The organism is Bradyrhizobium sp. 33ap4 (assembly GCF_032654765.1).
Taxonomy (GTDB): Bacteria; Pseudomonadota; Alphaproteobacteria; order Rhizobiales; family Xanthobacteraceae; genus Bradyrhizobium; species Bradyrhizobium australafricanum.
The window spans coordinates 1-56751 of the sequence record NZ_JAUMTJ010000060.1; the positions used below are offsets into that span (position 1 = coordinate 1).

50 protein-coding genes (1 of these 50 only partly in view) are annotated in these 56751 nt (G+C 64.9%); 25 read left to right on the plus strand and 25 right to left on the minus strand.

What is annotated here, in order from left to right; genetic code table 11:
* Positions 1–85: 85 nt before the first annotated feature.
* Positions 86–1582, plus strand: coding sequence for an aldehyde dehydrogenase family protein (locus Q2M23_RS34345; protein ID WP_316398412.1), 1497 nt, complete (start codon positions 86–88; stop codon positions 1580–1582).
* Between the two features lie 289 nt (positions 1583–1871).
* Here Q2M23_RS34345 and Q2M23_RS34350 read toward each other — a convergent pair whose 3' ends face one another.
* Positions 1872–2255, minus strand: coding sequence for a winged helix-turn-helix domain-containing protein (locus tag Q2M23_RS34350; RefSeq protein WP_016846469.1), 384 nt, complete (start codon positions 2253–2255; stop codon positions 1872–1874).
* A 161-nt stretch (positions 2256–2416) separates the two neighbouring features.
* Between Q2M23_RS34350 and Q2M23_RS34355 the strand changes: the two genes are divergently transcribed.
* The 3 genes from Q2M23_RS34355 (at position 2417) to Q2M23_RS34365 (ending at position 5917) form a co-directional block, all read left to right on the plus strand.
* Entirely contained in the window at positions 2417–3544 is a 1128-nt protein-coding gene (locus Q2M23_RS34355) for an alkene reductase (RefSeq protein ID WP_316398413.1), read from the plus strand.
* A gap of 62 nt (positions 3545–3606) precedes the next feature.
* Positions 3607–4122, plus strand: a complete 516-nt coding sequence (locus Q2M23_RS34360; protein WP_229190744.1) for a GFA family protein — start codon at positions 3607–3609, stop codon at positions 4120–4122.
* A gap of 130 nt (positions 4123–4252) precedes the next feature.
* Positions 4253–5917: a thiamine pyrophosphate-binding protein gene (locus Q2M23_RS34365; RefSeq protein WP_316398414.1), complete on the plus strand. Its 1665-nt coding sequence runs from the start codon at positions 4253–4255 to the stop codon at positions 5915–5917.
* 282 nt (positions 5918–6199) lie between these two features.
* Here Q2M23_RS34365 and Q2M23_RS34370 read toward each other — a convergent pair whose 3' ends face one another.
* Positions 6200–7579: an LLM class flavin-dependent oxidoreductase gene (locus Q2M23_RS34370; RefSeq protein WP_316398415.1), complete on the minus strand. Its 1380-nt coding sequence runs from the start codon at positions 7577–7579 to the stop codon at positions 6200–6202.
* A 238-nt stretch (positions 7580–7817) separates the two neighbouring features.
* Here Q2M23_RS34370 and Q2M23_RS34375 point away from each other — a divergent pair, with 238 nt between their 5' ends.
* The 3 genes from Q2M23_RS34375 to Q2M23_RS34385 all read left to right on the plus strand — a co-directional run bounded on the left by Q2M23_RS34375 (position 7818) and on the right by Q2M23_RS34385 (position 11818).
* Positions 7818–9203, plus strand: coding sequence for a M20 family metallopeptidase (locus Q2M23_RS34375; RefSeq protein WP_316398416.1), 1386 nt, complete (start codon positions 7818–7820; stop codon positions 9201–9203).
* A 233-nt stretch (positions 9204–9436) separates the two neighbouring features.
* On the plus strand, positions 9437–10723 hold the full coding sequence (locus Q2M23_RS34380; protein ID WP_316398417.1) for an MFS transporter: 1287 nt from the start codon (positions 9437–9439) through the stop codon (positions 10721–10723).
* Between the two features lie 249 nt (positions 10724–10972).
* Positions 10973–11818, plus strand: coding sequence for an IclR family transcriptional regulator (locus Q2M23_RS34385; RefSeq protein ID WP_057015479.1), 846 nt, complete (start codon positions 10973–10975; stop codon positions 11816–11818).
* A gap of 157 nt (positions 11819–11975) precedes the next feature.
* On the opposite strand, the gene Q2M23_RS34390 is transcribed toward Q2M23_RS34385, so the two are convergent.
* The 3 genes from Q2M23_RS34390 to Q2M23_RS34400 all read right to left on the minus strand — a co-directional run bounded on the left by Q2M23_RS34390 (position 11976) and on the right by Q2M23_RS34400 (position 15097).
* On the minus strand, positions 11976–13484 hold the full coding sequence (locus Q2M23_RS34390; RefSeq protein ID WP_316398418.1) for a tripartite tricarboxylate transporter permease: 1509 nt from the start codon (positions 13482–13484) through the stop codon (positions 11976–11978).
* A gap of 6 nt (positions 13485–13490) precedes the next feature.
* Positions 13491–13976 carry a tripartite tricarboxylate transporter TctB family protein gene (locus tag Q2M23_RS34395; protein ID WP_028332964.1) on the minus strand — a complete coding sequence of 162 codons (486 nt, stop codon included), beginning with the start codon at positions 13974–13976 and terminating at the stop codon, positions 13491–13493.
* A 155-nt stretch (positions 13977–14131) separates the two neighbouring features.
* Positions 14132–15097: a tripartite tricarboxylate transporter substrate binding protein gene (locus Q2M23_RS34400; protein ID WP_316398419.1), complete on the minus strand. Its 966-nt coding sequence runs from the start codon at positions 15095–15097 to the stop codon at positions 14132–14134.
* Between the two features lie 387 nt (positions 15098–15484).
* On the opposite strand from Q2M23_RS34400, the gene Q2M23_RS34405 reads away from it, so the two are divergent.
* The 7 genes from Q2M23_RS34405 to Q2M23_RS34435 all read left to right on the plus strand — a co-directional run bounded on the left by Q2M23_RS34405 (position 15485) and on the right by Q2M23_RS34435 (position 21237).
* Positions 15485–15901, plus strand: coding sequence for a hypothetical protein (locus Q2M23_RS34405; RefSeq protein ID WP_310883303.1), 417 nt, complete (start codon positions 15485–15487; stop codon positions 15899–15901).
* Positions 15898–16761: an alpha/beta hydrolase gene (locus Q2M23_RS34410; RefSeq protein ID WP_316398420.1), complete on the plus strand. Its 864-nt coding sequence runs from the start codon at positions 15898–15900 to the stop codon at positions 16759–16761. Before Q2M23_RS34405 ends, Q2M23_RS34410 begins: the two co-directional genes overlap by 4 nt.
* Before the next feature lie 30 nt (positions 16762–16791).
* On the plus strand, positions 16792–17709 hold the full coding sequence (locus tag Q2M23_RS34415) for an amino acid ABC transporter substrate-binding protein (protein ID WP_057015477.1): 918 nt from the start codon (positions 16792–16794) through the stop codon (positions 17707–17709).
* Between the two features lie 151 nt (positions 17710–17860).
* Positions 17861–18592 (plus strand): amino acid ABC transporter permease, encoded by a 732-nt coding sequence (locus tag Q2M23_RS34420; RefSeq protein WP_168856500.1) that lies wholly within the window; start codon positions 17861–17863, stop codon positions 18590–18592.
* A gap of 2 nt (positions 18593–18594) precedes the next feature.
* The gene (locus Q2M23_RS34425) at positions 18595–19287 is read left to right on the plus strand and encodes an amino acid ABC transporter permease (protein WP_057015486.1); all 693 of its coding nucleotides are present in this window, start codon (positions 18595–18597) and stop codon (positions 19285–19287) included.
* Positions 19288–19478: 191 nt separating this feature from the next.
* Positions 19479–20210, plus strand: a complete 732-nt coding sequence (locus Q2M23_RS34430; RefSeq protein ID WP_057015476.1) for an amino acid ABC transporter ATP-binding protein — start codon at positions 19479–19481, stop codon at positions 20208–20210.
* Between the two features lie 166 nt (positions 20211–20376).
* The gene (locus Q2M23_RS34435; protein ID WP_057015475.1) at positions 20377–21237 is read left to right on the plus strand and encodes a D-amino-acid transaminase; all 861 of its coding nucleotides are present in this window, start codon (positions 20377–20379) and stop codon (positions 21235–21237) included.
* A 157-nt stretch (positions 21238–21394) separates the two neighbouring features.
* Here Q2M23_RS34435 and Q2M23_RS34440 read toward each other — a convergent pair whose 3' ends face one another.
* The 3 genes from Q2M23_RS34440 to Q2M23_RS34450 all read right to left on the minus strand — a co-directional run bounded on the left by Q2M23_RS34440 (position 21395) and on the right by Q2M23_RS34450 (position 25006).
* The gene (locus tag Q2M23_RS34440; RefSeq protein ID WP_057015474.1) at positions 21395–21853 is read right to left on the minus strand and encodes a carboxymuconolactone decarboxylase family protein; all 459 of its coding nucleotides are present in this window, start codon (positions 21851–21853) and stop codon (positions 21395–21397) included.
* A gap of 27 nt (positions 21854–21880) precedes the next feature.
* Positions 21881–23497, minus strand: a complete 1617-nt coding sequence (locus tag Q2M23_RS34445) for an MDR family MFS transporter (protein WP_316398421.1) — start codon at positions 23495–23497, stop codon at positions 21881–21883.
* A gap of 360 nt (positions 23498–23857) precedes the next feature.
* On the minus strand, positions 23858–25006 hold the full coding sequence (locus Q2M23_RS34450; protein WP_316398422.1) for an HlyD family secretion protein: 1149 nt from the start codon (positions 25004–25006) through the stop codon (positions 23858–23860).
* A gap of 143 nt (positions 25007–25149) precedes the next feature.
* On the opposite strand from Q2M23_RS34450, the gene Q2M23_RS34455 reads away from it, so the two are divergent.
* The 4 genes from Q2M23_RS34455 (at position 25150) to mctP (ending at position 28957) form a co-directional block, all read left to right on the plus strand.
* The gene (locus tag Q2M23_RS34455) at positions 25150–26061 is read left to right on the plus strand and encodes a LysR family transcriptional regulator (RefSeq protein ID WP_057015472.1); all 912 of its coding nucleotides are present in this window, start codon (positions 25150–25152) and stop codon (positions 26059–26061) included.
* Between the two features lie 92 nt (positions 26062–26153).
* Entirely contained in the window at positions 26154–27125 is a 972-nt protein-coding gene (locus tag Q2M23_RS34460; protein WP_316398423.1) for a tripartite tricarboxylate transporter substrate binding protein, read from the plus strand.
* Positions 27126–27270: 145 nt separating this feature from the next.
* On the plus strand, positions 27271–27456 hold the full coding sequence (locus Q2M23_RS34465) for a DUF3311 domain-containing protein (RefSeq protein WP_057015470.1): 186 nt from the start codon (positions 27271–27273) through the stop codon (positions 27454–27456).
* 10 nt (positions 27457–27466) lie between these two features.
* Complete coding sequence (gene mctP / locus Q2M23_RS34470) at positions 27467–28957, plus strand: monocarboxylate uptake permease MctP (RefSeq protein WP_316398424.1); 1491 nt, start codon at positions 27467–27469, stop codon at positions 28955–28957.
* Here the strand turns inward: mctP and Q2M23_RS34475 are convergent.
* On the minus strand, positions 28928–32404 hold the full coding sequence (locus tag Q2M23_RS34475) for an indolepyruvate ferredoxin oxidoreductase family protein (protein ID WP_316398425.1): 3477 nt from the start codon (positions 32402–32404) through the stop codon (positions 28928–28930). The two genes, mctP and Q2M23_RS34475, sit on opposite strands and share 30 nt — an antisense overlap.
* A 157-nt stretch (positions 32405–32561) precedes the next feature.
* Here Q2M23_RS34475 and Q2M23_RS34480 point away from each other — a divergent pair, with 157 nt between their 5' ends.
* Positions 32562–33017, plus strand: a complete 456-nt coding sequence (locus Q2M23_RS34480; RefSeq protein WP_057015467.1) for an Lrp/AsnC family transcriptional regulator — start codon at positions 32562–32564, stop codon at positions 33015–33017.
* 298 nt (positions 33018–33315) lie between these two features.
* Here the strand turns inward: Q2M23_RS34480 and Q2M23_RS34485 are convergent, their stop codons facing one another.
* Both Q2M23_RS34485 and Q2M23_RS34490 read right to left on the minus strand, forming a co-directional pair.
* Positions 33316–33816, minus strand: coding sequence for a hypothetical protein (locus Q2M23_RS34485; RefSeq protein WP_229190885.1), 501 nt, complete (start codon positions 33814–33816; stop codon positions 33316–33318).
* Positions 33817–33873: 57 nt separating this feature from the next.
* Entirely contained in the window at positions 33874–34227 is a 354-nt protein-coding gene (locus tag Q2M23_RS34490) for a hypothetical protein (protein WP_233285997.1), read from the minus strand.
* Positions 34228–34419: 192 nt separating this feature from the next.
* Here Q2M23_RS34490 and Q2M23_RS34495 point away from each other — a divergent pair, with 192 nt between their 5' ends.
* Positions 34420–35340, plus strand: coding sequence for a LysR family transcriptional regulator (locus tag Q2M23_RS34495; RefSeq protein ID WP_316398426.1), 921 nt, complete (start codon positions 34420–34422; stop codon positions 35338–35340).
* Positions 35341–35394: 54 nt separating this feature from the next.
* On the opposite strand, the gene Q2M23_RS34500 is transcribed toward Q2M23_RS34495, so the two are convergent.
* The 4 genes from Q2M23_RS34500 to Q2M23_RS34515 form a co-directional block, all read right to left on the minus strand.
* Positions 35395–36450 carry a serine hydrolase domain-containing protein gene (locus tag Q2M23_RS34500; protein WP_316398427.1) on the minus strand — a complete coding sequence of 352 codons (1056 nt, stop codon included), beginning with the start codon at positions 36448–36450 and terminating at the stop codon, positions 35395–35397.
* Positions 36451–36933: 483 nt separating this feature from the next.
* Complete coding sequence (locus tag Q2M23_RS34505) at positions 36934–37719, minus strand: fumarylacetoacetate hydrolase family protein (RefSeq protein WP_316398428.1); 786 nt, start codon at positions 37717–37719, stop codon at positions 36934–36936.
* A 12-nt stretch (positions 37720–37731) separates the two neighbouring features.
* Positions 37732–39096, minus strand: a complete 1365-nt coding sequence (locus Q2M23_RS34510; RefSeq protein ID WP_316398429.1) for an LLM class flavin-dependent oxidoreductase — start codon at positions 39094–39096, stop codon at positions 37732–37734.
* Between the two features lie 24 nt (positions 39097–39120).
* On the minus strand, positions 39121–40173 hold the full coding sequence (locus Q2M23_RS34515; RefSeq protein WP_316398430.1) for an Ldh family oxidoreductase: 1053 nt from the start codon (positions 40171–40173) through the stop codon (positions 39121–39123).
* Positions 40174–40576: 403 nt separating this feature from the next.
* On the opposite strand from Q2M23_RS34515, the gene Q2M23_RS34520 reads away from it, so the two are divergent.
* Complete coding sequence (locus tag Q2M23_RS34520) at positions 40577–44692, plus strand: GAF domain-containing protein (RefSeq protein ID WP_316398431.1); 4116 nt, start codon at positions 40577–40579, stop codon at positions 44690–44692.
* Here Q2M23_RS34520 and Q2M23_RS34525 read toward each other — a convergent pair.
* The 3 genes from Q2M23_RS34525 to Q2M23_RS34535 all read right to left on the minus strand — a co-directional run bounded on the left by Q2M23_RS34525 (position 44666) and on the right by Q2M23_RS34535 (position 45846).
* Entirely contained in the window at positions 44666–45007 is a 342-nt protein-coding gene (locus Q2M23_RS34525; protein ID WP_057015459.1) for a hypothetical protein, read from the minus strand. The two genes, Q2M23_RS34520 and Q2M23_RS34525, sit on opposite strands and share 27 nt — an antisense overlap.
* Before the next feature lie 56 nt (positions 45008–45063).
* Positions 45064–45303 carry a DUF2171 domain-containing protein gene (locus Q2M23_RS34530; protein ID WP_057015458.1) on the minus strand — a complete coding sequence of 80 codons (240 nt, stop codon included), beginning with the start codon at positions 45301–45303 and terminating at the stop codon, positions 45064–45066.
* Between the two features lie 72 nt (positions 45304–45375).
* Positions 45376–45846 (minus strand): cupin domain-containing protein, encoded by a 471-nt coding sequence (locus Q2M23_RS34535; protein ID WP_316398432.1) that lies wholly within the window; start codon positions 45844–45846, stop codon positions 45376–45378.
* Positions 45847–46065: 219 nt separating this feature from the next.
* On the opposite strand from Q2M23_RS34535, the gene Q2M23_RS34540 reads away from it, so the two are divergent.
* Entirely contained in the window at positions 46066–46665 is a 600-nt protein-coding gene (locus Q2M23_RS34540; protein ID WP_057015457.1) for a DUF1080 domain-containing protein, read from the plus strand.
* A gap of 48 nt (positions 46666–46713) precedes the next feature.
* Here Q2M23_RS34540 and Q2M23_RS34545 read toward each other — a convergent pair whose 3' ends face one another.
* Both Q2M23_RS34545 and Q2M23_RS34550 read right to left on the minus strand, forming a co-directional pair.
* Positions 46714–48201 carry a hypothetical protein gene (locus Q2M23_RS34545; protein ID WP_316398433.1) on the minus strand — a complete coding sequence of 496 codons (1488 nt, stop codon included), beginning with the start codon at positions 48199–48201 and terminating at the stop codon, positions 46714–46716.
* Between the two features lie 284 nt (positions 48202–48485).
* On the minus strand, positions 48486–49592 hold the full coding sequence (locus Q2M23_RS34550) for a glycoside hydrolase family 5 protein (RefSeq protein ID WP_316398434.1): 1107 nt from the start codon (positions 49590–49592) through the stop codon (positions 48486–48488).
* A gap of 164 nt (positions 49593–49756) precedes the next feature.
* On the opposite strand from Q2M23_RS34550, the gene Q2M23_RS34555 reads away from it, so the two are divergent.
* Positions 49757–49903, plus strand: coding sequence for a hypothetical protein (locus Q2M23_RS34555; protein ID WP_316398435.1), 147 nt, complete (start codon positions 49757–49759; stop codon positions 49901–49903).
* Between the two features lie 20 nt (positions 49904–49923).
* On the opposite strand, the gene Q2M23_RS34560 is transcribed toward Q2M23_RS34555, so the two are convergent.
* From Q2M23_RS34560 to Q2M23_RS34580, 5 genes are all read right to left on the minus strand, one after another.
* Complete coding sequence (locus Q2M23_RS34560; protein ID WP_316398436.1) at positions 49924–50871, minus strand: DUF5996 family protein; 948 nt, start codon at positions 50869–50871, stop codon at positions 49924–49926.
* A 132-nt stretch (positions 50872–51003) separates the two neighbouring features.
* Positions 51004–52620: a B12-binding domain-containing radical SAM protein gene (locus Q2M23_RS34565; RefSeq protein WP_316398437.1), complete on the minus strand. Its 1617-nt coding sequence runs from the start codon at positions 52618–52620 to the stop codon at positions 51004–51006.
* A gap of 238 nt (positions 52621–52858) precedes the next feature.
* Complete coding sequence (gene wrbA, locus Q2M23_RS34570) at positions 52859–53458, minus strand: NAD(P)H:quinone oxidoreductase (protein ID WP_057015483.1); 600 nt, start codon at positions 53456–53458, stop codon at positions 52859–52861.
* A 149-nt stretch (positions 53459–53607) separates the two neighbouring features.
* Positions 53608–54306 carry a pirin family protein gene (locus tag Q2M23_RS34575; protein ID WP_316398438.1) on the minus strand — a complete coding sequence of 233 codons (699 nt, stop codon included), beginning with the start codon at positions 54304–54306 and terminating at the stop codon, positions 53608–53610.
* Between the two features lie 75 nt (positions 54307–54381).
* The gene (locus tag Q2M23_RS34580) at positions 54382–55134 is read right to left on the minus strand and encodes an SDR family NAD(P)-dependent oxidoreductase (protein WP_069278265.1); all 753 of its coding nucleotides are present in this window, start codon (positions 55132–55134) and stop codon (positions 54382–54384) included.
* A 116-nt stretch (positions 55135–55250) separates the two neighbouring features.
* On the opposite strand from Q2M23_RS34580, the gene Q2M23_RS34585 reads away from it, so the two are divergent.
* A complete protein-coding gene (locus Q2M23_RS34585) occupies positions 55251–56165 on the plus strand; it encodes a LysR family transcriptional regulator (RefSeq protein ID WP_016846155.1) in 915 nt (304 codons plus the stop codon).
* 172 nt (positions 56166–56337) lie between these two features.
* Positions 56338–56751: the 5' end (the start) of a hypothetical protein gene (locus Q2M23_RS34590; RefSeq protein ID WP_316398439.1), read on the plus strand. It continues 1335 nt past the right edge of the window; 414 of the gene's 1749 nt are visible here — the first part of the coding sequence; its start codon is at positions 56338–56340; its stop codon lies beyond the right edge, outside the window.

Consider the following 56751-nt stretch of genomic DNA (forward strand, 5'->3'; position numbering starts at 1 on the left):
CAAGCGGTCTTAGGAAGACAACTATAACACTCAACTCCTTGGCTCACAGAACGACATGGCTACGATCCGACTTGGGAGTGCAAACATGGCTGTTTCGCAGGCTGTTCCGATCACGCGCCATCCTTATGCCGATGGCTCCTACAAGAAGATGCTGATCGACGGCAAATGGGTCGACGCCGCCTCCGGCAAGAAGTTCGAGACGCACAATCCCGCGACCGGTGAATTGCTCGCGTCGGTCGCCGAGGGCGATGCCGAGGACATCAACCGTGCGGTCGCGGCGGCGCGCCGCGCGTTCGAAGGGCCCTGGAGCAAGGTGAAGCCGTTCGAGCGGCAGAACATGCTGCTCAAGCTGGCCGAGGTCGTCGAAGCCAATTTCGAGGAACTGTCCCAGCTCGACACGCTCGACATGGGCGCACCGATCAGCCGGACCCGCGGCAACCGCCTGCGCGCGCTCGGCATGCTGCGCTACTATGCGGGACAGGCGACCGCGATCCACGGCGAGACCATCGAGAACTCGCTGCCCGGCGAGATATTCTCCTACACGCTGAAGGAGCCGATCGGCGTGGTCGGCGCGATCATCCCCTGGAACGGGCCGTTGACCGCTTCGATCTGGAAGATCGGCCCCGCGATCGCGACCGGCTGCACCGTGGTGCTGAAGCCGGCCGAGGAATCGCCGCTGACCTCGCTGCGCATCGGCGAGCTCTGCATGGAGGCCGGCATTCCGCCCGGCGTCGTCAACGTCGTGCCGGGCTATGGCGAGACCGCGGGCGCCGCGCTCGCCTCGCATCCGGATGTCGACAAGGTCGCCTTCACCGGCTCGCACATCACCGGCCAGTCGATCATCCGTGCCTCGGCCGGCAACCTCAAGCGCGTCTCGCTCGAGCTCGGCGGCAAGTCGCCGGACATCGTGTTCGCCGATGCCGATCTCGACGCCGCGGTGCCGGGCGCGGCGATGGCGGTGTTCGCCAATTCCGGCCAGATCTGCAGCGCCGGCACGCGGCTGTTCGTCGAGCAGAAGGTCTATGACGAATTCGTCGGCCGCGTCGCCGAGTTCGGCAAGAAGCTGCAGGTCGGCAACGGCCTCGACCCCAACACCCAGATTGGTCCCTTGGTGTCGCAGCAGCAGATGGACCGGGTGTCGGGCTATCTCGACATCGGCCAGAAGGAAGGCGCCAAGGCGCTTGCCGGCGGCGGCCGCCTCACCGAGGGCGCGCTGTCGAAGGGTTACTTCGTTCAGCCGACCGTGTTCGCCAATGTGCAGGACAACATGCGCATCGCGCAGGAGGAGATCTTCGGCCCGGTGATCTCGGCGATTTCGTTTAGGGATCCGGACGAACTGATCAAGCGCGCCAACGCCACCACCTTCGGCCTCGGCTCGGGCGTCTGGACCACCAATGTCAGCAAGGCGCACCAGGTCGCCAAGGCGCTGCGTGCCGGCTCGGTCTGGGTCAATTGCTACCAGGCGATGGATCCGGCGGTGCCGTTCGGCGGCTACAAGATGAGCGGCTACGGCCGCGAGTCCGGCAAGCAGCACGTCGAGGAATATCTCAACGTCAAGGCGGTCTGGATCAAGACAGCTTAGGGCTGGTCCCGCTGTTTCTCTTCACCTCTCCCCGCCTGCGGGGAGAGGTCGGATTGCATCGCCAGATGCAATCCGGGTGAGGGGTACAGGTCTCAACGCTCGGCGTGTTCGCCGAGGGGAGTTCTCCGCTCCAACGCCCGCATGATTTCGGAATATTAGAAGAATATCCCTGATTTGCCCGACGCGTCAAGTTGGGTTGTCGAACGCCGGCCGCCGTCGGCGCCTTTGCATGGGGTTGTTTTCGATATTTTTCGTAAGCGCCCCTTGCTGCGGCTGCCGGTTTCTGCGTTTAGCGCCCGGCGGCCTTCTTCGGCTTGCCGATGTCGCTGCGCAGCGCCTCGAGATCCTTGCGTACGGCGCTTGCCGCGTCGCGCTCGATCTTGCGGTAGCGCGCCACCAAGGAGAGGCCGAACGGGGTCAGCACCGCGCCGCCGCCATTCTTGCCGCCGGTCTGCCGTTCCACCGCCGCCTGCCGGCAGATGCGGTTGATCTCGTCGACCAGGTCCCAGGCGCGCTTGTAGCTCATGTCCATGGCGCGGCCGGCGGCGGAGATCGAGCCGCATTCCTTGATCCGCTCAAGCAGCAGGATCTTGCCCGGCCCGATCCGGTCCTCGGCATCGAGGTCGATGCGGACGCTGAGGGAGGGGAGCGATGAGGCGCTCGATTTCGACATGGGAGACCTGTTCTCGTGGCAACAGATTGCCACTACCCGCTTTCATGAACAAGATGAACCCGTTAGATAACGGGCATGATCCGGAAAAGTGGGTACCGGTTCTCCGGGCGGATCATGCCCGGACTACAACGGGAAATGACACAAGATTAATTGGGGCAGGCATGAATCCTCCGTCGCTGTTCTCTCCGCTCAAGATCGGTCCCTACCAGCTCGAACATCGCGTCGTGATGGCGCCGCTGACGCGGATGCGGGCGGCGCGGCCGAGCCTCGCGCCGCGGCCGATCAACGCGGAATATTACGCGCAGCGCGCCACGCCCGGCGGCTTGCTGATCGCGGAGGCCTCGCCGGTGGTCGCGACCGGCTTCGGCAATCCCGGTGTTCCCGGCATCTACAGCGAGGCCCAGATCGCGGGCTGGCGCGAGGTGGTGGATGCCGTGCACACCAAGGGCGGCTTGATCTTCCTGCAGCTCTGGCACGTCGGCCGCGTCTCGCACTCCTCGTTCCAGCCGGGCGGCGCGCTGCCGGTGGCGCCGTCGGCGGTCGCGATCCCCTCCGAGTTCAAGTGCATGACGGCGGACGGCAAGGTGGTCGATTACGAGACGCCGCGCGCGCTCGAGACCGACGAGGTCGCCCTGATGGTCGAGGCCTACCGGCAGGGCGCGAAGAACGCGCTCGCCGCCGGCTTCGACGGCGTCGAGGTTCACGGTGCCAATGGCTATCTGATCGAGCAGTTCCTGCAGTCGCGCAGCAACCTGCGCACCGACCGGTATGGCGGCTCGATCGAGAACCGCGTCCGCTTCCTGATGGAGGTGACGCAGGCGGTGACCGAGGTCTGGGGCGCGAGCCGCGTCGGTGTGCGGCTCTCGCCCTACGGCATCGCCAATGGCAGTGGCGAGGCCGACCCGATGCCGCTCTACAGCCACGCCATCACGGCGCTGGACAAGCTCGGGCTCGCCTATCTGCATTTCATCGAGCCGCGCGCCTCGGGCACCGGGCGTGCCGAGGTCGACTGGCAGAACGTGCCGGCGGCGATGGTGCTGTACCGCCCGATGTGGAGCGGCGTGCTGATCACCGCCGGCAATTTCGTCGGCGAAACCGCGCAGAGCGCGGTCGCCGAAGGTCATGCCGATGCGATCGCGTTCGGCCGCTACTTCATCTCCAACCCGGATCTGCCGCGCCGTCTGCAGCGCGGCTATCCCTTGACCAAGTACAACCGCGCCACCTTCTATGCCGGCGAGGAGAAGGGCTACACGGATTATCCGGTGCACGACGAATTGGCGCAGGCGTAACTCTTCGTAGCCCGGATATCGCTTCGCTCGTCCGGGCTACGATGCCTTGATGGGAGACCGTGATGTTTCCGGACGACGAGTTCGAGCCGACCAAAAAGCCAAAGCCGGTGGCGCTGGCGAAGCCCGCGGCCGGCCAATGCCTGTGCGGCAAGGTGCGGTTCGAGATCGACGTGCCGGCGCGCTGGGCCTGGCATGATCACACCGCCGCCAGCCGTCGTGCGCACGGCGCGGTTTACGCGACCTATGTCGGCAGCTGGAAGAAGCGCTTCCGCATCACGCAAGGCGAAAGCGAGCTGTCGCGTTACGAGGACGCGAAAAGCAAGACCGCGCGCAGCTTCTGCGCCAATTGCGGCACGCCGATCATCTACGAGCGCGCGCGGTCGCCGCACATGGTCAACATCCCGCGCGCGCTGTTCTCGGGGCGCACCGGCCGGCAGCCGCTCTATCACATCGCGATCGAGGAACTGCAGGAATGGGCCTACACCGGCGAGCCGCTGGTGCCGCTGAAGGGCTATCCCGGCGTGGTCTGGCAGCGCTCGAAAAAGAGGAAGCGCAGCGCGCGTGAGGGGATGTTCTAGCGAGTGCTTCACCTCAGGCGCGCGCCTGCGGAATGCGGCCATGACCGCTCGCTCGATTGCCCCTCGCGCGCAAGTTTGGTCATCTCCCTCGATCCCCGTCGGCCAACGCGCCGACAGGCCTGGAGGGAACATGAAAAATCGCATTACCGGCCGCTCGGCATTTCTGGCGCTGCTGAAGGATGAGGGCGTCACCCATCTGTTCGGCAATCCCGGCACCACCGAACTGCCGATCATGCACGCGCTGAAGGACCATCCCGATCTCACCTATGTGATGGCGATGCAGGAGAGCCTGGTGGTCGCGATGGCCGACGGCTTCAGCCGCGCCTCCGGCAAGCTGGTCGCCTGCAATGTTCATGTTGCGCCGGGCCTCGGCAACGCGATGGGCTCGCTCTACAATGCCAGCTTCACCGGCACGCCGCTGATCCTGACCGCCGGGCAGCAGGAACAGGGCCACGGCCTGACCGAACCGGTGCTCTACGGTCCGCTGGTGCAGATGGCGACGCCGCTGGTGAAATGGGCGGTCGAGGTGACGCGGCTCGAAGACCTGCCGCGCATCGTGCGCCGCGCCGCCAAGATCGCGACCACGCCGCCGACCGGGCCGGTGTTCATCTCGCTGCCCGGCGACATCCTCAATTCCGAAGCCGGCATCGAGCTCGGCCGCTCCACCCGGATCGACACGCGGGTGAGGCCGTCGGAGGATTCGCTCAAGGCGCTGGCCGCGCGCATCCTGAAAGCGGAGCGACCGGTGATCGTCGTCGGCGACGAGATCGTGAAAAGCGATGCGCTGCGCGAGGCGGCCGATCTCGCCGAGACGCTGGGCTGCCCGGCCTGGCAATCGCCGACTCCTTATGGTTCGCACTTCCTCTCCGAAAGCCCGAGCTTCATGGGCGCGATCGCGCGGCTGCAGAAGGTCGCGCGCGACGTGCTGGCACCGCATGATCTGTTGATCGCGCTCGGCGGCGATCCGCTGCGGATGTCCGTTTACAGCGAGGTCGATCCGTTGCCGGACGGGCTCTCGATCGTACAGGTCGGCCTGGTCGACAGCGACCTCGCCAGGAACTATGGCGCCGAGATCGCGGTGAAGGCGGACGTCAAGGAAACGCTGCGCGCGCTGGTGCCGGCGTTGAAGGAGGCCGGCGGCGGCGCGCTGGAGACGCGTGCCAGGCAGGGACTCGCGGCCTTGTCGACGAAGAACTGGGCGGCGAAGCGCAAGGCGCTGGTCGAACAGATCTCGAAGGCGAGTCAGACCTCGCCGATCGATCCGGACTGGCTGGCGTTGCAGGTCGTGGAGGCGATGCCCGACAACGCGATCCTGGTCGACGAGGGCCTGACCTCGTCGCGTCAGATCATTGGCTTGCGGCCGCATCGCGACCGCTACGGCTATCACGCGCTGGCATCCGGCGGCATCGGCTGGGGCCTGCCGGCCGCGGTCGGCGTCAGCCTCGCCAATCCAGAGCGGCCGGTGGTGTGCTATTCCGGCGACGGCTCGTCGATGTATTCGATCCAGTCGCTGTGGACCGCCGCCAATCACAAGCTGCCGCTGACCTTCGTCATCGTCAACAATGGCGGCTACCGCATCATCAAGCAGCGCCTGCTCGCCTTCCACGGCGACGACAACTATGTCGGCATGGATTTCATCGACCCGCCGGTCGATTTCACCGGCGTCGCACGCTCGCTTGGGCTCGAGGCGATCAGGATCACCGACCCGCAAGAGCTGAAGAGCGTGATGAAGTCGGCGTTCAGCCGCCCGGGTGCGAAGCTGATCGAGGTGGTGGTGAGCAATGCGGTGAATTGACTTTTCACGATGCGCTCTCCTCTCACCGTCATCCTGAGGTGCGAGCGGAGCGAGCCTCGAAGGATGCACGGCCCGGCCGGTGGCCGTCGATCCTTCGAGACGCGCGCAAGAGCGCGCTCCTCAGGATGACGGGATGGGCAGATGTGTGTGCCGCGTCATTGCGAGGCACGAAGCGACGAAGCAATCCATGATCCCGCATATGCGGAGCTATGGATTGCTTCGCTGAGCCTGTCATCCGGCGGCGCTTCGCGCCGACCGGGTGGCTCGCAATGACGGGGCTGGCTACGTCGTCATCTTCTTCGCCCGATACCGACTCGCCGGATGCGTCGCGTCCAGCCTCGCACGCCCTGCGCCGAACAGCTTCTCCCGCAAGGTGCCCTTGGCATACTCGCGCTTGTAGCGGCCGCGCTTGACGAGCTCCGGCACCAGCATGTCGGCGATGTCCTCGAAATCGCCGGGCGAGATCGCGAACGCGATGTTGAGGCCGTCGACGTCGGTGTCCTCGAACCATTGCTCGATCTTGTCGGCGACCTGCTCCGGCGAGCCGACCACCACGGGGCCGGCGCCGCCGATGCCGACATGCTCGGCGACCTCGCGCACGGTCCAGACCCGGTCGGGATCGGCGCGGGTGACGTTGTCCATCGCGGAGCGGCCGGCGTCGTTCTGCACGTGGCGGACCTCCTGGTCGAGCGAATAGGTCGAGAAGTCGACTCCGGTCCAGCCCGACATCAGCGCCAGTGCGCCTTCATGGCTGATATGGCTGCGATACTCGGCGTACTTCGCTTTCGCCTCCGCCTCGGTCGGCGCCACCACGATGCACATCATCGAGAACATCAGGATCTCGGCCGCGTTGCGGCCCTTCGCGGCCGCGAGCTCGCGGATCGCCGACACCCGCGGGCCGATCACCTTCGCCGACGGTCCTGACATGAACACGCATTCGGCGTGCTCGGCGGCGAACTGCCGGCCGCGCGGCGAAGTGCCGGCCTGGTAGAGCACCGGCGTGCGCTGCGGCGACGGCTCCGACAGGTGGATCGCGTTGAGCCGGTAGTTGTTGCCGTCATGGCGTACCGGATGCACCTTGCTCGGATCGGTGAAGATGCCGCGCGCGACGTCGCGGATCGCGGCGTCGTCCTCCCAGCTGCCTTCCCAGAGCTTGTAGACCAGCTCCATATATTCGTCGGCGAGCTCGTAGCGGTCGTCATGCGCGGTCTGCTTGTCCTTGCCGGCGCCGCGCGCGGCGGAATCGAGATAGCCGGTCACCACGTTCCAGCCGACCCGGCCGCCGGTGAGGTGATCGAGCGTCGACATCCGCCGCGCGAACGGGTAGGGCGGCTCGAAGGAGAGATTGCTGGTGACGCCGAAGCCGAGATTTTCGGTCACCGCGGCCATCGCCGGGATCAGTATCAACGGTTCATTGGCCGGGGTCTGCGCCGCGTTGCGCAGCGCCGCATCCGGATTGCCGGCATAGACGTCGTAGACGCCGAGCACGTCGGCGAGGAACAGCCCGTCGAACCGGCCGCGCTCCAGCGTCTTCGCCAGATCGATCCAGTAGGACAGCTTGTTGTAGTCCTTGGTGCGGTCGCGCGGATGGGTCCACAGCCCCGGCGACTGATGCGCCACGCAGTTCATGGCAAAGGCGTTGAGCCGGATTTGTTTTGTCATTGTCGAAAACCTTGGTCGAAACCTTGCGCGCCGCTTCGATTGCTGCCCGGTCGGTGCCGGGCGTCCCGCTTCAACTTGTTGCGACTTCCCACGTTTTGGCAAGGCCCATTCGCATTTCGCGCCCTTCCGGTCGCGAGCCGATCCCGATAGGTTGCGCCCCTCCAGAAGCATGATCGGGACGCAAAGCATGGCGTTCCGGTGCGATCATGCCAAGACGCGACCGGACGAAGGAACAATCATGGCGACACGGGCCGACGCAATCGCAAAGGTGCGAGAGCATTTTCAATCGGGAGAGTTCTTGAAGGAACTGGACCGCAGGGTCGGCTACCAGACCGAGAGCCTGAATGCCGACAAGGCCGATGCGCTGCGCGCCTATCTGGTGGAGAATCTGCAACCGGCCTTCGCCGAGCTCGATTTCAAGACCCACCTGATCGAGTCGCCGACCGGCCGCGGGCCCTATCTGATTGCCGACTATCAGGAAGACGCTTCGCGGCCGACCGTGCTGACCTACGGCCATGGCGACGTCGTCGACGGCATGGTCGGCGAATGGCGCGACGGGCTCAATCCTTGGCAGACCACGGTCAAGGGCGAGCGCGTCTATGGCCGCGGCACCGCCGACAACAAGGGCCAGCATTCGATCAACATGGCGGCGCTGCGCGCGGTGAAGCAGGCGCGCGGCGGCAAGCTCGGCTTCAATGCCAAATTCATCATCGAGACCGGCGAGGAGATCGGCTCGCCCGATCTGCGCGAGGTCTGCGAGGCGCATCGCGAGGAGCTGAAGGCCGACCTGTTCATCGCGTCCGACGGGCCGCGGTTGTCGGCGGAGCGGCCGACCATCTTCCTCGGCTGCCGCGGCGGCAACCGCATCCATCTCGACGTCAATCTGCGCGAGGGCGGCAACCATTCCGGCAATTGGGGCGGCGTGCTCGCCAACCCCGCCACGATCCTGGCGAGCGCGATCGCGAGCCTGGTCGACGGCAAGGGTCGCATGAAGCTCGATATCCTCAAACCGCCGCCGATCTCCAACCGCGTCCGCGCCGCGCTCGCCGACGTCGAGGTCAAGCCGACGGCGGACGAACCGGCGCTGGCGGAAGACTGGGGCGAGGAGGGCCTGACCGCGGCGGAGCGGCTCTATGCCTGGAACACTCTGGAGGTGCTGGCGATGTCGTCGGGCAATATCGAAAAGCCCGCCAACGCGATCCCCGGCAAGGCCAACGCCGTGCTGCAGCTCCGCTTCGTCGTCGGCACCCGGCATCTCGAGGTGATCGACGCGGTGCGGGACTATCTGCACAACAACGGTTTTCCGATGGTCGAGGTCTCGGGCACGCAGCGCTTTGCCGCCTCGCGCACCGACATGGACAGCCCGTGGATCGACTGGGCGGCGAACTCGATCCGCGCCACCACCGGCAAGGCGCCGGCGGTGCTGCCGAACTTCGGCGGCTCGCTGCCGAACGACGTGTTCTCCGAAGGCCTCGGCCTGCCGACGATCTGGGTGCCGCATTCCTATCCGGGCTGCTCGCAGCACGCCCCCGACGAGCACATCCTGCTGCCGGTGACCGAGGAGGCGCTGACCATCATGGCCGGCCTGTTCTGGGACCTCGGCGAGGCAAAGCACAAGGGATAAGGAGCTGGGCTCGCTTGTTCCCCGTCATTCTGAGGTGGCCGCTTCTTCAGCGGCCCTCGAAGGATCGACGGCCACCAGTGGCGCCGTGCATCCTTCGAGGCTCGCAAGAGCTCGCACCTCCAGCGACAAAGGCGAAGCCTTTGCGCGCGGATGACGGGGAAGACGTGGATGGCCGGGTCAAGCCGGCCATTTCGAGTTGAAAAGCTGGTGCCTTCACCGGCAAGGAAAATGTAATGACACTATCAACTTCGGCGGACGCTCAGCGCGCAACAGCGGTCGACAAGAAAAACATCACCCGCCTGATCGTCGCGACCTCGGTCGGCAATGCGCTCGAATGGTACGACATCTCGGTCTATGCCTATTTCGCGGTGTATCTCTCCAAGGCGTTCTTCCCGGCCAATGATCCGACCACCTCGCTGCTGTTGACCTTCGGCAGCTTCGGCCTGTCGTTTCTGATCCGCCCGATCGGCGGCGTCGTGCTCGGCGCCTATGCCGACCGGCACGGCCGCAAGGCCTCGCTGATGCTGTCGATCGTGCTGATGACGCTGGGCACGCTGGTGCTGGCGCTGATGCCGACCTATCAGACCATCGGCATCCTGGCGCCGATCGCGGTGCTGCTGGCACGGCTGGTGCAGGGCTTTTCCGCCGGCGGCGAGTTCGGCTCCTCGACTGCGTTCCTGGTCGAGCACATGCCGGAGCGGCGCGGCTTCGTGGCGAGCTGGCAGTTCGCGAGCCAGGGCGTCAGCGGGCTGCTGGGCGCCGGCTTTGGTGCACTGCTGACCTCGCTGATGAGCCCGGAGGATTTGCAGTCCTGGGGCTGGCGGCTGCCGTTCCTGTTCGGCGTCCTGATCGGCCCGGTCGGCATCTACATCCGCAACCACGTCGACGATGCGACCCCGCCGCCGGCGGCGAAGAAGGAATCGCCGGTCAGGGAAGTGTTCGCGCGGCAGAAGCTCGCCACGATGCTCGCGATCGGCGCACTCGCGGTGTCGACCGCGGTCAACTATTTGATCGTCTACATGCCGACCTATGTGGTGAAGACGCTCAACCTCGCGCCATCGGTTGGCTTCATCGCCTCGTTCGCCGCGCAGACCGCGGTTGCGCTGCTGGCGCCGATCGCAGGCATGGTCTCCGACAAGATCGGACGCACCACCCACATGATCCTGTTCGCGCTGCTGTTGCTGGTGTCGATCTTCCCGGCCTTCCTCCTGCTCACCGGCAAGCCGACGCCGATGATCATCCTGATCGGCGTGCTCTGGCTCGGCGTCCTCAAGTCGCTGTATTACGGGCCGCTCGCCGCGCTGATGTCGGAACTGTTTCCGGCGGCGACGCGTGCGACCGGGCTCGGTCTCAGCTACAATATCGGCGTCACCTTGTTCGGCGGCATGGGGCCGGCGATCATGACCTGGATGGGTGGCTTCGCGGCGATCGGCGAGCTCGCGCCGGGTTACTATCTCACCGCCGTCTGCATCCTCAGCCTCTGCGCGCTGTTCACGATCCGCAGGCTGCGGCTGGCGTAGCGCATGATCCGAAAAAGTGCGAAGCGGTTTTTCGAAGAGATCACGCGCAAACCGCATCAGATTTCGTGATGCGAAATTCAAATATCCTTATTGTTGCACAGCAGCGTAGATGGTCGAAATCAAAGTTTCATCTGACGAAAGTATACGGTGTCCGGCGTGCGTCATCCGTCCTAGGATGATGTCGGCCGGGCGCGCATCTTCGTCCTGCCCGGTTCAGGATTTGGAATTGACGGCAAGGAAGGCCAGGGCATGAACGCCTCCACGACTGCGACCGCACGGACCAGCCGCAAGAGGCCACTGCCGGAGCCGGGCCAACCCGACAAGTTCAACGCGATCCAGAAGGTCTGCGCGATCCTGCGCGTGCTGGCGCAGCGCTCGCCGTTGCGGCTCACCGACATCGCCGACTCCACCTCGCTGAACAAGGCGACGGCGCTGCGCATTCTCAACTCGCTGATTGAGGAAGGCTTCGTCAGCCGCGTCGCCGGCGCCAAGACCTATGAGCTCGGCCAGGAGGCGCGGGTGATGGCGGTCGGCGCGCGCCGTTCGGTCGACATCGCCGAGCTGGCGCAGCCGAGCCTGCTCCGGCTGTCGGAGCGCTCGGCCGATACCGCGCTGCTGTCGGTGCGATCCGGCGTCGAGGCGCTTTATCTGGCGCGCTCGGTCGGCAACCATCCGCTGCAACCGAACTATTTGCAGATCGGCAGCCGCCGTCCGCTCGGCGTCGGCGCCGGCGCGCTGGCGCTGCTGGTCTGGCTGCCGGATGCCGAGATCGAGGCTGTGATCGAGGTGATCGTGCCGCGGCTGGCGAAATCGCCGCGCATCACGCCAAAGTTCCTGCGCGAGCGGATCGCCATGGCGCGCAAGGCCGGCCACACCGTGTTGATCGACGCCGCGTTCCCCGGCATGGGCGGCGTCGGCGTGCCGGTGCGCGACGATGCCGGCGAGGTGGTCGCCGCGCTCTCGATCGGCGCCGCGTCCGACCGCATCCGTCGCCGCGAAGGCGAGCTCGCCGACATGCTGAAGAAGGAAGCCCAGGTGCTGGCCCGCGCGCTGGCCCAGGCGCCGAAGAACGGGCGTGCGGCGAAGGTCGGTTGAGCTGCCGCTTCGCCTCTCCCCGCGTGCGGGTGAGGGGGGCCTCCGCGGATACTGCTATCACCGTGCTTGCGGAGGCAGCCCCTCACCCCAACCCTCTCCCCGTAAGAACGGGGCGAGGGGGCGCGCTGCCGGCGCGGCTGAAGTCGGGCTCGCTCTCCTACGCCCCCTCATCCAGCGCCACCAGCTCGCGCTTCTTGCGCAGCGAGGGCAGCAGCGGGCCGACCAGCAGCACCAGCGCGAAGGCGAGGCAGATCGCCGAGATCGGCCGCTCCACGAAGGTCATGAGGTCGCCCTGCGAGAGGATCAGCGACTTGCGCAGATTGTTCTCCAGCATCGGCCCGAGCACGAAGGCGAGCACCAGCGGCGCCGGCTCGTAGCCGAGCTTGCGCATGAAATAGCCGATCACGCCGAACGCGATCATGGCGTGGACGTCGAACACGTTGTTGCTGGAGCAGTAGACGCCGATGATCGTGAACAGGATGATCAGCGGGAACAGCACGTTGTAGGGCAGCCGCAGCAGCTGCACCCACATGCCGATCATCGGCAGGTTGAGCACCAAGAGCATCAAATTGCCGATATACATGCTGGCGACGATGCCCCAGAACAGCGTCGGGTTTTGCGAGATCATCAGCGGCCCCGGCTGCAGGCCGTGGATCACGAAGGCGCCGAGCAGCAGCGCCATCACCACGTTCGGTGGGATGCCGAGCGTCATCAGCGGAATGAAGGCGCCGCCGGCCGCGGAATTGTTGGCCGATTCCGGCCCCGCGACGCCCTCGATCGCGCCGTGGCCGAAGCGCTCCGGATGCTTCGAGAGCCGCTTCTCCAGCGCGTAGGAGGCGAACGATGCCACCACGGCGCCGCCGCCGGGCAGGATGCCGAGGAAGAAGCCGAGCACCGTGCCGCGCGCCACCGGTCCGGCGCTGGCCTTCCAGTCCTCCTTGCTCGGCAGCAACTGGTTGATCCTGGTCTTGATGATGTCGCGCTTGATCGCCTGCTCAGTGTTGAGCAGCACCTCGGCGACGCCGAACAGGCCCATCACGACCGGCACCAGGCCGATGCCGTCGATCAGCTCGAGGCGGCCGAAGGTCAGCCGCGGCTGCGCCGTGATGCTGTCGAGCCCGACCAGGCCGAGCACGACGCCGATGCAGGCCATCAGCAGCGCCTTGGCCATCGAGCCCTGGGTGAGGAAGGTCAGCACCACCAGGCCGAGCACCATCAGGCTGAAATATTCGGCCGGCCCGAACGCGATCGCGACGCTGGCGAGCGACGGCGCCACCAGCATCAGGGCGATCAGCGCGAAGGTGCCGGCGATGAACGAGCCGAAGGCGGAGATGCCGAGCGCGGGGCCGGCGCGGCCCTGCTTGGCCATCTGGTGGCCGTCGATGCAGGTGACGACGGAAGCCGCTTCGCCGGGGATATTGACCAGGATCGAGGTGGTCGATCCGCCATACATCGAGCCGTAATAGATGCCGGCCATCATGATGATGCCGGATTCCGGCGTGCCGGACAGCGTCACCGGCAGCAGCAGCGACATCGCCGAGATCGGGCCGATGCCGGGCAGCACGCCGACCAGCGTGCCGATGAACACGCCGATGAAGCAGTAGAGCAGGTTGATCGGCAGCAGCGCGACGCCGAGGCCGTGGGCGACGTTGACGAGAGTATCCATGGGCACTCAACCGATCTCGAACATGCCGCTCGGCAGCTGGATCGCGAGCAGGTGCTTCAGCACCCACCACATCCCGAGCGGGGCAAGGATGGACAGCGGGATCGCCAGCGACCAGCGCACCGGATCGATCACGCGCAGCAGCAACAGCATCAGCGGAATCGCCGACAGCAGGAAGCCGAGCGGCTCCAGCGCAAAGGCGAACGCCGTGAGGCAGACGATGACCAGCACCGGCTTGCCCCAGCGCGCATTCTCCCAGCGCGAGGCGAAGGTCGGGCCGCCCTCGGTGACCGCCGCGATCATGATCGAGGCCGCGAACACGCACATCAGGATGCCGGTGTAGAACAGCACGTAGCCGGAGCCGGGATCGTTGATGGTGCCGAGCTTCAGCTTGAGGCCCGACCAGATCACGAAGGCGCCGAGCCCGAGCCCGATCAGCCCGCCCCAGAGCTCGGAGTTGTTGAGGCGGAATTTGACGTTGGTTTGGTCTGTCATGGGATGTGCTCTCGTCAAGTCGCAAGGTGGGGCATCGACCTATCCCCGTCATTGCGAGAGAAGCGAAGCAATCCATTTCACCGCATGTGCGGAGGGATGGATTGCCTCGTCGCTTCGCTCCTCGCAATGACGGACGGAGACTTCGCGGCCAGTCCTTACTTCTTCGCCAGCCCCAGCGTGTCGATCACCTTGCGCTCGGACTCGGTGACCTCCCCCACGAACTTCTTGTAGTCCTCGGTGTTCTTGTAGTTCGGCACCATGTCGTATTTGGCCAGCGTTGCGATCACCGCCGGGTCCTCGATCGCCTTCTTGAAGGCATCGTGCAGCTTGGCGACGATCTTGGGGTCCATGCCCTTGGGGCCGGCGATGCCGAACGGCGAGTCATAGACCATGGGGTAGCCGAGCTCCTTCAGCGTCGGTACGTCCGGATAGTTCGGCGAGCGCGCGCCGGTCCACACCATCAACAGGCGGAGCTTGCCGGCATCGACCAGCGGCCGCCAGCCGGTGGAATCCGCCTGCAGCATGGTGTGCTGGCCGAGCACGGCCGCATTGGTCTCGGCGCCGCCCTTGAACGGCACCTGGGTCAGCTTGATCCCGGCCATCAGGGCGATCTGCTCCATGCCGACATGCAGCGAGGTGCCGGTGCCGGGCGTCGCATAGGTCACCTTGCTCGGGTTCTTCTTGGCGAAATCGACTACGTCCTGCCAGGTCTTGAACTGCGACTCCGCGTTGGTGGTGACGCCGAAGGTGTAGCCGGTGAGGTGAATGATGTAGGAGAAATCCTTCGCCGGATCCCACGACACTTCCTGCATCAGGGGCAGGCGGAACACGGTGATCGGGATCTGGGCGATGGTGTAGCCGTCGGGCTTGGCGCCGGCGGCCATCGTGGCGGGGCCCACGGTGCCGCCGCCGCCCGCCTTGTTGTCGACCGCAATCGGTTGGCCCAGCACCTTCGAGGCGCTCTCGGCGATCGCGCGCATCGAGATATCGGTCGAGCCGCCCGCCGGCCATGGCACGATCAGCGTGATCGGCTTGGTCGGATAGTCCTGCGCGAGCGCCGCTGTTGACACCAGCATGCCGGCGGCGGCGAGCAGGACCATCAAGCGATTGCGGTGCGACATCTCGATCTCTCCCTTATGACCGCGTTCGATCGCGGCCGCGTCTTGTTCGGTGTTGGCAATGATTGTCCCTGTCATGCTGGGACCGAGCGCATTGGACAGAACGGGGCGGGCAACGGAAGCGCGAATTGCGCTCGAAGCGCCGGCTGCGACAATTGGTCTGCCGCGATTTGGCGCGACCTGCCGAGCCGCGGAATTCAATCGGCCTTTGGTCGGACGGATTGGCCGTTCCTGGCAATGTGCCGGGAGGGCGCGGGGTGTGCGCGCCTGACCGGCAAGCCGGGTTTGGTCAAGCGAATAATCAAGGGAACCCAAAGGCATCGGCGCCTTGCGGGATTGCGCGCTTGCCGTCATCATGGCGCCGCCCGCTGTAGGAACGCCGCCCGACAGATGACGCCATCGCCTGACGCCACCGACGACGCTGTGACGAGGGCGTTTGCCGGCCTTCCCGCGTTGCTCGACGAGGCCCCTCGGCTGCTTGCGCGCGGGCGGCTGCTCGATTGCGACTGCCTGATCGGCCCGATGGCGCGGCCGTTTCATGCCGCGATCCGGGCCGGGCGCATCGTCGAACTTGCGCCTTCGCCGGTCCTGATGCGCTCCTGGCGCTTTTCCTATCGCGCGACGCCGCAGGCCTGGTCCGCCTATTGGCAGGCCGAGCCGAAGCCCGGCTGGCACGATCTGCTGGCGTTGACCAAGCGCGGCGAGGCCGTGCTGGAAGGCGACCTGCATCCCTTCATGGCGCATCTGCAATACTTCAAGGACCTGCTGGCGCTGCCGCGGCAGCATTTCGCGGCGGCCGTATCATGAGCGGCAAGATCATGGACGGCCACATCGAGCCGATGGTCGGCCGCTACGTTCACGTCGAGATCGGCGGCGAGCTGCACCGGATCTATTTCGAGGAGAACGGCACGGGCATTCCGCTGGTCTGCCTGCACACCGCGGGATCGGATGCGCGGCAGTGGCGCCATCTGCTCGCGGATACGCAATTTGCCGAAAATTTCCGCATCATTGCCTTCGATATGCCCTGGCATGGCAAGTCGAATCCCCCGATGAGCTGGACCGGCGATGAATACCAACTCACCACTGCGCGCTACACCGAGACCATCCGCGCTTTCTGCCGTGCGCTGCGGCTGGAGAAGCCTGTCGTGATGGGCTGCTCGATCGGCGGCCGCATCGTGCTTAACCTTGCGATCGAATATGCCGCCGAGTTCCGCGCGCTGATCGGGCTCGAGGCTGCCGATTTCCAGGCGCCGTGGTATGACACGAACTGGCTGAACCGGCCGGATGTTCACGGCGGCGAAGTCTGCGCCGCGCTGGTGTCCGGGCTGATCGCCCCGCAAAGCCCGGAGTCTGCGCGGATGGAAACGCTGTGGGCCTACAAGCAGGGCGGCCCCGGCGTGTTCAAGGGCGACCTGTATTTCTACCGTGTCGACGGCGACCTGCGCGGCCGGGTCGCGTCAATCGAGACTAAAGTATGCAACCTCTATCTGCTTACGGGCGAGTATGATTTCTCCTGCACGCCCGAGGATACGAGGCGGACCGCAGCGGCAATAGGGGGCGCCAGCGTCACGATCATGGAGCAGCTCGGTCATTTTCCGATGAGCGAGAATCCGGAACTGTTTCGCCGCTATATCGCACCCGTCCTCGCTGATATTCTCACGCACTAGAACGACCGTTTCCACGCAAGGAGTAGACGTATGACACGCAACTATCTGATCGGCTTCGCGCTCGCCGCCGCGCTGGGCGCGAGCCAGGCGCAAGCCCAGGAGCCGACCGGCACGCTGAAGAACATCAAGGACACCGGCGCGATCACGCTCGGCTACCGCGACTCCTCGATCCCGTTCTCCTATCTCGACGACAACCAGAAGCCGGTCGGCTACGCCATGGACATCTGCTACAAGATCGTCGATGCCGTGAAGAAGGAGCTGAAGCTCGACAAGCTCGAGGTCAAGCTCAACCCGGTGACCTCGGCGACGCGTATTCCGCTGATGGCCAACGGCACCGTCGACCTCGAATGCGGCTCGACCACCAACAATGCCGAGCGCCAGAAGCAGGTCTCCTTCACCAACAGCCACTTCCTGACCGCCAGCCGCTACGTCACCAAGAAGGCGAGCAAGATCAATTCGATCGACGATCTGAAGGGCAAGACGGTGGTCTCGACCGCCGGCACCACCAACATCAAGCAGCTGACCGAGGCCAACCTCGCGCGCGGGCTGAGCGTCAATATCATCCCGGCCAAGGATCATGCCGAGGCCTTCCTGATGGTCGAGACCGATCGCGCGGTCGCCTTCGTGATGGACGACATCCTGCTCGCGAGTCTCGTCGCCGGCTCGAAGTCGCCGGATGACTACGTGATCTCCAAGGACGCGTTCTCCAAGCCCGAGCCCTACGGCATCATGCTGCGCAAGGACGACGCGCCGTTCAAGAAGGTCGTCGACGCCGCAACCGCCGCGCTCTACACCAGCGGCGAGGGCCAGAAGATCTATGACAAGTGGTTCACCCAAAAGATCCCGCCGAAGGGCCTTAATCTCAACTCGCCGGCTGGACCGGAGATGAAGAAGCAGTTTGCGAAGCCGTCGGACTCTCCGGATCCGGATGCCTATCTGGTCAACTGACCGCTGTGTATGACCCGTCGTCCCTTTTGGGAGCGGGTCCTGAAAGTTAGCATGTCCGGCCATTTTTGGAGGAGAATGGCCGGACATTTGCATAGACGCCGCGCGCGATGCCGGCGTAATGCCGTGACCGGCACGGCCGCGTGGGGGACCTGTGAACTACAATTGGAACTGGCACATCTTCCTTGAGCCGAACCCGATGGGGACCGGCACCTATCTCGACCTGTTGCTGTCGGGGCTGGTGGTCACCGTCAAGGTGTCGGTGCTGGCCTGGATCATCGCGCTGGTGTCCGGCTCGGTGATCGGCGTGCTGCGCACGCTGCCGTCGCGGGCCGCGTCGTGGATCGGCTTCTGCTGGGTCGAGTTCTTCCGCAACATGCCGCTCTTGGTGCAGCTGTTCCTGTGGTTCTTCGTGCTGCCCGAATTGTTGCCGCGGTCGGCCGGGCTGTGGCTGAAGCAACTGCCGAATGCGCCGTTCTGGACCGCCGCGATCGGCGTCGGCTTCTTCATGTCGGCGCGCGTCGCCGTGCAATTGCAGGCCGGCATCACCTCGCTGCCGCGCGGGCAGAAGCAGGCCTCGACCGCGCTCGGCCTCACCACGGTGCAGACCTATCGCTACGTGCTGCTGCCGATGGCATTCCGCATCATCCTGCCGCCGCTGACCTCCGAATTCCTCAACACCATCAAGAACAGCGCGGTCGCCATCACCATCGGCCTGATCGAACTGACCGGCCAGGCCCGCTCGATGCAGGAGTTCTCGTTCCAGGTGTTCGAGGCGTTCACGGCGGCAACCGTGCTCTACCTGCTCCTCAATTTCGTCGTGGTGACCGCGATGCGCTTCCTCGAGCGCTATGTCGCGATCCCCGGCTACATCACGGGCAAATGACGATGATCGGCAGTTTCGATTTCGACGTCATCCGCCGCTCGCTGCCCTACCTGTTCCTGGAGGGCATGCGCTTCACGCTGACCTTGACCGCGCTCGCAGCGTTCGGCGGCCTGGTGTTCGGCACCCTGATCGCCCTGATGCGGCTGTCGAGCTACAAGGTGCTCGGGCGCATCGCGGGCTTCTATGTCGACTTCATCCGCTCGCTGCCGCTGGTGCTGGTGATCTTCTGGTTCTACTTCCTGGTGCCGTATATCGGGCAGTGGCTGACCGGCGCGTCGCGGCCGATCACGGTCGGCGCCTTCGCCTCCTCGCTGATCACCTTCATCGCGTTCGAGGCGGCGTATTTCTCCGAGATCATGCGCGCCGGCATCCAGTCGATCTCGAAGGGCCAGCCGGCCGCGGCCAGCGCGCTCGGCCTGACCTACGCGCAGTCGATGCGCTACGTCGTGCTGCCGCAGGCGTTTCGCAACATGCTGCCGGTGCTGCTGACGCAGACCATCGTGCTGTTCCAGGACACCTCGCTGGTCTACGTGCTGTCGATCCCGGATTTCCTCGGCGCCGCCAGCAAGGTCGCGCAGCGCGACGGCCGCCTGGTCGAAATGTACCTGTTCGCCGCGCTGGTCTACTTCGTCATTTCCTGTGTCGCGTCCTATGGCGTTCGCCGCCTGCAGTCGCGCATCGCGATTGTCCGGTAGCCAGTCATGCTTTCGAACATTCAAGACACGGCCCCCTTCACCTCTCCCATCGGGAGAGGTCGGATCGCGTCAGCGATCCGGGTGAGGGGTTTTGCTCCATCGATAGACCGCAATCCCTCACCCGGCGCTGCGCGCCGACCTCTCCCGATGGGAGAGGTGGAAGCGCGCTCGCTGCAACGCCTGAGTCACGCATGATCGAGATCAACCACGTCAACAAATGGTACGGGCCGAGCTTCCAGGTGCTGAAGGACTGCACCACCAGCGTCGCCAAGGGCGAGGTGGTGGTGGTCTGCGGCCCGTCCGGCTCGGGCAAGTCGACCCTGATCAAATGCGTCAATGCGCTGGAGCCGATCCAGGGCGGCGACATCACGCTCGACGGCGTCAAGGTCAACGATCCCAAGACCGACCTGCCGAAGCTGCGTTCGCGCGTCGGCATGGTGTTCCAGCATTTCGAGCTGTTTCCGCATCTGCGCATCATCGACAATCTCCGCCTCGCGCAGGAGAAGGTGCTCGGCCGCAAGTCTGAGGACGCCACCGCCAAGGGCATGAAGCTTCTGGAGCGCGTCGGGCTGAAGGATCATGCCAAAAAGTTTCCGGCGGAGTTGTCCGGTGGCCAGCAGCAGCGCGTCGCGATCGCCCGCGCGCTGGCGATGGACCCGATCGCCATGCTGTTCGACGAGCCGACCTCGGCGCTCGACCCGGAGATGATCAGCGAAGTGCTCGACGTGATGGTCGACCTCGCCCGCGAGGGCATGACCATGATGGTCGTGACCCACGAAATGGGCTTTGCCAACAAGGTCGCCGACCGCGTCATCTTCATGGACCGCGGCGAGATCGTCGAGGACGCCAAGAAGGCCGACTTCTTCGGCACGCCGCGCAGCGACCGCGCGCAGAAGTTCCTGTCGAAGATCCTGCAGCACTGAGCTTAGGGAGCCTCTCCGCCTGTCATTCCGGGGCGCCTCGAAGAGGCGCACCTGAGGGTTCGATGCTGCGCATCGCCCCGGAATGACGGCTGCTACAGGGTTTTCCCCCGTTAACAATTTGCGTATACGAAGGCCTGAACCCCCCTTCGTCCGCAGGAGAACTCGCGTGGAAAAGATCGCTTACGTCAACGGCTCGTTCGTGCCGCATTCGGAGGCCAAGGTCTCGGTGTTCGACCGCGGATTCCTGTTCGCCGACGGCATCTACGAGGTGGCGGCGGTGCTCGAGGGCAAGCTGATCGACAACGCCTCACACCTGGCGCGGCTCAAGCGTTCGGTCGGCGAGATCCAGCTCGCGCTGCCGGAGACGCTGGAGCGGATCGAGGAGATCCAGAAGGAGCTGGTTGCGCGCAACGACCTCGTCAACGGCATGGTCTATCTCGAGGTCACCCGCGGCGCCGACAAGGGTCGCGACTTCGCCTTCCCGAAGGCCGACGTCAAGCCGACGCTCGTGATGTTCACCTCGGAAAAGGACATCATCAACGCGCCCTCGGCCAAGACCGGCATCAACGTCATCACGGTGCCCGACATCCGCTGGGAACGGCGCGACATCAAGAGCGTGGCGCTGCTGGCGCAGGTGCTGGCCAAGCAGGCGGCGGCCGCGGCCGGCGCCGGCGAAGCTTGGATGATCGAGGACGGCAAGGTCACCGAGGGCGGCTCGTCCTCGTCCTTCATCGTCACCCAGGACGATGTCATCGTGACCCGGCAGAACGGCAACGAGATCCTGCCCGGCTGCACCCGCAAGGCGGTGGTCAAGCTCGCCGAGGAACGCCAGCTGCGCATCGAGGAGCGCGCCTTCACGATCGAGGAAGCGCTCGCCGCCAAGGAAGCCTTCATCACCAGCGCTTCCGTGTTCGTGCAGGGGGTGGTCGCGATCGACGGCAAGAAGGTCGGAGGCGGCAAGGTCGGTCCGATCACCGACCGCCTGCGCGAGATCTATGTCGAGTTCGCCAAGGCGACGGCGGTCTGACTACCCGGAGCGACTTTTTTTATCGTCACCCTGAGGTGGCCGCTCCTTTAGCGGCTCTCGAAGGGTCGACGGCCCGACCGTGGCCGTACATCCTTCGAGGCTCGCCGAAGAGGCTCGCACCTCAGGATGACGGGGACAGATCATCGTTTGTCTGCCCTCACGCCGCCGCCTTCGCCTTCACCGGATGCACCGCGCGGAAGCCGATGGCGATCCGGTTCCAGGCGTTGATCGCGCCGATCAGCGTGGTCAGGTTGACCAGCTCGCTGTCCGAGAACTGGGCGCGCACGGCTTCATAGTCGGCGTCGGGCGCATGCGTCTCGGACACCAGCGTCAGCGCTTCGGTCCAGGCTAGCGCCGCGCGCTCGCGCTCGCTGTAGAGCGGGGATTCGCGCCAGGCGTTGAGCAGATAGAGCCGCTGCTCGGTCTCGCCATGCTTGCGGGCGTCCTCGGTGTGCATGTTGATGCAGTAGGCACAGCCGTTGATCTGCGAGGCGCGGGTCTTGACCAGCTCGATCAGCGATTGCTCGAGGCCGCTCGCAGCAATCTGGTTTTCGACCGCGACCAGCGCTTTGATGGTCTCGGGTGCGGCCTGGTAGAAGTTCATGCGGGGCTTCATGGTCGTTCTCCGTGGTTGTGGCTTGGGTTAGTGCGCACCGCCGCCAGCGAGCTGGCCCGGCTTCTTCAGGAAGAGTGTCGCCGCGAGTGCGATGATCAGCGCGACGCCGAGCAGGTAGAAGGTATCACTGAAGGCGAGGATGTAGGCCTGCTTCTGCACGACCTTGCCGATCGCCGCGATTGCGCGGTGGGCGGCCGCGGCCTGGTCGGCGACGCCGTGGTTCATGAAATACTGCGTCAGCTGCTCAATCCGGCTCCGCGTGGCCTGTTCCAGCAGCGAGACCGACTGCATCAGCACGTTGGAGTGATATTGCTCGCGTTTGGTCAGCAGCGTCTGCAGCACGGCGATGCCGACCGCGCCACCGAGGTTGCGCATCATATTGAACAGCGCGGAGGCCGAGCCCGCATTCTCCAGCTCGATGCCCGCGGTCGCAACCGCCGACAGCGGCGCCATCACCAGCGCCTGGCCGATGGCGCGGACGATGTTGGGCCAGAACAGCTGGTCGGTGGCGTAGTCGTTGGTCATGAAGATGTTCATGAAGTTGGAGCCGGCGAACAGCGCGAAGCCGACGCCGATGATGAGGCGCGGGTCGAAGCGCTGCATCAGCCGCGGTACCAGCGGGATCAGCGCGAGCTGCGGCAGCCCGGTCCAGGCCAGCACCATGCCGATCTGCTCGGCATTGTAGCCCTGGATGCGCGCGAGGTACTGCGGCAGGATGAACACCGAGCCGTACAGCGCGATGCCAAGCAGGAAGTTGGCCAGCATGCCGAAGCCGAAATTGCGGCGGGCGAGCAGGCGCAGATTGAGCAGCGGCTTCTCCACGGTGAACTCGACGATCAGGAAGGCGGCCAGCGCGACGGCGGCGATCACCGACAGGCGGACGATGAAGGGCGAGCCGAACCAGTCGTCCTTGTTGCCTTCCTCCAGCACGGTCTGCAGCGCGGCGAGGCCGATCGCCATGGTGATGATGCCGAGCCAGTCGCCTTGGCGGATCAGCGACAGCTTCATCGGGCTCGGATCGAGCGAGACGTAGAGCATCGCGATCATCACGGCGCCCGGCACTAGATTGACATAGAAGATGTACTGCCAGCCCCAGTTCTCGGTGAGATAGCCGCCGATGGTCGGGCCGATCGCCGGCGCGAACGTCGCCGACAGCGCGAACAGCGCGAGCCCGATCGGCTGCTTGGCCTTCGGCAGCAACGTGATGATCAGCGTGAACGCCATCGGGATCAGCACGCCGCCGGTGAAGCCTTGCACGGCGCGCAGCGCGATCATCTGCGGCAGGTCCTGCGCCAGCGCGCATGCCGCCGAGAATACCAGGAACAGCGCGGCGTTGGTGAGCAGATAGATGCGCACCGAGAACACCTGCGCGAGCCAGCCGGAGAGCGGGATCACCACGATCTCGGCGATCAGATAGGAGGTCGAGATCCAGCCGCCGTCGTCGATCCCGGCGCCGATCGCGCCCTGCACATCGGCGAGCGAGGCGTTGACGATCTGGATGTTCAGCACCGCCATGAACGCGCCGAGCGTCGCCCCGATTACCGCGATCCAGGTTTTCGTGGGGATCGCCGGCGCCGCCGGCGCTGCGGGGGCGGGGAGCGCGGCGGCGTTCGCTGGGTCGGCTGTGGGCTGAAGTGCGGTCATCGAGGTCGTCCTTGCTACCCAAACAAGATGTATTAGGCGGCCGGTTTCGATAATCCGAGAAAGACTGGAAGGATTGTCCGGTAGAGGTTGATAATCAACGGCTGCGGCTGAGAGAGCGACTGCGGTTATGACCACGGCACGACGGTTGCGTTTGGCCTGCGTGCCGTCGACTAGTGAGGTGAGCACGCCTCTCAAGCTCCCGCTTGCGGGGAGGGTGGGTGGGGGCTCTCTCCACAAGATGACTCGCGGAGAGAGCCCCCACCCGCAAGCGGGAGAGGCGAAGAGGGCGTAGACAGCAAAACGCGATCGACCACGGATGGGTGATCGATCGCGCGGAGCCAGCCGAAGAAGCGTTTGGTCCTATCCGCCGTGCTGCCGCGTCGCCGATGCCAGCCGTCGCTTCTCCTCGCGCTCGGCCAGCACCGTCGCCTTGGTGTTGACGGTCGGGATCGCCGACATGCCGGGGCGCAAGAGGCCGGTTAGGCTGTGATCGTCGAGCACGATCTTCACCGGCACGCGCTGTACGATCTTGGTGAAATTGCCGGTGGCGTTGTCGGGCGGCAGCAGCGCGAATTCGAGGCCGCTGGCCGGCGACAGGCTGTCGACATGACCCTTCAGCGTGGTGCCGCGAAAACTGTCGACCGTGAGCTCGACCGGCTGGCCGTTGCGCACATGGGTCAGCTGCGTCTCCTTGAAATTGGCGACCACATAGACCGCGTCCAGCGGCACCACCGCCATCAGCTGGGTGCCGGCCTGCACATATTGCCCGACGCGCAGCGTGCGGGCGCCGACCGTGCCGTCGACCGGCGCGGTGATCCGGGCATAGGACAGGTTGAGCTCGGCCTGCTGCTCGACCGCGCGAGCACGGTTCACCTGCGCTGCGGCCTGGGCGCGCTGCGTGGTCAACACGTCGACCTTGCGCTGCGCCGCCGACAGCGCCGACTTCGCGTGCTGCAATTGCGCGGTGTTGGCGCGCAGCGCTGCGTCGGTCTGTTGCGCACGCTGAATGGTGCCGGAGCCGGACTTCATCAGCCCGTCGTAGCGGGTCTGCTCTTCCTGCGCGAATTTCAGGTTGGCCTCGGCGGCGGTGACGTCGGCCGTGCTTTGGTCGATGATCGGCTGCTGCAATTCGAGCTGGGCATCGAGGTTGCGTACCGAGGCTGTGGCGGCGTCGACATCGGCCTTGGCCTGGCCGAGCGCGGTGCGGTAATCGCGGTCGTCGATCTCGGCCAGCAACTGGCCGGCCTTCACCGGCTGGTTGTCGGTGACCAGCACTTTGGCGATGTAGCCCGAGACCTTCGGGGCGATGATCGTGGAGTCCGCCTTCACGTAGGCGTCGTCAGTGGTTTCGAGGTAGCGGCCGGTGGTGACGTAGTCGTAGCCAAAGTCGGCTGCCACGGCGACGCCGATGATCGCGGCGACCCCGAGCGCCACCCGCTTGACCGCTTTCCGCGATGGGCAGAGGCCGATTTTTGTTGCTTGTTCAGGGACATAAGTAGTGGTCGACATGGCATCCTCCGGGTCGAACATTCGCGTCCTTCCAGAAAGGGCGCCCAGTACGCCCCCTTAGATGCAATGTCCTCCCCGCTGTGATAATCCCGATAAAACTGGAAGCATTATCAAGCCAGCGCTGATAATCCGGACCTTGCCGCATGGATCGCCTGACCAGCCTGACCGCCTTCGTCCGGGTCGTGGACACCGGCGGCTTTTCCGCGGCCGGCCGCAAGCTCAACATGTCCACCACCATGGTGAGCAACCACGTGCAGTCGCTGGAGGACCGGCTCGGCGCCCGGCTGCTCAACCGCACCACGCGCAAGGTCAGCCTCACCGAGGTCGGCCAGGCCTATTACGACCGCTGCGTCCAGATCCTCGCCGACATCGAGCAGGCCGACGACATCGCGGGCGCCCAGCAATCGGTGCCGCGCGGCACCCTGCGCATCTTTACCAACACCCATCTCGTCCAGTTCCTGTCGCCCGCGGTGGCCGAGTTCCTCGCCACCTATCCCGAGGTCAAGGTTGATCTCACGATCGGCGAGCGCAATGCCGATCTGATCGACGAGAACTACGATCTCGCCGTGCGCATGGTGCCGCCGCCGGACTCCAGCCTGATCGTGCGCACCATCGCGACCTGGCGCCACGTGCTGTGCTGCTCGCACGGCTATATCGAACAGCACGGCAAGCCAACGCTGCTGGCCGACCTCTCCGCGCGCAACTGCATGCGCCACGCCAACTATCCCTATGGCGACGAGTGGCGCTTCGCCGACCGCAAGGGCACGCCGGCCGCAGTGCGCGTCTCCGGAAATCTGATCTCCAACAGCGGCGAAACCCTGAAGCTCGCGGCGCTGGCCGGCGTCGGCGTCTTCCTCGCGGCCGGCTTCCTGGTTCGCGACGAGCTGGAGTCGGGACAACTGGTCCGCCTGCTGCCCGAATACCGGCCGGTCGAGCTCACCATGAATGCTGTCTATCCGCATCGCCATCATCTCTCGGCGAAGGTCCGCACCTTCATCGACCTGCTGGTCCATCACGCCACCGAGCAGCAGAAGCTGATCAATCCGTATTCGTGAGCGGTGCGACGTTCCTTCCGCGTCATGACCACCCGGCAGCCGTTGCATAGCCGTTGCGTGTATGAAGATCGCCTCACCTGCCGGGGTCCGTCATGCCGTTTCGTCTCCTCGCATCACTCCTGTTCGCGCTCGCAGCAAACCTGCTGCTGCAACTGCCGGCGCGCGCCGCCTATCCCGACCACATCGTCCAGATCGTGGTGCCGTTCGCGCCGGGCGGCGGCACCGACGTCGTGGCGCGGACGCTGGCGCAGGAAATGCAGAAAGATCTCGGCGTCACCGTGATCATCGAGAACAAGCCGGGCGCCGGCACCATCATCGGCACGCAGAGCGTCGCGGCGAGTCCACCCGACGGCTACATGCTGCTGATGGCGACCTTCGCCAACGCGGTCAATCCGGGCCTCTACAGCAAGCTGCCCTATGATGCGCACAAGGATTTTGCGCCCGTGGCGCTGGTGGCGCGCTCGTTCAACGTCGTCATGGTCAATCCCGCTTCGCCGATCAAGTCGATTGCCGATCTGATCGCAGCCGCGAAGGCCGATCCGCAGAAGCTGTCCTACGGCACCTATGGCACCGGCACCTCGGCGCATCTCGCCGGCGAACTGTTCAAGCACATGGCCGGGGTCAATCTCACCACCGTTCCCTACAAGGGCGCGGCGCCCGCCATCACCGACCTCTTGGGCGGCCAGATCCAGGTGATGTTCACCACGGTGGCAAGCTGCGCCTCGCTGGTCGAGGCCGGGCAGCTGCGCGCGATCGGAGTGACGTCCGCTGAGCGCTCGGCCGCGTTCCCGCAATTGCCGACGGTGTCGGAAGCCGGCGCCTCCGGCTATGTCGCCGAATCCTGGTACGGCCTCTACGCGCCGGCGAATACGCCGCCCGACATCATCGATCGCCTCAACAGATCGGCGGCCAAGGCCGTGCAGGCGGAGGCCTTCAAGAAGCTCAGCGTCAATGAGGGCCTCGTGATGGTGGCCTCTCCTCCGGCCGAGCTCGACCGCTACTTTGCCGGCGAGGAGGCGCGCTGGCGCAAGGTGATAAAGGACGCCGGCATCAAGGCCGAATAGGCGGCATGCACCAGGTGACGATCACATCTTTTTGCGTCGCATTGCCGTAACCGTGATTCTAGACGCAACGGACCGGTTCCTGGATCGTTGCCATGATCAGCGGAACCTCCCGCCTTGAGCTGTGTCTTGCGTCAAAGAGTAGGCCATGTGGATTTTGTTGCTGCTGCCGTTCATCGGCTTGCTGTGGGTGCCGTTCTATAATTTCGTCGAGCCGTCGCTGTTCGGCTTTCCCTTCTTCTACTGGTACCAGCTCGCCTGGGTGCCGATCTCCTCGCTCTTGATCTGGCTGGTCTATCGCAGCCGCCGGCCCGATACCGACGAGCCGCGGTGAGGGGACAGCCATGACCGATCACATCGCCTGGGTGGCGCTCTCCGTCTTCATCTTCTTTTTCGCGCTCGTCACCGTGATGGGCTTCTTCGCGGCGCGCTGGAAATCCGGCCCGGTCAGCGAGCATCTCGACGAATGGGGCCTCGGCGGTCGCCAGTTCGGCACCTGGATCACCTGGTTCCTGGTCGGCGGCGATTTCTACACCGCCTACACCGTGATCGCGGTGCCAGCGCTGGTCTATGCGGTCGGCGCCTACGGCTTCTTCGCGCTGCCCTACACCATCATCGTCTATCCCTTCGTATTCGCTGTCATGCCGGTGCTGTGGAAGAAGGCGCATGCGAACGGCTACGTCACCGCCGCCGATGTCGTCCACGGCGCCTATGGCTCGCGCGCGCTCGAGCTCGCGGTGGCGCTGACCGGCCTGGTCGCGACCATGCCCTACATCGCGTTGCAGCTGATCGGCATGGAGGTCGTGATCAAGGCGATGGGGCTATCCGGCGAACTGCCGATCATCGCCGCCTTCGTGATCCTCGCGCTCTATACCTATAGCTCCGGCCTGCGCGCGCCGGCGCTGATCGCCTTCGTCAAGGACATCATGATCTACATCGTGGTGCTGACCGCCGTGGTCGTGGTGCCGGCAAAGCTCGGCGGCTACGGCGCGGTGTTCGCGGCCGCCAACGACGCCTTCACGGCCAAGGGCGGCGCCACCGGGCTGACGCTGAAGCCCGGGCAGTATCTGCCCTATGCGACGCTGGCGCTGGGCTCGGCGCTGGCGGCCTTCATGTATCCGCACACGCTGACCGGCATCTTCGCCTCGAAGTCGGCGGATACCATCCGCAAGAACGCGATCCTGCTGCCGGCCTATACGCTCTTGCTCGGCCTGATCGCGCTGCTCGGCTACATGGCCTATGCCGCCGGCATCAAGGTGACTTCGCCGAACGACGTGGTGCCGATGCTGTTCAAGACGCTGTTCCCGGAATGGTTCGCGGGCTTTGCGTTCTCGGCGATCGCGATCGGCGCGCTGGTGCCGGCGGCGGTGATGAGCATCGGCGCCGCCAACCTGTTCACCCGCAATGTCTGGAAGTCCTACGTCAACCCGGACATCTCGCACGCCGGTGAGGCGTCGGTGGCGAAGATCACATCGCTGGTGGTCAAGGTCGGTGCGCTCGCCTTCATCTTGTTCCTGCCGACGCAATATGCGCTCGACCTGCAACTGCTTGGCGGCCTCTGGATCGTGCAGACGCTGCCGGCGCTGGTGTTCGGGCTGTTCACCGTCTGGTTCCGCGCCGAAGGGCTGCTGCTCGGCTGGGCGGTCGGCATCGGCTGGGGCACGTATACGGCGTGGAGCAACGGGCTGAAGCCGCTCGCCAGCATCTCGCTCGGCGATGCCAGCTACAGCTTCTATGTCGGCCTCGGCGCGTTGCTGCTCAACATCGTCGTGGCGGTGCTCGCGACTGTCGTGGTCGGCCTGATATCACCCGCCAAGCGCCGCGCGGCGGCCTGAGCCGTCGCCTTGGTCTGACGGGGCGGAGGCAAGTCGCGCGGTGAGCCGCGCAACCTCCGCCCTGGTCTTTTCGATCGCGGCATCCTTCACCGGCCCATAACCGCGGATCTCCATCGGCGCCTTTGCCAGCGCGACGAGATCGGGCAGCCGTGCCTTGTCGAGCTTGCCGAGCATGGTCTCGATCAGCGCCTCATACCAGGTGATCAGCTCGCGCTCGGTGCGGCGCTCCGCGGTGTAGCCGAACACGTCGAACGCCGTGCCACGCAGCCCTTTCAGGCCCGCGAGCAACCGCAGCGGCGTCTGGATCCATTGTCCGAACGCGCGCTTCCTCGGCCGTCCCCGTGCATCGCGCTGCGCCGGGAGGAACGGTGGCGCAAGGTGATATTGCACCGTGAAGTCGCCGTCGAACTCCTGACTGAGTTCGTCGAGGAAGCCCGACTGCATATGCAGCCGCGCCACCTCATATTCGTCCTTGTAGGCCATCAGCTTGAACAGCGACCGGGCCACGGCGTCGGTCAAGGTCTCGCTGCCGAGCGCCACTTCGGCGCGACGCACGCGGTCGATTGTCGCCCGATAGCGCGCGGCATAGGCCTCGTCCTGATACGCCCTGAGGAAATCGGCGCGCCTCGCGATCACCTGCTCCAGCGTCTCCGGGACATCGGCCGCAGCACCGTCGGCCTTCGGCAAGAACTCCGGATCGGCGAAGGCGATCCGGCCCCAGGCCAGCGCCTGCCTGTTGCGCTCGATGGCGACGCCGTTCAATTCGATCGCGCGCGTCAGCGCCTCCAGCGAGACCGGCACCAGGCCCTGCTGCCAGGCGAAGCCGAGCATCATGATGTTGGCAAAGACGCTGTCGCCGAGCAGCCGCTCGGCCAGCGCGTTGGCGTCGATCATGGTGAGGTTGCCCGACCCGATCACTCGCTCGATCGCGCGCAAGCGAACCGGCGAGGCGAGGTCGGCGTCGCGAAAGCGCACCACGTCGCCGGTCGGCATCTCGGCGATATTGACCGCGGCGCGCATTCCCTTGCGATAGGTGCCGGATGCTTTTGCCGACGAGCTCACCACGAGGTCGCAACCGATCAGCGCGTCAGCCGCGCCCTGGTCGATCCGCACCTGATGCAGCGCGTCGGGCGTAACCGCCAGCCGCAGGTAGCTCAGCACGGGGCCGAACTTCTGCGCAAAACCGGTGAAGTCGAGCACCGAGACGCCGCGGCCCTCGAGATGCGCGGCCATCGCGATCAATGCGCCGACTGTAATGACGCCGGTGCCGCCGACGCCGGTGACAAGGAGATCATAGGGCCGCTCCAGTCCCGCAAGCTCCGGTACCGGCAGCGCGGCTGCGCGCGCCAGCGGATCGATCGCGCTCGCGCTCTTCGCCCGCCGCTTGCCGCCCTCGATGGTGACGAAGCTCGGGCAGAAGCCGTTGAGACAGGAAAAGTCCTTGTTGCAGGTTGAGAGGTTGATCCGGCGCCTGCGGCCGAACGGCGTTTCCTTCGGCTCGACGCTGAGGCAGTTGGATTCCACCGAGCAGTCGCCGCAGCCCTCGCAGACGAGGTCGTTGATGTAGGCGAAGCGCGCGGGATCCTCGATCGTGCCGCGCTTACGCCGCCGCCGCTTCTCGGTGGCGCAGGTCTGCTGATAGATCAGCACGGTGACGCCGGGAATTGCGCGCAGCTCGCGCTGCACGGCATCCATCGCCTCGCGCGGATGGATGGTGACGCCGGCGGGCAGATCCGCCGGCGAGAAATGCGCGGGATCGTCCGACACCAGCGCGATCCGCGCGACGCCCTCGGCGCGGACAGAGTGCGCGATCGCCTGCACGCTGACCGGGCCGTCGACCGGCTGGCCGCCGGTCATCGCCACCGCGTCATTGAACAGGATCTTGTAGGTGATGTTTGCTTTCGCAGAGATCGCCTGCCGGATTGCCATCGAGCCGGAGTGATAGTAGGTGCCTTCGCCGAGATTCTGGAAGACGTGGCTGTTGCCGGTGAATTTCGATGACGCCGCCCAGTTGACGCCTTCGCCGCCCATCTGGATCAGCGACGAGGTCTCGCGGTCCATCCAGCTTGCCATGAAATGGCAGCCGATGCCGGCCAGCGCCTTGGAGCCCTCGGGCACTTTCGTCGAGGTGTTATGCGGGCAGCCCGAGCAGAAATACGGCGTACGGGTCGCGCCCGGCACCGCGATCATGCGGTCCTGTTCGGGCACCAGCGCGGCAACGCGGCGAGCGAGTTGCAATTCCGGAAACATCGGGTCGAGCCGGCGCGCCAGCACGTCGGCGAGCATGCGCGGCGACAATTCGCCGGTCCAGGAGATCAGCCGCGCGCCGCTCTCGTCATGTTTGCCGACCATCCGGTCCGGCTTGGCGCCGGGATAGTCGTAGAAATACTCCTTGAACTGGCTCTCGATGATGCCGCGCTTCTCCTCGACCACGAGGATCTCGCGCTTGCCTTTCACGAACTCCATCGCATCGTGCAGCGCCAGCGGCCACACCATGCCGACCTTGTAGATGTCGATGCCGAAGCGGCGGCACGCGGCTTCATCCAGCCCGACCAGCCGCAGCGCCTCCATCAGATCGAGATGCGCCTTGCCCGTGGTGACGATGCCGTAGCTCGCATCCTTGATGTCGTAGATGTGGCGATCGATCGGATTGGCTTTCGCGAAGGCGTAGACCGCGTGCTTCTTCGCCTCCAGCCGTTCCTCGATCTGCGGGCCCGGCAGATCCGGCCAGCGATAATGCAGGCCGCCGGGCGGCGGCACGAAATCCGGTTGCACGAAACGGCGCGGCGGCCGCAGCTCGACCGAGGCGCCGGACTCCACGATCTCCGAGATCGCCTTGAAGCCGACCCACATGCCGGAGAACCGGCTCAGCGCGTGCCCATACTCGCCGAATGCGAGATATTCGCCGATATCGGCCGGATGCAGCGTCGGCATGAACCAGCTCATGAAGGCGACGTCGGACTGATGAGGCATCGAGGACGACACGCAGCCATGGTCGTCGCCGGCGACGACGAGCACGCCGCCACGCGGCGAGGAGCCATAGGCATTGCCGTGCTTCAGCGCATCGCCGGAACGGTCGACGCCGGGGCCCTTGCCGTACCAAAGGGCGAACACGCCATCGACCTCGCGATCTCTTTGCGTCTCGACCTGCTGCGAGCCGAGTACGGCGGTCGCCGCGAGGTCCTCATTCACCGCGGGCAGGAATTCGATGCGGCTGTCCTTGAGCTGCTCGCCGATCTTCCACAGTTCGAGATCGACGCCGCCGAGCGGCGAGCCGCGATAGCCGGAGATGAAGCCCGCGGTGTTGAGGCCGGCAGCGCGGTCGCGCCGCGCCTGGTCGAGCACGATGCGGACGATCGCTTGCGTGCCGGTGAGGAAGACGCGGCCGCGGTCGCGGCTGTAGCGCTCGGACAGCTGATAGGCGTCGAGCAACGGCATCTGGCCCATGACTGACCTCTCCGGGATTCGCGATGTCTGATCCGACAAGGCTATGCCTGGGGGCGTGGTAGGTCTTACCTATCCATTCATTTGTCGCGGAAAAATCGGCAGGATATTGCTGAGAACGATGTAGTTCGGTAGGATCTACCAAATCGAGGGCCTCGCAATGGTCGAAGAGCAGGACGAGAAAATCCTCGCCGAACTGCAGAAGGACGGCCGCGCCACCAACCAGCAGCTTGCGGAAACCGTCGGGATGTCGACCTCGGCGTGCTGGCGCCGGGTTCGTGCGCTGGAAGAGTCCGGTGTCATCTCGGGCTATTCGGCGCTGGTCGCGCGCGAGCGCGCCGGCTTTGCGACCTCGGCGATCCTGCACGTTTCGCTCGAGCGCCACGACGTCAAATTCGTCGACGAGTTCGTCGCGCGGGTGATGAAGCGCCGCGAGGTGCTGGAATGCTTCGCGACCACCGGCGACGCCGATTATCACCTGCGCGTCGTGGTGCGCGACATGGACGCCTACAACAAATTCCTCGACGAGTTCATGTTCCGCATCCCAGGCATCCGCCACGTCCGTACCAACGTGATCCTGAAGGAGATCAAGACCGGCGTGGCGTTGCCGTTTTGAGGTGACGACGATGATGGGGCCGCGCGCTCAATTTTGTCCCGTCACCCTGAGGAGGCCGCGTAGCGGCCGTCTCGAAGGGCGAACGGCCTCCAGCCCGGCCGTGCATCCTTCGAGGCTCGCCCAGCGGCGCAAGTGCGCCGCAAGGCTCGCGCCTCCAGCGACAAAGGCGAAGCCTTTGCGCGGGGATGACGGTCGAACCAGTCGGTAGGATGGGTAGAGCGAAGCGAAACCCATCATGGTGCCGCGGGTTCGACTTGATGGGTTTCGCTACGCTCTACCCATCCTACGAAGATACGGGTCATGCTGCCTGTTCTGTCGACTTGGTCTTCAACAGAATCATGAACACCATGACATGGCTGACCAGCAGCAGCGGCACATAGAGCGCCGGAATATAGATGCCGGCGCCGAACAGGCCGGGATCGCCGATCTTCACGCCGTTGTAATAGGCGTTGAGAAGGTCCAGCGTGCCCCAGATGTTGAAGACCCAGACGATCGGAATCGCGATCGCCCACCGCCAGGACAGCGCCGCCATCGCAAGCAGCGCGAGAACGGCGGCGACGAGATCGCCCCATCCGACCTCGCTTGCGAAATCCGTGCTCAACTGCGGCGACACGAACCCGGCCACCATGAAGTTCATGCCCAGGAACCTGAACGCATGGAACGCTGCGAGCAGTCGGAGCGCGTTATCACGTGGCATCGCGCGGACCGCCGGCCAGACGTAGGTGACGGCGACGACAGCACTTGTCAGAAACCCGCCGGCGACGCTGAGGACGAATGGAAGATTGAAGCCCGGGGGCATCGGCGGATTCCCTTGTTGTCGATCGGTTCGGCTGGCTTGCGTTCAGGACCTTGACGCTCAGGGCTTGGCGACGAGCAGGCGGAGCGGCAGCAGCGGGCCGACCCCGATGTACTCGTGATCCATCAGATCGAGCTTGGACAGCGGCAGGCCTTCCATGATCGCGTGCGCCTCGGATGCATCCTTGGCGTCGAGCAGCAAGATCACGCCGCGCCCGTCGGAGCGCGAATACCATTCGCGAATCTTGCCGTTGAGATAGAGCTGCGCGGTCTGCCGGATTTCGTCCGGCATCACGGCCATCACCTGATCGCGGGTGACGCCGGCTTTCGCAGTGAGGATGACCATCACGCCTGTGGTGATGGTGGAGGCGGCTTGGGCTTGTGCTTGAGCTTGGGCAAAGGAGGGAGCGGTCATGGAAGTGGTGCCTGTCAGAGTGAGGGTGAGAGCCAGGATTGTGTGACGGATTGTTCGCATCGGTCGCAGGTCTCCGCTCACGACGGGTGTCGTGATGTTGCATGGAGCAGCGCGCGTCGCGTTGCCGCTGCTTGTGGCTCCGATGTAGGGCAGCTTTCCGCGAGCGACTATTCGCGATAATGTTCACGGGCCATGAAGCAGAACTTCACAGTCCGGCAGGGCGCGCTCGACGGCGTCGAGGCATTCCTTGCCGTCGCCCAGCACCGCAGTTTTCGCCGTGCGGCGGCCGAGCTCGGCGTCACGCCATCGGCGATCAGCCAGGCGGTGCGCGCCCTCGAGGCGCGCCTCGGCGCGGTGCTGTTCATCCGCACCACCCGCAGCGTCGGACTGACCGATGCCGGCGAACGGTTTCTGGCGCGCGCAAGACCGGCATTCGAGGAGTTGGTCGCGGCGAGCGGGGCGGCGCGGGAGCTCGGGCAGAAGCCCGCCGGGCTGTTGCGTCTCACCGTGCCGCGCTCGGTGGTGCCGATCCTGCTGGAGCCGCTGATCGCGTCGTTCTGCAAGGCCTATCCCGAGATCGAGGTCGAGCTCGCCGCCAGCGAGGAATTGGTCGACCTCGCCGCCGGCGGCTTCGATGCGGGCATCCGGATGGGCCAGTTCATCAATCCGGACATGGTCGCGGTGCGCCTGACCAAGCCGTTCCCGTTCGCCATCGTCGGCAGCCCGGACTATCTCGCGCGCCGCGGCCGCCCCAAGCGTCCGGACGATCTGCGCGCGCACGCGTGCCTGCGGCTCCGGCGGTCGAACGGAGGGCTCGCGCCGTGGTCGCTGAACGACAATGGCCGTTCGATCGAGCTTGCCGTGTCGGGATCCTTCATCGGCCATGATTTTCCGACGCTGGTCGGCGCCGCCATCGAAGGCGTGGGCCTCGCGCAAGTCCCCGCACCGCTGATATCAGGCGCCGTCAAGGAGAAGAAGCTCGTCCGCGTGCTGGAGCCATTCGCGCCGCCGACGCCGGGCGTGTTCCTCTACTATCCCGGCCATCGCCAGATCATGCCGAAGCTGCGCGCCTTCATCGATCACGTGAAGAGCAGGCCGCGGGCCGCGCGGTGAGGAGAGCCCGGATTTGCATTGCTCGTTCACGTCATCTCGGAATGACGGGAGGGTCTAGGCGCGCTTCTGAGGATGCCAGTCAGGCACCGTCTTGACCATGTGCCAGACCAGCAGGTCGAGGGCGCGGGTCATGCCTTCCCGCGACCTGGTATTGGTGAACGCCGACCAGCAGAAATCGCCGCTGGTTCGCACCGAGATCGTCGTCGTTCCGTCCAGGAGGCCGCTGTGCCACCAATTATTGTTCGCGGTGACGAACAGGCCCTTGGCGTAGCGGGGGTTGATGGCGCTGGGGGTGCTCATGACGCGGAGGCTGTCGTCGGTCAGCAGCTGCTCAGTGTCCTTGAAGCCGTCGATATGGACGAACAGCGTCGTCAAATCGCCCGGCGTCGCAATCCAGCCGCCGTGCGAATCCATCCGGGCGACGTTCATCCGGTACGGATCGCCGGTCTGGCTGTAGTATTTCACTTCGTTGCTTGCGCGCTCGCTCAGCGTATTGCCGGCAATCTGCATGTCGGTGATGCCGCATCGCTTCAGGACGGCGTCCTTGATGTATTGCTCGTAGCTCTGGCCGCTCAGCTTTTCGATCACGCGGCCGAGGATGCAATAGCCGAAGTTCGAATAGGCATAGGCTTCGCCTGGCGGACTGGTGAGCGGCATATGCTCCAGCGTCCAGCCGATCAGTTCGCGATGCTTCAGGTTCTGGTTCATGAACATCGGATCGCGAGACTGGTTTCCCCAGGTCCCGGTGGTATGGGTCAAGAGATGCTCGACCGTGATCTGCTCGACATGGGAGCGAGACGAGCCGACTGGCATCAAGCTTGGCAGCGTGGGTGTCGTCGGATAGTCCTTGCCGAGAATGGAGCTTGCGCCGAACACATAGTCGCCGAGCCGCAATTTGCCGGCCTCGATCAGGGTGAAGATCCCGGTCGAGGTCACAGGCTTCGATATGCTCGCGATCCGGAAGCGGTGTTGCGGGGTCAATGCTTCGCCGGTCTCCCGATCCGCAACCCCGAACGCCTCGACATAAGCCGGCTTTCCCTTGATTGCGATCGCGATCGAAAGACCCGGTACATCGTAGTCCTTCATGAAGTCGGCGGCCAGGTCAGCCATCTGCTTGCGTTGCTCCGACGTCGGAAGCTCCGCGGGCTGCTCGGCAAGGGCGGTCGACGGCCCGCAAACGATCCCTGCGGCCGATAGCAGGGAGCCCTGAAGCAACGTTCGACGTGAAAGTGGCATGGCTGACTTGTCTGATGAGTGCGCGCGGACCTTATTGCGCTTTGCCCTGTGTTGTCACGATGCGAACGGCTGTGTGATCACGTCACGATGGCCCGTCGGGCAAATGCCGTCGCGAGAATGCGAGTGTGTGATCCACCAGCGGCGCCACAAACTCGCCGTCGTGCCGGCGAAAGCCGGGACGACAAATGGAGAGAGAAGCGACCCGGTCCATCACCGTCATGCTGAGGTGCGAGCGCAGCGAGCCTCGAAGCACGACGGCCCGGCTCTCGACGCAAGGATGGAGCGGCGGCCGTGCATCCTTCGAGGCTCGCTTCGCGAGCACCTCAGGATGACGGCTCTAAAGTGGTGCAACCCGCCTCACACCTTCTCCCTCACGAACCTGTTCCGCAGCGTGCCGATGCCGGTGATGTCGATCTCGACCACGTCGCCGTCCTTCAGGTCCGGCGAGGCGCCGTCGGTGCCCATCCAGATCACGTCGCCGGGCGACAGCGTGAAATATTTGGTCAGTTCGACGAGGAACGGGACGATGCCGAAGATCATCTCGTTGGTGTGGAAGCGGCCGGTTTCCTTGCCGTTGACGCGGATCGCGGTCTCCATGCGGTCGAGGTCGACATCGGTCTCGATCCACGGGCCCATCGGCTTGAAGGTATCGGCGTTCTTGGCACGCCACAGCCCGCGATCCGCCTTCTGCCAGCTGCGTTCGGAGACGTCGTTGCCGATGGTGTAGCCGAACACACAGTCCATCGCGTTGGCTTCGGTCAGATGCTTGGCTTTCTTGCCGATCACGACAACGAGCTCGCCCTCGTAATGGATCTTCTCGGTCGCGCTCGCGGGGATCACGACGTTCTCGTCATGGGCGATCAGCGCGTTCTGCGCGCGGTAGCCGATCTCGGGACGATCGGGAACGTTCGGCACGGTGCCGGCCTTGTCGGCGGCCTCTTTAAGGTGCTTCAAATAATTCAGCCCGACGCAGTAGAAGGTGCGCGGGATCAGCGGCAGCTCGATCTTGACGTCCTTCAACGCATGCGTCTTCGACGTCTTGCTCCATTCGCCGAACGGATCGCCGTTGACGGTGGTGACGGTGTCGCCCTCGACGAGGCCCCAGGATGTATTGCCTGCGGCGGTGAATTTCAGCCAGCGCATGATGATGTCCCTCTATTCCGCGGCCTGCGCGCGGGTCTTCCAGGCGCCCGCGGCCGGGCGCTTCAGTCCGAGATTCTCGCGCAGCGTCGTGCCGGCGTAATCCTTGTGGAACAGCCCGCGCTTCTGCAGTTCGGGCACCACGTGGTTGACGAAGTCGGCATAGGAGCCCGGCACGTAGCTCGCCGCGACGACGAAGCCGTCGCAGCCGCGATTGACAAACATCTCCTCCAGCCGGTCGGCGATCTCCTTCGGGCCGCCGACCATCGCGTCCTGCACCTGGCCGCGGCCGGAGAAGGTGATGAAGTCGCGGGTCGAGGGATTGGTCTTGCCGGAGGTGCGCAGCACGCCGTCGCGGATGCCGAGCATGCCTTGCATGCCCTGCAACTCCTCGGTGGTTAGCGGCTCGTCGATCGGTTTGGCGCCGAAATCGAAGTTGAGGCCTTCGGCGAGCAGCGACAACGCGTCGATCTCGAGCGGCAGCTTCTGGATCACCGCCATCCGGTCCTCGGCCTCGGCCTTGGTCGCGCCGGTGACCGGCGTGATCAGATTGCAGAGGAACATCTGGTCGGGATCGCGCCCGGCCTTGGCGGCTTCGCCCCGGATCGCGTCATAGCCCTGCCTGGCATTGGCGAGGTTGCGCGCCGCGGTGAAGATCACCTCACCCCAACGCCCGGCAAAGCGCTGGCCGCGGCCGGAGGCGCCGGCCTGGATCACGACGGGATGGCCCTGCGGCGAGCGCGGCACCGTGAACGGGCCGCGCGAGGTGAAGAATGTGCCCTTGTGGTCGAGCCGCTTCACCTTGGTCGGATCGGCGAAGCGGCCGCTCTTCTTGTCGATCAGCAGCGAACCGTCTTCCCAGGCGTCCCAGTGGCCGAGCACCACCTCCATGAACTCGTCGGCGCGGTCATAGCGATGGTCGTGCTCGAGATGCTGCTCGCGGCCCATGTTGAGCGCTTCGCCGTCATTGACCGACGTCACCACGTTCCAGGCGGCGCGGCCACCCGTCATCAGGTCGAGCGTGGCGAAACGGCGGGCGACGTCGAACGGCTCGAAATAGGTGGTGGAGGCGGTCGAGGCGAGACCGAGCCTGGTGGTGACCATGCCCATCGTGGTCAGCACCACGATCGGGTCCATCTTCACGCAGCGGATGCCGTATTCGACGGTGTGGGCGTGATCGTTGCCGTAGCGATCGGGCATTGCCAGGCGATCGTCGAAGAACGCCATGTGGAACTTGCCGCGCTCCAGGATACGCGCGATCTCCTGATAGTAGTCCGCCGACATCGAATCGTCGCGCGATTCCGGGTGGCGCCAGGAGCTCGGCAGGTTGGTGCAGTTCTGCGCCTGCAAAAAGCCAACCAGCGCCATTTGCCGTGTCATGTCGTTCTCCTGTGTCCGCAACTATCAGCGAAGGTCGAGCTCATCGGTGAGCTTGTAATCGGCGGCGAGCGCCTTGAGCTTGTCCCAGGTCGCATCCTCGATCTCGATGCCGTCCTTGCGCCGCTGCTGCTCGCGCAGATATTCGATCTCGCCGGGATAGAACACGCCGCGGCTCCCTTCCGAGGGCGGCGTCGATTTCAAATAGCGGGCGAAGTCGGCGACTTCCTTCCTGAAGTCCTTGAGCGGACGGAATGCGGCGACGTTGAACACCGCCATGAAGCAGCCGTCGTTGTGTCGGCCGGTCGGCTCGACGCCGAAGCCGAGCCCGGTCAGGAGGCCGCACAGCACCTCGACCATCGCGGCAAGGCCCGAGCCCTTGTAGCCTTCGCTGCCGCCGAGCGGCAGCAGCGCGCCGCCCTTGCGGTAGTCTTTCGGGTCAGTGGTGTCGCGCCCCTCAGCATCGATGATCCAACCCTTCGGGATGCTCTCGCCACGCGCCACCGCGAGCTGGATCTTGCCGGCGGCGACTGCCGAGGTCGCCATATCGAGATAGAATGGCGCCTCGAGGTCGGAGGGCACCGCGATCGAGAGCGGGTTGGTGCCGAGCCGGGCCTCGCGGCCGCCGAACGGCGCCACGTGTTTCGGCGAGCGGCCGGAATCGGCGGCCGCAATCCCGATCATGCCTTCGCGCATCGCCATCATCGGGTAATGCGCGAGCCGTCCGACGTGGCTTTGGCGGAACACCGTGCAGGCCGCGACATTGGCGGTCTTCGCCTTGTTGATGGTCATCTCCATCGCCTTGGCGTTGACGTGGAAGCCGAAGCCCCAATGACCGTCGATCACAATCGTGGTCGGTGTCTCCTGCACGATGGTCCATTTCGCGCCGGGCACGATGTGGCCGGCCTTGATGCGGTCGATATAGGTCGGGATTGCGATCACGCCGTGGGAGTCGTGGCCGGCGAGGTTGGCGTTGACGCAGCCGGAGGCGACTGCGCTGGCTTCCTCCTCCGATGCGCCGGCACCCTTGAGGAGTGCCGCGCCGATGCGCGTGAGACGGTCGGCCTGGACGATCGGCATGGGGATTTCCTCACGGTCTGCCCGCGTGATGCGCGGGTCGTGCTTGCTGTTGTCGACGTCATGCTCTCAAAGCGCCGAGGGGCGAGCAAGGGCAGAAAAATCCGGGCGGCCATACCGCCAGCAGGGTGCTCGCCGCCGCGATTTCACGGAGTGGAACGGGCGCGGTCGCGATGCGGAATTTGGCTGCTCGGGCGGCGCGAGCAGGACGTCCATCCGCGCCTCGCCACCCTCCGCCTCAGGCTGGCACACCGGTGTCCGTAATATCCCGGAAAACCGCCGCCGGCGTTCGTCAGCCGTTTACTTTGTCGTGCAACTTGCCGGATACGCTAACCACCACTTAGGCCTCTCGCGGGCAATGTTCCCTGCCAGATTGGAGGGGTTGGCCCCCGGGCCTTCAGGAATCGTGCAGTCGAGCATCGGGCGTACCTTCGCGGCGTTGAGTGCCACCAACGAAGCGATCCTGTACGCGAAATCACCAGAAGAATTGTACGGCAAGGTCTGCGAAGCCGCGTTCTCGAGCGGGAGCTTCCTGGCCGCGACCGTGTTTTTGCTGGAGCCGGATACCGGTCTCTTGAGGTTCGCGGCTGGCTACGGCGACGATGTCGCGCGACTATGCAGCATCACCATTTCCGCGATCGCCAACACCCCGGAGGGCGAAGGCGTGGCCGGCCGCGCGTTCCGCGACCAGAAGGCCTGCGTCCGCAACGACTATGTCAACGACGCTGTTTCGGCGGCTTGGCGCAGCGGCGCGGCAGCGGCAGGCGTCGGGGCGGCCGCCGCGGTGCCGCTGGTTTGCAACCGGCGCAGCGTCGGCGTCTTCATGGTGACGCGGCGCGAGATCAATTCGCTCAACGACGAGGCCGTTTCGCTGCTGGAGCGCATGGCCGCGAACGTGTCCTTCGCGCTCGATAATTTCGACCACGAGGCCTCGCGCAAGAGCGGCGAGCGGGCGATGCGTCGGCTTAACCGCATGTTCGGTGCGATCAGCGCAACCAACGAGGCGATCCTTCGCGCCAAGACCGAGCACGATCTCTATCAGCGGGTCTGCGATGCCGCGGTGTTCAGCGGAAAGTCCTTCGCGACGGTGGTGCTGCTGGCCGAACCCGACACGCACTGGTTCGAACCTGTCGCCGGCACCGGCGAGGCGCTCGACCTGATCACCCAGACGCGCTTCTCGACCGATCCGGACAACGTCTACGGCAAGGGGATTTGCGGCGAGGCGTTCCGGACCCAGCGGCCCTGCGTCGAGCACGACATCCCGATATCGATGGGCCCGTCGCATATGCCGATCGGCGGCAGCGGCCTGATGGCCTGCGTGGCGCTGCCGCTCACCCGGTTCGGCAAGAGCGTCGGCGTCCTGATTTTCTTCACCGGCAATTCCTGGGCGCGTGACGAGGAGATCATCGCGCTGCTCGCGGGGATCGCCGAGAATGTCTCGGTCGCGCTCGACAATTTCGGCCGTGCCACCGAAAAGGCCAAGGCCGACGCCGAGCGCGAGCGGCTGTCGCGGATGTTCGCGGCGCTGAGCGCGACCAACGAGGCGATCATGCGCGCGAGGTCGCGGCTCGAGATGTTCGAGCTGGTCTGCGCGGCGGCGGCGCATGGCGGCGGATTCAACTCCACCAGCATCCTGATCGCGAAGCCCGGCGACGATTTCCTGGAGATGATGGCGGTCGCGGGGCCTACCGCGGCAAATGCGCGCCGCCTCAACGTCTCGCGCAGCGAGGCTCGCCCCGAAGGGCGCGGCGTCTGCGGCCGGGCGTTCCGCTCGCGGCGCGCCTGCATCAACAACGATTTTCTGGGCGACGTCGCCAGCAATCCGTTCCGCGACGTCATCGACCGCGAGGATGCGCGATCGGGCGCGGCGTTCCCGTTGATCGTCGACGACGAGCCGGTCGGCGTGATGCTGTTCATCTCCGCCAAGCGCAACACCTTCTCGGCTGAATTCGCCGAGCTGCTGCAGCGGCTCGCCGACAACGTCTCCTATGCGCTCGGCAGCTTCGACCGTGCCGACGAGAAGGCGCGGACCGAGGAGCAGAAGGAGCGGCTGCGGCGGATGTTCGCGGCGCTGAGCGCGACCAACGAGGCGATCATGCGGGCGAAATCCCGCAGCGAACTGTTCGATCTGGTCTGCGATGCCGCGGCGGTCGGCGGCCAGTTCGTCTCGGCCACGATCAGGCTGGTGCGGCCGGGCGAGGTCTTCCTGGACAATGTGGCCGCCTCGGGCCCGGACCGGGTGCGGGCCCGAGAGGTTCAGCTGTCGGCCGACGCGACGCGTCCGGAGGGACAGACGCTGACCGGCGTTGCGATCCGCACGCGCAGGCCCTGCATCAGCAACGACTATCTCAGCGATTTCGGCCCCGAATCGCACGTCTATCCGGCCGTGCGCGACAGCGGCAGCAAATCGGGCGCAGCCCTGCCGCTGCTCAAGAACGGCGAGGCGATCGGCGCGCTGGTGTTTCTCTCCAGCGAGTTCGGCACCTTCAGCCCGGAGATGATGGCGCTGTTGCAGCGGCTTGCCGAGAACGTGTCGTTCGCGCTTGCCAATTTCGATCGCGCCGACGAGAAGGCGCGGGACGACGAGCAGAAGGAGCGGCTGTCGCGGATGTTCGCGGCGCTGAGCGCGACCAATGAGGCGATCATGCGGGCGAAGTCCCGCGCAGAATTGTATCGACTGGTCTGCGCGGCGGCGGCGACCGGCGGCAAGTTCACCTCGACTACGATCGCGCTGGCGCAGACCGGAAGCGACTATCTGCGGATCGTCGCGATTGCGGGGCCGGCGGCGGAGGGCGCGCGCCAGGTGACGCTCTCGACCAGCGAGGCGCACCCCGAGGGGCGCGGCGCCTGCGGTCGGGCGTTCCGCTCCGGCAAGGCGTGCATCATCAACGACTATTTTGCCGATCCCGAGACCGCCGCTTTCCATGAGCGCGCGCGGCTCGATGGAACGCAGTCCAGCGCCTCGTTTCCGCTTGTTGTCAGCGGGCAGGTGGTCGGGGTCATGATCTTCGTCGCGATCGACAAGGACACGTTCACGCCGGAGTTCGCCGAATTGCTGCAGCGCCTTGCCGACAATCTGGCGTTCGCGCTCGAGAGCTTCGATCGCGCCGATGAGAAACACAAGGCCGACGAGCGCATCGAATATCTTGCCTCGCACGACAGCCTGACCAATCTGCCGAACCGCGAGACGTTCAACGAGATGCTGCATCACGCGATCTCGGCGGCGGATCGTCATCGCCGGCAGCTCGCGGTGCTGTTCATCGATCTCGACCGCTTCAAGGTGATCAACGACTCGCTCGGCCACGACGCCGGCGATATGCTGCTGGTGGCGATCGCCGAGCGGCTGCGTGGATCGTTGCGCGCGAGCGACGTGGTGGCGCGGCTCGGCGGCGACGAGTTCGTGGTCATCCTCGAGGAAACCGCCGAACGGGACGACGTCGAGCGCATCGCCGGCGATCTTCTGGTTTCGCTCAGCCAGCCGCTGCAGCTCAGCGGGCATGAGTGCCACACCACGGCCTCGATCGGCATCGCGATGTATCCGGCCGATGGCTCGGACGTGCAGACGCTGACCAAGAATGCCGACATGGCGATGTATCTCGCCAAGGAAGACGGCAAGAATGGCTTCCGCTTCTTCTCCAACGAGATCAGGGCGCAGTCGATCGAGCGCTTGACGATGGAGAGCGCATTGCGCCACGCACTCGAGCGCAAGCAATTCTCGCTCGACTATCAGCCCAAGGTGGACATGGCGAGCGGGCAGATCAGCGGCGTCGAGGCGCTGCTGCGCTGGACCCATCCCGAGCTTGGCAAGGTATCGCCGGGGCAGTTCATCCCGCTTGCCGAGGAAACCGGCCTGATCGTGCCGATCGGCCGCTGGGTGTTGAAGGAAGCCTGCGGGCAGAACATGGCGTGGCAGCGCTGCGGCCTCAGGGCCGTGACGATGGCGGTCAACCTTTCACCGCGGCAGTTCGGCGATCCGAACTTGCTCGACGACATCGACGCGGCGCTGGAGGAGAGCGGCATGTCGCCGGCGTTGCTGCAGCTCGAGGTCACCGAGAGCATGGTGATGCGCAACGTGACGCGTGCGGTGCGCGTGCTCGACGCGATCCAGAATCGCGGCATTCGGCTGGCGATCGACGATTTCGGCACCGGCTATTCATCGATGTCGCTGATGAAGCAGTTCCCGATCGACACCATCAAGATCGACCGCTCTTTCGTGCGCGACCTGCCCAATGATTCCGAGGACGTCGCGATCGCGCAGGCGATCATCTCGATGGGCAAGGCGCTTGGCATGACCATCGTCGCCGAGGGCGTCGAGACCTCCGAGCAGCAGGAATTCCTGCGCGCCCATGCCTGCGACGAGATGCAGGGCTTCCTGTTCAGCCGGCCGCTGCCGCCGCGCGATCTCGCCGAATTGTTGAAGCCGTCGCAGGCAGAGGCGTCGCCGCCGTTGCAGCCGTCGCTGGATGGCGAGGAGACCAGCGTGGCCGGGCCGGATCTAGGGCGGAAACGCGCTGTCGTCTGACGGCTGCACGGGCAGGTCGCGAACGTCGGAATCGGTTGATTCGACCTTGCGCGAGAAATCATAGGGCCACGGCAGGATGTCCTGGCCGGCCAACGTCTGGCGCAACACAACGGCAGCCTCCGCAAAGCTCGCGCCGTCGGCAAGGCGGAGCTGGCGGCTCCAGGCGGATGGCAGCGGTTCGGCGGCATCGCGCATCTCGAATGCCGGCCCCCACCACCAGGCCGGCGCGGGCGGCCGTTCCGGTTCCGCAATGGCGCGCCAGCGCGCGAACTCGTCGACGATGCGGGCAAATTGCAGCTTGGCGGCGGGATGCATCGAAGGCCCTTCCTTGGGCCGGGATGATAGCATCGCTCCCACCCCGCGCAACGCGGCTATTGGCGGCCGTGCTGCCAATGCGCCGTCACGTCGGAGCCCGATTTGTTGAGGTGGACGTGCTGGTCGACATGGTCGACCCAGGACAGCGGAATGAAGTGATGGTGCTGACCGTCAGGCGAGCTTTGCTTGGTCAGCTTGATCTGGTCGGTGCCTTCCATGTGGTCGACCTTGCCGACCGTTTTCTTGTCCGACGAGATCACATCCATATGTTCCCGAATATCAGCGGCGTTTGCCATGCGTCATTTCCTCGTCATGATGATGAGGGGATGAAACGCCGCCTGGATGCAAAGGTTGCTAGCCGGTTCCGGCTACTTCTGCTCGACCTCGGTCGCGGTGGCCGGGCCTTCGCCCATGATCAGCAGCACGGCGTCCTCGTCCTTGGCGCCGTCCCAGTGCACCTGCTTGCCGAAATGGGTGACGAAGCTGCCGGCCGGCATCGCCACGGTGCCGTGATCGGGATCGAATTTTGGACCCGAGCCCACCCACCAGGTGCCCTTGAGCACCACGATGTAGCGGTCGTTGGGATGGAAATGCGGACGGCTGAAGTGATTGCCCTTGGTCCATTTGGTGTAGACCATGTAGAAGCCGGGCTTCGAGGGATCGCCGACCACGACCGCATTCTGCGCGCCGCGCGCGTCAGCCGGGCTCCAGGGAATCTGATCAGGCAGCTTGTAGGTCACGGCGGCCGGATTGAGCTCGGCCGCGGAGCTGACGCTCAGCGTCGCGGCAAAAGCCAACGGCATCATCAGATATCGCCAAGGTCGGTTTGACGCCGTCATCGGTATGCTCCCAGATCGGATTACTCGGGCGACTGCCGCGCCCGTACGTCGCGCGATGCTAGTCGTCCTCGCTTCCGCCCGGCAAGACGCCGCCGTGCATGTCTGATCTCAGGATTGCGGCAACGATCCGTGACACAACGCAGTTGCAATATGAAAAAGCATTTACGCCGCCGCAGACGATGATAGGTTGCGCGCCAACCAAAAGACGGGAGGATAACCTTGAAGAAGCATCTGTCGATACTGGCGGCGGGACTTGTGATCGGTGCGGCCGCGCTGCAATTTTCCACCGCCGCCTCGGGGGACGACGGCTGGGTCACGCTGCTCGACAGCTCCAAGAAGGGTGACTGGGACGAGGTCGGCAAGGCCAATTGGGCGATGAAGGACGGCGCGCTGGTCGCCGACAAGCTCGACGGCAAGGATCTCTCCTATCTCGTCAGCAAGACCCAATACAAGGATTTCCAGATCAGGGCGGAGTTCTGGACCGACGAGGATGCCAACAGCGGCATCTTCATCCGCTGCGAAGGCAACAAGGTGATCGACTCCAAGGTCTGCTACGAGGTCAACATCTTCGACAAGCGGCCGGACCCGACCTACGGCACCGGCGCGATTGTCGACGTCGGCAAGGTCGATCCGATGCCGAAGGCGGCCGGCAAATGGAACGTCTACGAGATCACGGCGCAGGGGCCGCATTTCGTCGTGACGCTGAACGGCCAGAAGACCGTCGACGCCCAGGATTCCAAGCACGCCAACGGCTATATCGCGCTCCAGTATGGTTCGGGCGTGGTCAAGTTCCGCAAGGTGCAGATCAAGCCGCTCTGACGGCGCAGGTTGAGGGGGGCCTCGGTCGCACTGCGACGAGGCCCGTCCTCATTGAGGAGCACTGTCGGTCGCAGAGACCTTCCGATCGTCACTCTGCGTGCGCAGATGATGGCCGATCACGAGCCCGGTCAGGCACAGCAACAGCCCAAGTGCCGGCGGCGCAAACAGCGCCTCTTCCTGGAAGATGCCGTTCACCAGCACGACCATCGTGCCGAAAGCGGCGAGCCCCTGGATGAGGATTCCCGACGAGGCGTAGAGGCGCCAGGCCTTCAGCGCCATCGCCAGGAAGTAGCCAAGCGGCACCAGTGAGCCGATCCCCATCTGGTAGAGCAGCACGCCGACGGCGCTCTCCACCGCGCCGTCCATCGTGCCGGCCGCCTGCGCTGCGTTCCAGTCGATCGAGAAATAACTTTCGGAGAGATTGCCGCCGACGCCAAGTCCGCGGCCGATCGGATTCTGCCGAAAGCCGTCCCACCCGCCCATGAAGCCGATCACGTGGAAGTCGCCGATCTGGAGTCCAATATAGATCGCCGCGATGGCGTACAGCACGAGCCCGACCAGCGCGACGGCAAGGGTGATGGTGGCGCCGAGCAGCCAGGTTGCCGTCCAGGCCAGGGCCACGAAGATGACCAGGATGAGCGCGCCTTTCACGCTACAGCAGATCAGCAGCGGGATCGCAGCCAGCGCCAGCCAGCGATATCCGACCGCGAACAGGAACAGGATGGAGAAGGCGATCCCGTAACCGAAGCTGATCGGGCTCATATTCGGTCCGAAGATACGCAGCAACGACGAAAGGCCGAGGTCCTCGAACAACGGGCTGTTGAGAAAGCTGAAACGGAAGCGATCGATCAGATCCACCGGCACCCTGCCGGTTGCGCGCATCTCGGCTTCCCAGGATCCGGAGCGGGTCGCCTTCAGCTCGTCGAAATGCCAGAACGTGTAGCCGTTGGTGATGGAGAGCCAGAAATCGCGGAACAGCAGTTCGACATATCCGCAGACGATCAGCAGCGCGGCAACCGTCACCAGGAACGGCGTGATGCGGATCTCGAAGGTTGCGGCCGTCAGCAGCGATAGCTGAAACAGAAACAGCGGCAGCGCAATGTTGCGCAGATAGACGAGGGCCGCGTGCGAGTCCTGCGTGGCGCCGAGCAGGAAATACGCCGTTACGGTTGCGAGGGTGATCAACCCCCATTTCATGATCCGGTCGATCTCGGCGGAATGTTTCCGCTCGTGCAGCGCGTAGAGCGCCAGCGTGACCAGCCACATCACCGCGATGACCAGGAAATTGTAGCCCTTGACGAAATCCATCTCCTGCTCGGTCGTCATGTAGGACGACAGGATCGAGACGAAGAGGTTCTGGAAGAAGATGATGAAGATGGCGATCGACGGCGCGTAGGCCGGCACCGCGAGCACGATGGCGCAGCCGATCAGACTTTCGACGACGATCGCGAGCCCGGCGTTGGCCACCTGCATGATCGGCGCGAATGCGATCGATGCCACGGCGATGCCGAGTGCAGGAATCAGATCGCCGGCCAACAGCGGCCGCGGGGCTATCTCTGCTCGCACAGGCTCTGACCTAGCGTGACCGGACGTGTGGGCGTGCCACACCGCATCGTCGATCTAGTGTCCCGAATCCGAAGTTCGCATCATTTGCGGCACCTTCGGAGCGAACTTCGGATTCGATAAGGACACTAGCAAACTTATGAGTCTAGTGTGCTTTATGAATGCGAAGTTCGTGAAAGTGGCTGCCGCGAAATCGCACGAACTTCGCATTCAGCACACTAGCCGCGCATTGTGTAAGAACCGGTTAACCAGATGGGTCAGCGGGTCCCGAGCAGGGCCCTCAGCGCCTCGCGGTCGACCTTGCCAGTGACCGGGTCGGCGAGGCCGAAGCCTTGCGACAGCTCCCAATGGGTCCAGCCCCAGCATTGTTGCCGGGCGTAGGCGGTCACGCCGGCGAGCCAGCGCAGCCGGCTATCGCGCGGCGCGCCGGCCTTGAGCACACCGAATTCATTGATGATGATCGGCCGCGAATATTGCCGTTGCCAGGCGGCCGCCGGTTCGAGCCATTTGTCAATGCCGCGGTCGGGAATGGCACGGTCCACCATCGCGAGCGCCTTGCGCCTGTCCAGCGCGGTGAGTTGCTCCCGCAGCTGCTGTACCTTGGGATCGTCGGAGCGGACCGGATAGGGCAATCCGGTGACGTCGTGCAGCGGTTCATTCGGATCCCAATGGGCCTGATGGGTGAACACCATCGGATCGTAGAAGTGGATGGCATAGACGACGTTCGGATCGTCGAGCGGAGTGAAATCCGGCAGCGAATCCGCGCGCTGCCAGTTGACCGGCCCGGTGACCAGTGTGGTCTGCGGCAGCAGGCCGCGAATGAAGCCGGCCAGCTCCCGGACTTCGCCCTGCCATTGCGCGGCCTCGACATCCGGCTCGTTCAACAGTTCCGCAAACACACGGTCGGACGGATAGCGCTGCATGACCCGTGCGAGCTCGGTCCAGGCGCGCTTCATTTCGGTCATCGCATTGGGCGGATCGTCCTTGTGTAGCGCGTTGAAGCGCTCGCCGGAGTGCAAGTCGATCGACACCGCATAGCCGAGCGCGAGCAGGGTCTTGAGCGCCGCATCGACGGTGCGCAGGCGGCCGTCGATCTCGGCTTTCGCGGCGAAGCGCGGCATGACGAAGTCGGCGGGCACCGGCAGCCGGATGTGGGTCATGCCGGCCTTGCGCAGCTCGCGCAGCAGGGCGCGGGGTGGCGCCGACCGCGGATCGGCGATCCAGCCGTCGGCATTGACGCCGCGTGACAGCGCCTCGAGCCGCTCGGCCGGGACGCCTTCGATCAAGGCGGGACAGGCCCGCGCGGCGACCGACAGCAGAATCGACGCGCTGACCGCGAGGGCAAGGATCGATGGCCGCGTCATGACCGATCAGCGTGCGATGGTTGTCGCGGGATCGTGACGGGTTGCGGGGCGCTCACGAATATACTGCCTGTAGTGTTCGAGCCGGCCGGGGTTGCGGGGCATCGTCCGAAAGATAGCTCGGCGATGCAACGATGCGGTAAAGGCGTAACACGAAAATTTAACTTATGCGCCTTCGCCGACTATCCACGAGAATCGCAAACGAAGCGTTTGGTCGCGACCGCGCCGTGCTGGCGCTGCGTCACTATCCGAAATTCCCCGCGCGGCTGAAGCAGGCGCTCGGCAAGGCGACCCCGTCGCGCGAAGAGGATTGAGCCGCCGGCACAGCGCGCCGCTAGATCCCTCGGACCACGCCCGGCTGGCCCGGTGCGCATTCCAGCGCAGCACGGTCCCAGTTCGCGTTGATGGCCGCGGCCTCATAGCTCGATTGCAGGAATTCGAGCAGCGCCTTGTCCGGGTCGGCAGCCGTCCGCACGGCGTCGTAGGGCAGGATGAATTCGCCAAGCGCTTCGCTGAAGAACGCAGCATCGGGTCGCACCGGCGTGCTGCGATAGCCCGCGGGTTCCGGATAGGCGTAGGAATAGAACGCAGGATAATCGATCGCGCCGCCGCCCGGCCAGAAGCCGGCGCTGCTGACCTCGTGCGAATAGGCCTCGTGTGCCACCTCGTCGGGCAAATGGGGCACGCCGCCGGGATGCCGCGGCGCGGTTCTGCCGGAAAACCGCGTCACCGCGAGATCGAAGCTGCCCCAGAAGAAATGCACCGGGCTCGCCTTGCCGAGGAAGCCGGTCCGGAATTGCTTGAACACGCGATCGCAGTTCACGAGGATCCGGTGAAACTGGCGCACGGCATCCGCGTCGTACGACGCATGCTGCGTATCCTGCGAAAAGCGGATCGGATCGGCGACTTCGTTCGGTATCTCGTCAATGGCGACGTCGATGCCGAGGTCCTTCAGATTGCTCATGACCGCCGCGTAGAAGCTTGCGACCGATTGACCGGCCAGCGCGAATTGCCGTTCGGTGCCGTCGCTGGTCGAGATGCGGAGCACGTGATCGATGAAATCGAAGTCGATCTGGAACGTGCGATCGCCGTCGGGGATCGGCGAGGTCGTCAGCCCGCGCGCCGTGACATAGAGCGTGACGTGCCAGGAGTGATTGAGCCAGGGCGACTTCGCCAGCCGGATCTTGCCGGCGATCTGGGTGAAGAGCTGGAGCGTGGCACAGCTGTCGCGCCACGCCGCGGTCGGCAGTTCCGGCCAGCGGGTCTTCTGTGTGTTGGTCATGACAAACCTCTGGGCTGCGCAACGTACAGTGTTTCGGCTATTACGAATTGGTCGCGATGACCTCGGGGGAACCGATCCTCTCGTTCCGCGCGACGTGCTCTGGTCGGCGAAGCGCACGAACGCGCTTTGCCGTCAAATCGCACGTAGGTTAGTTCGCGGCCCAAGCTCCGTGGCCCTCACCGGCGGCATATCGTCGAGGGCGGCAATCCGGCGGTCAATCTCACGGATCACGTGTTTCGAGAATGGCCCGAAATGCAAATACAGCGCCATCAACATCACGATGTAGCGAAGGGCGCCCGGATTGGACTTGGCGACCTCAACGAAGGTCTTCCAGAACGGTTCGCGGACCTCCGGCAGGGCACGCATGATCGTGTGCACGCCCTCGATGCCGCCAAGCCTCTTGCGTATGTCGCCATCCGGCAGGTCGCGACGCCGGTCGGACCGGTCGAGCATGGCGGCGAGCCGCGACAGCCGTCCTGCATAGGCCGTCGGGTCGAACACGTGCCCGATCACGGCCTTGTAGTCCTCAAGGATGTCACGCAGCGGACGTATGGTGTCGAAATTGCAGCCGAGCGTGCATTGGTCGCCCGCCTGCTCGACTTTCATGAGATCGTGGCCTTCGTGCAGGCGGCCTTCCTTCGCCAGCCGCCGCGTCAGCTGTGTGCCCGGCAGTGCATAGAGCAGTCCAACCATGCAGACTGGAATGCTCGCCTCCTCGATGAAGTCGATCATCGCGTGCCCCATCGAGGCTTTCTCGGTATCGAACCCGACGATGAAACCCGCGGTGACGAACATGCCGTAGCCATAGATCTTGTGAATGCATTCGGCGATGTCGCGCCGGGTGTTCTGCTTCTTCTTCATCTGCACGAGGGTCTCCGGATCCGGGCTCTCAATGCCGACGAAAATCCCGAAGAAGTTCGCGTCCTTCATCGCCTGCAACAGCTCGCTGTCGTCAGCGATATTGATCGAGGCTTCCGTCGAAAACTCGAACGGATAATCTCGCTCCTCCAGCCAGGCTTTGAGCTGCGGCAGCAGGATGCGGATGTTTTTCTTGTTCCCGATGAAGTTATCGTCGACGAAATCGACATGTCCGCGATAACCGTGATCGTAGAGCGCTTGCAACTCAGCGAGAATTTGATCGGGGGTCTTGGTGCGCGGCACACGACCATACAGCTCGATAATATCGCAGAACTCGCAGGTGAACGGGCAGCCACGCGAATATTGCACGCCAATGAAGAGATAGTGCTCGAACTTGATCAGGTCATAGCGGGGCATCGGGCTTAGCGTGACGTCGATCTTGAATTTCTCGGCGATGAACACGCCCTTGCGCTCTCCACTTTCCCAGGCGGCGACAAATTGCTGAATGATTTGCTCTGCCTCACCGATCACCTGGAAGTCCGCGTCGGCGTAAAGATGCGGGCTGGAGGAGACGTCAGGTCCGCCGACACATACCGGCTTGCCGTGCCGGTGTGCGAGATCGATCAGGTGGAGAAAATCAGGCTGCTGGTTGAGCATGCCGCCGATCATGACAAGATCGGCCGAGTCGAGATCGGCGTCCGTCAAGGGCTCGGTGTTACGGTTGATGAGGCGAATATCCCAATGCTTCGGCAGCATGGCGGCGACGGTGATCAGTCCGAGCGGCGCCGCCGGATACTTCGCATCGACGAGTTCACAAGCTTCCGTATAGTTCCAGAAGGAGTCCTGAACGAACTTCGGATAGATCATTAGGACGCGACAGGGAACCGTCATGTTGCTCCGGCCTGGATATTGACGGGCACGATGACACGCGGCTTGTCGCCGCTCAAGGGCTCAATTCGCGGCCAATTGTCAGGCAATCCTGGGCATGGACGCCTGTTACGTCGATTATCGGCCTTTCTTGGCGTCTGTAGGCGTTCCAGCAGCGATCGCTCTTGCGCCGTTGTCCGGGAACGACGTCGCGACTTAGGCAGGGGCGGCAATCGCGAACGAGAATGCCGCCCCCATCGCATCAGCCGTGAAGTTTTCTCGCGGTTTCCGCGATCGCGCGGCCCTGATAGCGGGCGCCGGCGAGTTCGTTCTCGCTCGGCTGGCGGCTGCCGTCGCCGCCGGTGATCGTGGTTGCGCCGTAGGGCGCGCCGCCGGTGACCTCGTCGAGCTTCATCTGTCCGGCAAAGCCATAGTTCAGGCCGACCACCGTCATGCCGAAATGCAGGAGGTTGGTGATGATCGAGAACAGCGTGGTCTCCTGGCCGCCATGCTGGGTCGCGCTCGAGGTGAAGGCGCCGCCGACCTTGCCGTGCAGCGCGCCCTTGGCCCAGAGGCCGCCGGCCTGGTCGAGGAAGTTGGCCATCTGCGAGGCCATGCGGCCGAACCGGGTGCCGGTGCCGACGATGATCGCATCGTAGTTGGCGAGATCGTCGATCTTGGCGATCGGCGCGGCCTGGTCGAGCTTGTAGTACGAGGCCTTGGCGACTTCGGCCGGCACCAGCTCGGGGACGCGCTTGACGTCGACGATGGCGCCGGCTTCGCGCGCGCCTTCCGCGACGGCATTCGCCATCGCTTCGATGTGACCGTAGGCGGAGTAATAGAGAACGAGAACCTTGGCCATGATGGCCTCCTTGTGGTTTGGCAGTAGGGTGAGGTTAAGGAACCCCGTCATTGCCGGGCTTGACCCGGCAATCCATCAAACGGAGAACCTTTGCGAAGCCCGATGGATGCCCGGGTCAAGCCCGGGCATGACGAGTGTGGATGTGGTGATCAGGCCGCGTCGACGAGCACGAGCTCAGCATCCTCGAGCGCGGTGATCTTCAGCTTGGCCTCGTCGCGGATCGCGGCGCCGTCGCGGGCATTGACGCGCACGCCGTTGACCTCGATGCTGCCGGCCGCCGGCACCAGATAGAGGTGACGGGCCTTGTCGGCGGCGTATTCCGCACTCTCGCCGGCCTTCAGCGTGGTGGCGAGCACCCGCGCATCGGCGCGGATCGGCAGCGCGTCATTGTCGCCGTCGATACCCGAGGCGATGGTGACGAGCTTGCCCGAACGGTCCGCCTTCGGGAACGGCTTCGAGCCCCAGGTCGGGTGGCCGCCCTTCGTCGTCGGCTCGATCCAGATTTGGAAGATCTTGGTCCTCGCCGGCTCCAGATTGTACTCGGAGTGACGGATGCCGCTGCCGGCGCTCATCACCTGCACGTCGCCGGCTTCGGTGCGTCCCTTATTGCCGAGCGAATCCTGGTGCGTGATTGCGCCCTCGCGAACATAGGTGATGATCTCCATGTTGGCGTGCGGATGTGCCGGGAAGCCGGAGTTGGGCGCGATCTCATCGTCGTTCCAGACGCGCAGCGCGCCGTGGCTGACATTTTCGGGATCGTAGTAGCTCGCGAACGAGAAGTGGTGCTTGGCCTTCAGCCAGCCGTGGTCGGCGCCGCCAAGCTTTGCGAATGGTCTGAGTTCGATCATGGTCATTCCCCTTGATGTCGATGTTGAGGAGCAGGCCGGGCGCACTGCGCCCGGCGTCTCCAGAAAATTTTGCGATCAGGCGCCGAAGCCGCCGTCGACGTTGAGCACGGTGCCGGTCACGAACGAGGCTTCCGGGCTTGCCAGGAACACGACGCCCGCTGCGACTTCCTCCGGGCGGCCGAAGCGTTGCAGCGCGTGCTGCAAGCGTTGCGTCTCGGCAAACTCGCCACCGTCCTTCGGGTTCATGTCGGTGTCGATCGAGCCGGGCTGCACCACGTTCACCGTGATGCCGCGCGGTCCGAGGTCGCGCGCCGCGCCCTTGGTGTAGCCGACGACGGCCGCCTTGGTAGCGACGTAGTCGGCAAGGCCCGGGAACGAGGCGCGGTCCGCCAGCATGGAGCCGACGGTGACGATGCGGCCGCCTTCGCCCATCAGCTTGGAGGCGGCGCGGATCGCGGTGATCACGCCGTCGATGTTGATCGCCTCCTGGCGGGCGAGCGTCGCGGTGTCGGCCTTGGGGTCGTCGACCGCGCCGCCCGATGCGACACCGGCATTGTTGACCAGGATGTCGAGCCGGCCAAAATCCTTGGCGACGGTCTTCACCAGCTGATCGACATCGGATGACGAGGCCTGGTCAGCCTTGTAGGCGCGGGCGTTGACGCCCTTGCCCTTCAATTCGGCGACCACGGCCTCGGCCTTCTCGGGAGAGGCGACGTAGCTGATCGCGACGCTCGCACCTTCCGCGGCGAGTGCACGGGCGCTGGCCGCGCCGATGCCGCGCGAGCCGCCGGTGACGAGGGCAACCTTGCCTGAGAGCTTCTTTGTCATTGGATTTCTCCATCGGTTGAATTTGATGGCACTTGGATATGCCTCCGGCTGTGGTATAGAAATAGAAACTATTGAAACTCATTGTTTCCAGTATTGAGCAATCAGGACAGCGGCCCATGTCGAAACTGCCGGACTTCGAGGCGCTCGCGATCTTCGCAAAAGTCGTGGAATTACGGTCGTTTGCGGCGGCCGCGACCGAGCTCTCGCTGTCCAAGGCGACGGTGTCCAAGGCGGTCAGCCGGCTGGAGGAGCGGCTCGGCGCCCGGCTGTTCAACCGCACCTCGCGGCGGCTGGCGCTGACCGATGCCGGCCAGAAATTGTCGGAGCGCGCCGCGCGGCTGCTCGCCGACGGCGAGGCGGCTGAGAATGAGGCGCTGGCGCAATCGACCACGCCGCGGGGCCTGGTGCGGCTCGCGGTGCCGATGAGCTTCGGCATCAAGACGGTGGCGCCGCTGCTGCCGGAATTCATGGAGGCCTATCCGGAGGTTTCGATCGACCTGCACTTGAGCGATGCCACGGTCGACCTGATCGGCGAGGGCTTTGATGCTGGCCTGCGCATCGCGCGGTTGCCGGATTCCTCGCTGATCGCGCGGCGGCTGTGCGGCATGCCGCGCTACACGGTGGCCGCGCCGTCCTATCTGAAGCGCCACGGCCGGCCGACCCATCCGATGCATCTCGCCGAGCACAAATGCTTCGGCTACGCCTATCTCTCGACTCAGGGCGTCTGGCACTACACCAACGCGTCGGGCGAGCAGGCGAGCGTGCGTCCCGCCGGCCAGCTCCGGGTCAATAATGGCGAGGCTGTGATGCCCGCGCTGCTCGCCGGTCTCGGCATCGCCGATCTGCCCGACTTCATCGTCGGCGACGCGATCGCGCGGGGCGAGGTCGAGGTGATCCTGAAAGGCTGGAAGCAGCCCGAGGGCGCCGTGCATCTCGTCACCCCGCCCGGCGGCCCGCGGCCCGCGCGCGTCGAGGTGCTGGCGGATTTCCTGGCGAAGCATTTCGCCAAAGGGCGTGCGCAGCGGAAATAGAAATCCGCACGCGGAGCGGTGGAGGGACATCCGGCCCGCCCCGTCACATTCGTGTCATCCCTTTTAAATTGTATTGCTTATGTGAACTAACCCACGATCGAGGGCTGCCGCGATCGTCTATTTCTGCGTCCTGCACCAGTGTTGCCGCAAAGCGCATTTTCGGAGGAACCAGATGATTGATCTGACCAAGCATGACTTCACGTCATTGTCGGTGAAGGATCTGCTCGATGCCCGCGAGGCCTATCACGTGCATCTGGCACATCTGCAATCGGTCTACGCCACGGCGATCGGCCGCTATCTGATCCGGGACAACGACCGCAACGCGACGGAAAGAAAGGCGCACTCCAAGCCGCAGGCACTCGGACCGCGCACGCTGTTCAATTCGTCGGTCAAGGACTGGTCGTGGCCCTGCATCCTCGTCTTCGTCCGCGACTGGATGAAGCGCTCCGAGCTGAAGAACCATCCCGAGAAGCAGGACCAGCTGGTGCCTCCGTTCCTCTATCTGCCGGATGGTCGCGTCGTGCCCACCTGCGTCGTCAAGGTCGATCCGAACGAGGGCAGTCCCTGCACCGTCGATCCGCCGGTC

Excerpts from the sequence above, each read along its gene's own strand:
- Q2M23_RS34345 (WP_316398412.1), top strand. The coding sequence starts at position 86 with ATGGCTGTTTCGCAGGCTGTTCCGATCACGCGCCATCCTTATGCCGAT.
- Q2M23_RS34350 (WP_016846469.1), bottom strand. The coding sequence starts at position 2,255 with ATGTCGAAATCGAGCGCCTCATCGCTCCCCTCCCTCAGCGTCCGCATC.
- Q2M23_RS34355 (WP_316398413.1), top strand. The coding sequence starts at position 2,417 with ATGAATCCTCCGTCGCTGTTCTCTCCGCTCAAGATCGGTCCCTACCAG.
- Q2M23_RS34360 (WP_229190744.1), top strand. The coding sequence starts at position 3,607 with ATGTTTCCGGACGACGAGTTCGAGCCGACCAAAAAGCCAAAGCCGGTG.
- Q2M23_RS34365 (WP_316398414.1), top strand. The coding sequence starts at position 4,253 with ATGAAAAATCGCATTACCGGCCGCTCGGCATTTCTGGCGCTGCTGAAG.
- Q2M23_RS34370 (WP_316398415.1), bottom strand. The coding sequence starts at position 7,579 with ATGACAAAACAAATCCGGCTCAACGCCTTTGCCATGAACTGCGTGGCG.
- Q2M23_RS34375 (WP_316398416.1), top strand. The coding sequence starts at position 7,818 with ATGGCGACACGGGCCGACGCAATCGCAAAGGTGCGAGAGCATTTTCAA.
- Q2M23_RS34380 (WP_316398417.1), top strand. The coding sequence starts at position 9,437 with ATGACACTATCAACTTCGGCGGACGCTCAGCGCGCAACAGCGGTCGAC.
- Q2M23_RS34385 (WP_057015479.1), top strand. The coding sequence starts at position 10,973 with ATGAACGCCTCCACGACTGCGACCGCACGGACCAGCCGCAAGAGGCCA.
- Q2M23_RS34390 (WP_316398418.1), bottom strand. The coding sequence starts at position 13,484 with ATGGATACTCTCGTCAACGTCGCCCACGGCCTCGGCGTCGCGCTGCTG.
- Q2M23_RS34395 (WP_028332964.1), bottom strand. The coding sequence starts at position 13,976 with ATGACAGACCAAACCAACGTCAAATTCCGCCTCAACAACTCCGAGCTC.
- Q2M23_RS34400 (WP_316398419.1), bottom strand. The coding sequence starts at position 15,097 with ATGTCGCACCGCAATCGCTTGATGGTCCTGCTCGCCGCCGCCGGCATG.
- Q2M23_RS34405 (WP_310883303.1), top strand. The coding sequence starts at position 15,485 with ATGACGCCATCGCCTGACGCCACCGACGACGCTGTGACGAGGGCGTTT.
- Q2M23_RS34410 (WP_316398420.1), top strand. The coding sequence starts at position 15,898 with ATGAGCGGCAAGATCATGGACGGCCACATCGAGCCGATGGTCGGCCGC.
- Q2M23_RS34415 (WP_057015477.1), top strand. The coding sequence starts at position 16,792 with ATGACACGCAACTATCTGATCGGCTTCGCGCTCGCCGCCGCGCTGGGC.
- Q2M23_RS34425 (WP_057015486.1), top strand. The coding sequence starts at position 18,595 with ATGATCGGCAGTTTCGATTTCGACGTCATCCGCCGCTCGCTGCCCTAC.
- Q2M23_RS34430 (WP_057015476.1), top strand. The coding sequence starts at position 19,479 with ATGATCGAGATCAACCACGTCAACAAATGGTACGGGCCGAGCTTCCAG.
- Q2M23_RS34440 (WP_057015474.1), bottom strand. The coding sequence starts at position 21,853 with ATGAAGCCCCGCATGAACTTCTACCAGGCCGCACCCGAGACCATCAAA.
- Q2M23_RS34445 (WP_316398421.1), bottom strand. The coding sequence starts at position 23,497 with ATGACCGCACTTCAGCCCACAGCCGACCCAGCGAACGCCGCCGCGCTC.
- Q2M23_RS34450 (WP_316398422.1), bottom strand. The coding sequence starts at position 25,006 with ATGTCGACCACTACTTATGTCCCTGAACAAGCAACAAAAATCGGCCTC.
- Q2M23_RS34455 (WP_057015472.1), top strand. The coding sequence starts at position 25,150 with ATGGATCGCCTGACCAGCCTGACCGCCTTCGTCCGGGTCGTGGACACC.
- Q2M23_RS34460 (WP_316398423.1), top strand. The coding sequence starts at position 26,154 with ATGCCGTTTCGTCTCCTCGCATCACTCCTGTTCGCGCTCGCAGCAAAC.
- Q2M23_RS34465 (WP_057015470.1), top strand. The coding sequence starts at position 27,271 with ATGTGGATTTTGTTGCTGCTGCCGTTCATCGGCTTGCTGTGGGTGCCG.
- mctP (WP_316398424.1), top strand. The coding sequence starts at position 27,467 with ATGACCGATCACATCGCCTGGGTGGCGCTCTCCGTCTTCATCTTCTTT.
- Q2M23_RS34475 (WP_316398425.1), bottom strand. The coding sequence starts at position 32,404 with ATGGGCCAGATGCCGTTGCTCGACGCCTATCAGCTGTCCGAGCGCTAC.
- Q2M23_RS34480 (WP_057015467.1), top strand. The coding sequence starts at position 32,562 with ATGGTCGAAGAGCAGGACGAGAAAATCCTCGCCGAACTGCAGAAGGAC.
- Q2M23_RS34485 (WP_229190885.1), bottom strand. The coding sequence starts at position 33,816 with ATGCCCCCGGGCTTCAATCTTCCATTCGTCCTCAGCGTCGCCGGCGGG.
- Q2M23_RS34490 (WP_233285997.1), bottom strand. The coding sequence starts at position 34,227 with ATGACCGCTCCCTCCTTTGCCCAAGCTCAAGCACAAGCCCAAGCCGCC.
- Q2M23_RS34495 (WP_316398426.1), top strand. The coding sequence starts at position 34,420 with ATGAAGCAGAACTTCACAGTCCGGCAGGGCGCGCTCGACGGCGTCGAG.
- Q2M23_RS34500 (WP_316398427.1), bottom strand. The coding sequence starts at position 36,450 with ATGGCTGACCTGGCCGCCGACTTCATGAAGGACTACGATGTACCGGGT.
- Q2M23_RS34505 (WP_316398428.1), bottom strand. The coding sequence starts at position 37,719 with ATGCGCTGGCTGAAATTCACCGCCGCAGGCAATACATCCTGGGGCCTC.
- Q2M23_RS34510 (WP_316398429.1), bottom strand. The coding sequence starts at position 39,096 with ATGACACGGCAAATGGCGCTGGTTGGCTTTTTGCAGGCGCAGAACTGC.
- Q2M23_RS34515 (WP_316398430.1), bottom strand. The coding sequence starts at position 40,173 with ATGCCGATCGTCCAGGCCGACCGTCTCACGCGCATCGGCGCGGCACTC.
- Q2M23_RS34525 (WP_057015459.1), bottom strand. The coding sequence starts at position 45,007 with ATGCATCCCGCCGCCAAGCTGCAATTTGCCCGCATCGTCGACGAGTTC.
- Q2M23_RS34530 (WP_057015458.1), bottom strand. The coding sequence starts at position 45,303 with ATGGCAAACGCCGCTGATATTCGGGAACATATGGATGTGATCTCGTCG.
- Q2M23_RS34535 (WP_316398432.1), bottom strand. The coding sequence starts at position 45,846 with ATGACGGCGTCAAACCGACCTTGGCGATATCTGATGATGCCGTTGGCT.
- Q2M23_RS34550 (WP_316398434.1), bottom strand. The coding sequence starts at position 49,592 with ATGACGCGGCCATCGATCCTTGCCCTCGCGGTCAGCGCGTCGATTCTG.
- Q2M23_RS34555 (WP_316398435.1), top strand. The coding sequence starts at position 49,757 with ATGCGCCTTCGCCGACTATCCACGAGAATCGCAAACGAAGCGTTTGGT.
- Q2M23_RS34560 (WP_316398436.1), bottom strand. The coding sequence starts at position 50,871 with ATGACCAACACACAGAAGACCCGCTGGCCGGAACTGCCGACCGCGGCG.
- Q2M23_RS34565 (WP_316398437.1), bottom strand. The coding sequence starts at position 52,620 with ATGACGGTTCCCTGTCGCGTCCTAATGATCTATCCGAAGTTCGTTCAG.
- wrbA (WP_057015483.1), bottom strand. The coding sequence starts at position 53,458 with ATGGCCAAGGTTCTCGTTCTCTATTACTCCGCCTACGGTCACATCGAA.
- Q2M23_RS34575 (WP_316398438.1), bottom strand. The coding sequence starts at position 54,306 with ATGATCGAACTCAGACCATTCGCAAAGCTTGGCGGCGCCGACCACGGC.
- Q2M23_RS34580 (WP_069278265.1), bottom strand. The coding sequence starts at position 55,134 with ATGACAAAGAAGCTCTCAGGCAAGGTTGCCCTCGTCACCGGCGGCTCG.
- Q2M23_RS34585 (WP_016846155.1), top strand. The coding sequence starts at position 55,251 with ATGTCGAAACTGCCGGACTTCGAGGCGCTCGCGATCTTCGCAAAAGTC.